Origin of the sequence: Nostoc sp. NMS2 (genome assembly GCF_017115105.1) — a bacterium.
Classification (GTDB): Bacteria; Cyanobacteriota; Cyanobacteriia; order Cyanobacteriales; family Nostocaceae; genus Nostoc.
This window is the reverse complement of the sequence record NZ_JABXKH010000103.1, coordinates 1-57671: the sequence shown is the minus strand read 5'-3', so window position 1 is coordinate 57671 and position 57671 is coordinate 1. Positions and strand designations below refer to the sequence as shown.

The 57671-nt window shown below is 41.9% G+C and carries 61 protein-coding genes and 5 pseudogenes; 26 read left to right on the top strand and 40 right to left on the bottom strand.

Annotated elements, in window-relative coordinates; genetic code table 11:
• Window positions 1-34 precede the first annotated feature (34 nt).
• Window positions 35-637: a GIY-YIG nuclease family protein gene (locus HWQ36_RS18750; RefSeq protein WP_366829267.1), complete on the top strand. Its 603-nt coding sequence runs from the start codon at window positions 35-37 to the stop codon at window positions 635-637.
• Between the two features lie 17 nt (window positions 638-654).
• On the opposite strand, the gene HWQ36_RS18745 is transcribed toward HWQ36_RS18750, so the two are convergent.
• The 6 genes from HWQ36_RS18745 to HWQ36_RS18720 form a co-directional block, all read right to left on the bottom strand.
• Window positions 655-930: an HU family DNA-binding protein gene (locus HWQ36_RS18745; protein ID WP_292705187.1), complete on the bottom strand. Its 276-nt coding sequence runs from the start codon at window positions 928-930 to the stop codon at window positions 655-657.
• 280 nt (window positions 931-1210) lie between these two features.
• Window positions 1211-2152, bottom strand: a complete 942-nt coding sequence (locus tag HWQ36_RS18740) for a 5'-nucleotidase, lipoprotein e(P4) family (protein ID WP_292705186.1) — start codon at window positions 2150-2152, stop codon at window positions 1211-1213.
• A gap of 45 nt (window positions 2153-2197) precedes the next feature.
• Window positions 2198-3910, bottom strand: a complete 1713-nt coding sequence (locus tag HWQ36_RS18735; protein WP_292705185.1) for a PhnD/SsuA/transferrin family substrate-binding protein — start codon at window positions 3908-3910, stop codon at window positions 2198-2200.
• Window positions 3911-3936: 26 nt separating this feature from the next.
• Window positions 3937-6600 carry an NERD domain-containing protein gene (locus tag HWQ36_RS18730; RefSeq protein ID WP_292705184.1) on the bottom strand — a complete coding sequence of 888 codons (2664 nt, stop codon included), beginning with the start codon at window positions 6598-6600 and terminating at the stop codon, window positions 3937-3939.
• A gap of 219 nt (window positions 6601-6819) precedes the next feature.
• Window positions 6820-7338: a hypothetical protein gene (locus tag HWQ36_RS18725; RefSeq protein WP_292705183.1), complete on the bottom strand. Its 519-nt coding sequence runs from the start codon at window positions 7336-7338 to the stop codon at window positions 6820-6822.
• A gap of 110 nt (window positions 7339-7448) precedes the next feature.
• The gene (locus HWQ36_RS18720; RefSeq protein WP_190937851.1) at window positions 7449-7697 is read right to left on the bottom strand and encodes a helix-turn-helix transcriptional regulator; all 249 of its coding nucleotides are present in this window, start codon (window positions 7695-7697) and stop codon (window positions 7449-7451) included.
• A gap of 353 nt (window positions 7698-8050) precedes the next feature.
• Between HWQ36_RS18720 and HWQ36_RS18715 the strand changes: the two genes are divergently transcribed.
• Window positions 8051-9010: a S1/P1 nuclease gene (locus HWQ36_RS18715; RefSeq protein WP_292705182.1), complete on the top strand. Its 960-nt coding sequence runs from the start codon at window positions 8051-8053 to the stop codon at window positions 9008-9010.
• Between the two features lie 31 nt (window positions 9011-9041).
• On the opposite strand, the gene HWQ36_RS18710 is transcribed toward HWQ36_RS18715, so the two are convergent.
• Both HWQ36_RS18710 and HWQ36_RS18705 read right to left on the bottom strand, forming a co-directional pair.
• Window positions 9042-9239 (bottom strand): hypothetical protein, encoded by a 198-nt coding sequence (locus HWQ36_RS18710; protein WP_292705181.1) that lies wholly within the window; start codon window positions 9237-9239, stop codon window positions 9042-9044.
• A 192-nt stretch (window positions 9240-9431) separates the two neighbouring features.
• Complete coding sequence (locus tag HWQ36_RS18705; RefSeq protein WP_292705180.1) at window positions 9432-10034, bottom strand: glutathione S-transferase N-terminal domain-containing protein; 603 nt, start codon at window positions 10032-10034, stop codon at window positions 9432-9434.
• Between the two features lie 270 nt (window positions 10035-10304).
• Here HWQ36_RS18705 and HWQ36_RS18700 point away from each other — a divergent pair, with 270 nt between their 5' ends.
• From HWQ36_RS18700 to HWQ36_RS18690, 3 genes are all read left to right on the top strand, one after another.
• Entirely contained in the window at window positions 10305-11201 is an 897-nt protein-coding gene (locus tag HWQ36_RS18700; protein WP_292705179.1) for an SDR family oxidoreductase, read from the top strand.
• A 119-nt stretch (window positions 11202-11320) separates the two neighbouring features.
• Entirely contained in the window at window positions 11321-11485 is a 165-nt protein-coding gene (locus HWQ36_RS18695; protein ID WP_292705178.1) for a hypothetical protein, read from the top strand.
• A gap of 126 nt (window positions 11486-11611) precedes the next feature.
• Window positions 11612-11842, top strand: coding sequence for a hypothetical protein (locus HWQ36_RS18690; RefSeq protein ID WP_292705177.1), 231 nt, complete (start codon window positions 11612-11614; stop codon window positions 11840-11842).
• Here HWQ36_RS18690 and HWQ36_RS18685 read toward each other — a convergent pair.
• The 8 genes from HWQ36_RS18685 to HWQ36_RS18650 form a co-directional block, all read right to left on the bottom strand.
• A complete protein-coding gene (locus tag HWQ36_RS18685) occupies window positions 11835-12296 on the bottom strand; it encodes a DUF3598 family protein (protein WP_292705176.1) in 462 nt (153 codons plus the stop codon). The two genes, HWQ36_RS18690 and HWQ36_RS18685, sit on opposite strands and share 8 nt — an antisense overlap.
• Before the next feature lie 373 nt (window positions 12297-12669).
• On the bottom strand, window positions 12670-13002 hold the full coding sequence (locus HWQ36_RS18680; protein ID WP_163939093.1) for a putative quinol monooxygenase: 333 nt from the start codon (window positions 13000-13002) through the stop codon (window positions 12670-12672).
• 338 nt (window positions 13003-13340) lie between these two features.
• Window positions 13341-13475: a hypothetical protein gene (locus HWQ36_RS18675; RefSeq protein WP_292705175.1), complete on the bottom strand. Its 135-nt coding sequence runs from the start codon at window positions 13473-13475 to the stop codon at window positions 13341-13343.
• Between the two features lie 71 nt (window positions 13476-13546).
• Window positions 13547-14050: a hypothetical protein gene (locus HWQ36_RS18670; protein WP_292705174.1), complete on the bottom strand. Its 504-nt coding sequence runs from the start codon at window positions 14048-14050 to the stop codon at window positions 13547-13549.
• A gap of 310 nt (window positions 14051-14360) precedes the next feature.
• The gene (locus tag HWQ36_RS18665) at window positions 14361-15437 is read right to left on the bottom strand and encodes a WD40 repeat domain-containing protein (RefSeq protein ID WP_292705173.1); all 1077 of its coding nucleotides are present in this window, start codon (window positions 15435-15437) and stop codon (window positions 14361-14363) included.
• Window positions 15438-15552: 115 nt separating this feature from the next.
• Entirely contained in the window at window positions 15553-18399 is a 2847-nt protein-coding gene (locus HWQ36_RS18660; RefSeq protein WP_292705172.1) for a DEAD/DEAH box helicase, read from the bottom strand.
• Window positions 18400-18659: 260 nt separating this feature from the next.
• Entirely contained in the window at window positions 18660-18902 is a 243-nt protein-coding gene (locus tag HWQ36_RS18655; protein WP_292705171.1) for a hypothetical protein, read from the bottom strand.
• A complete protein-coding gene (locus HWQ36_RS18650) occupies window positions 18902-19195 on the bottom strand; it encodes a DUF4419 domain-containing protein (protein WP_292705170.1) in 294 nt (97 codons plus the stop codon). Before HWQ36_RS18650 ends, HWQ36_RS18655 begins: the two co-directional genes overlap by 1 nt.
• A 220-nt stretch (window positions 19196-19415) precedes the next feature.
• On the opposite strand from HWQ36_RS18650, the gene HWQ36_RS18645 reads away from it, so the two are divergent.
• Both HWQ36_RS18645 and HWQ36_RS18640 read left to right on the top strand, forming a co-directional pair.
• Window positions 19416-19997, top strand: a complete 582-nt coding sequence (locus tag HWQ36_RS18645) for a hypothetical protein (protein ID WP_292705169.1) — start codon at window positions 19416-19418, stop codon at window positions 19995-19997.
• Window positions 19978-20943 (top strand): hypothetical protein, encoded by a 966-nt coding sequence (locus HWQ36_RS18640; protein WP_292705168.1) that lies wholly within the window; start codon window positions 19978-19980, stop codon window positions 20941-20943. The genes HWQ36_RS18645 and HWQ36_RS18640 overlap by 20 nt, the downstream gene beginning before the upstream one ends.
• Before the next feature lie 272 nt (window positions 20944-21215).
• Here the strand turns inward: HWQ36_RS18640 and HWQ36_RS18635 are convergent, their stop codons facing one another.
• The 3 genes from HWQ36_RS18635 to HWQ36_RS18625 all read right to left on the bottom strand — a co-directional run bounded on the left by HWQ36_RS18635 (window position 21216) and on the right by HWQ36_RS18625 (window position 24429).
• A complete protein-coding gene (locus HWQ36_RS18635; RefSeq protein WP_292705167.1) occupies window positions 21216-22679 on the bottom strand; it encodes an FAD-binding protein in 1464 nt (487 codons plus the stop codon).
• Between the two features lie 515 nt (window positions 22680-23194).
• Window positions 23195-23947 carry a CPBP family intramembrane glutamic endopeptidase gene (locus tag HWQ36_RS18630; protein ID WP_292705166.1) on the bottom strand — a complete coding sequence of 251 codons (753 nt, stop codon included), beginning with the start codon at window positions 23945-23947 and terminating at the stop codon, window positions 23195-23197.
• 83 nt (window positions 23948-24030) lie between these two features.
• Window positions 24031-24429 carry a hypothetical protein gene (locus tag HWQ36_RS18625; protein ID WP_292705165.1) on the bottom strand — a complete coding sequence of 133 codons (399 nt, stop codon included), beginning with the start codon at window positions 24427-24429 and terminating at the stop codon, window positions 24031-24033.
• Between the two features lie 157 nt (window positions 24430-24586).
• Between HWQ36_RS18625 and HWQ36_RS18620 the strand changes: the two genes are divergently transcribed.
• The 3 genes from HWQ36_RS18620 to HWQ36_RS18610 all read left to right on the top strand — a co-directional run bounded on the left by HWQ36_RS18620 (window position 24587) and on the right by HWQ36_RS18610 (window position 26188).
• A complete protein-coding gene (locus HWQ36_RS18620) occupies window positions 24587-24754 on the top strand; it encodes a hypothetical protein (protein WP_292705164.1) in 168 nt (55 codons plus the stop codon).
• Window positions 24755-24819: 65 nt separating this feature from the next.
• Window positions 24820-25302 carry a transposase domain-containing protein gene (locus HWQ36_RS18615; RefSeq protein WP_292705163.1) on the top strand — a complete coding sequence of 161 codons (483 nt, stop codon included), beginning with the start codon at window positions 24820-24822 and terminating at the stop codon, window positions 25300-25302.
• Window positions 25295-26188: an IS4 family transposase gene (locus HWQ36_RS18610; protein WP_292705162.1), complete on the top strand. Its 894-nt coding sequence runs from the start codon at window positions 25295-25297 to the stop codon at window positions 26186-26188. The genes HWQ36_RS18615 and HWQ36_RS18610 overlap by 8 nt, the downstream gene beginning before the upstream one ends.
• A gap of 22 nt (window positions 26189-26210) precedes the next feature.
• On the opposite strand, the gene HWQ36_RS18605 is transcribed toward HWQ36_RS18610, so the two are convergent.
• Window positions 26211-27011: a transglutaminase-like domain-containing protein gene (locus tag HWQ36_RS18605; RefSeq protein WP_292705161.1), complete on the bottom strand. Its 801-nt coding sequence runs from the start codon at window positions 27009-27011 to the stop codon at window positions 26211-26213.
• 168 nt (window positions 27012-27179) lie between these two features.
• Window positions 27180-27347, bottom strand: a complete 168-nt coding sequence (locus tag HWQ36_RS18600) for a hypothetical protein (RefSeq protein ID WP_292705160.1) — start codon at window positions 27345-27347, stop codon at window positions 27180-27182.
• A gap of 464 nt (window positions 27348-27811) precedes the next feature.
• Here HWQ36_RS18600 and HWQ36_RS18595 point away from each other — a divergent pair, with 464 nt between their 5' ends.
• The 3 genes from HWQ36_RS18595 (at window position 27812) to HWQ36_RS18585 (ending at window position 34022) form a co-directional block, all read left to right on the top strand.
• Window positions 27812-29857, top strand: a complete 2046-nt coding sequence (locus tag HWQ36_RS18595; RefSeq protein WP_292705159.1) for a TIGR03032 family protein — start codon at window positions 27812-27814, stop codon at window positions 29855-29857.
• A gap of 422 nt (window positions 29858-30279) precedes the next feature.
• Window positions 30280-33774, top strand: a complete 3495-nt coding sequence (locus HWQ36_RS18590; RefSeq protein ID WP_292705158.1) for a VCBS domain-containing protein — start codon at window positions 30280-30282, stop codon at window positions 33772-33774.
• 38 nt (window positions 33775-33812) lie between these two features.
• Complete coding sequence (locus HWQ36_RS18585) at window positions 33813-34022, top strand: hypothetical protein (protein WP_292705157.1); 210 nt, start codon at window positions 33813-33815, stop codon at window positions 34020-34022.
• A 201-nt stretch (window positions 34023-34223) separates the two neighbouring features.
• On the opposite strand, the pseudogene HWQ36_RS18580 reads toward HWQ36_RS18585, so the two are convergent.
• The 17 genes and pseudogenes from HWQ36_RS18580 to HWQ36_RS18495 all read right to left on the bottom strand — a co-directional run.
• A pseudogene (locus HWQ36_RS18580) lies at window positions 34224-34526 on the bottom strand (IS4 family transposase); the annotation flags it as partial.
• A gap of 168 nt (window positions 34527-34694) precedes the next feature.
• Window positions 34695-34907, bottom strand: coding sequence for a hypothetical protein (locus HWQ36_RS18575; protein ID WP_292705156.1), 213 nt, complete (start codon window positions 34905-34907; stop codon window positions 34695-34697).
• Window positions 34908-35003: 96 nt separating this feature from the next.
• Window positions 35004-35213, bottom strand: a pseudogene (locus tag HWQ36_RS18570) (four helix bundle protein); the annotation flags it as partial.
• A gap of 175 nt (window positions 35214-35388) precedes the next feature.
• Window positions 35389-35598 (bottom strand): annotated as a pseudogene (locus HWQ36_RS18565) (four helix bundle protein); the annotation flags it as partial.
• 173 nt (window positions 35599-35771) lie between these two features.
• Entirely contained in the window at window positions 35772-36236 is a 465-nt protein-coding gene (gene ybaK / locus HWQ36_RS18560) for a Cys-tRNA(Pro) deacylase (RefSeq protein WP_292705155.1), read from the bottom strand.
• A gap of 172 nt (window positions 36237-36408) precedes the next feature.
• Complete coding sequence (gene dgt / locus HWQ36_RS18555) at window positions 36409-37698, bottom strand: dGTP triphosphohydrolase (RefSeq protein WP_292705154.1); 1290 nt, start codon at window positions 37696-37698, stop codon at window positions 36409-36411.
• 307 nt (window positions 37699-38005) lie between these two features.
• A pseudogene (locus HWQ36_RS34395) lies at window positions 38006-38170 on the bottom strand (NAD(+)--rifampin ADP-ribosyltransferase); the annotation flags it as partial.
• A gap of 464 nt (window positions 38171-38634) precedes the next feature.
• Window positions 38635-38814 (bottom strand): hypothetical protein, encoded by a 180-nt coding sequence (locus tag HWQ36_RS18540; protein WP_292705153.1) that lies wholly within the window; start codon window positions 38812-38814, stop codon window positions 38635-38637.
• A gap of 58 nt (window positions 38815-38872) precedes the next feature.
• Window positions 38873-39229 (bottom strand): hypothetical protein, encoded by a 357-nt coding sequence (locus HWQ36_RS18535; protein ID WP_292705152.1) that lies wholly within the window; start codon window positions 39227-39229, stop codon window positions 38873-38875.
• On the bottom strand, window positions 39210-39560 hold the full coding sequence (locus tag HWQ36_RS18530) for a DUF5674 family protein (RefSeq protein WP_292705151.1): 351 nt from the start codon (window positions 39558-39560) through the stop codon (window positions 39210-39212). The genes HWQ36_RS18535 and HWQ36_RS18530 overlap by 20 nt, the downstream gene beginning before the upstream one ends.
• A gap of 38 nt (window positions 39561-39598) precedes the next feature.
• Window positions 39599-40705: a CHAT domain-containing protein gene (locus HWQ36_RS18525; protein ID WP_366829256.1), complete on the bottom strand. Its 1107-nt coding sequence runs from the start codon at window positions 40703-40705 to the stop codon at window positions 39599-39601.
• Window positions 40706-40818: 113 nt separating this feature from the next.
• A complete protein-coding gene (locus HWQ36_RS18520) occupies window positions 40819-43173 on the bottom strand; it encodes a tetratricopeptide repeat protein (protein ID WP_292705150.1) in 2355 nt (784 codons plus the stop codon).
• A 43-nt stretch (window positions 43174-43216) separates the two neighbouring features.
• The gene (locus tag HWQ36_RS18515; RefSeq protein ID WP_292705149.1) at window positions 43217-43438 is read right to left on the bottom strand and encodes a hypothetical protein; all 222 of its coding nucleotides are present in this window, start codon (window positions 43436-43438) and stop codon (window positions 43217-43219) included.
• A gap of 12 nt (window positions 43439-43450) precedes the next feature.
• Window positions 43451-43774 carry a hypothetical protein gene (locus tag HWQ36_RS18510; RefSeq protein ID WP_292705148.1) on the bottom strand — a complete coding sequence of 108 codons (324 nt, stop codon included), beginning with the start codon at window positions 43772-43774 and terminating at the stop codon, window positions 43451-43453.
• Window positions 43775-43860: 86 nt separating this feature from the next.
• Complete coding sequence (locus HWQ36_RS18505; protein ID WP_292705147.1) at window positions 43861-44343, bottom strand: hypothetical protein; 483 nt, start codon at window positions 44341-44343, stop codon at window positions 43861-43863.
• An 85-nt stretch (window positions 44344-44428) separates the two neighbouring features.
• Complete coding sequence (locus tag HWQ36_RS18500; protein WP_292705146.1) at window positions 44429-45583, bottom strand: hypothetical protein; 1155 nt, start codon at window positions 45581-45583, stop codon at window positions 44429-44431.
• 184 nt (window positions 45584-45767) lie between these two features.
• Window positions 45768-46013, bottom strand: a complete 246-nt coding sequence (locus tag HWQ36_RS18495; RefSeq protein WP_242054395.1) for a helix-turn-helix transcriptional regulator — start codon at window positions 46011-46013, stop codon at window positions 45768-45770.
• Window positions 46014-46142: 129 nt separating this feature from the next.
• Between HWQ36_RS18495 and HWQ36_RS18490 the strand changes: the two genes are divergently transcribed.
• The 12 genes from HWQ36_RS18490 (at window position 46143) to HWQ36_RS18435 (ending at window position 55314) form a co-directional block, all read left to right on the top strand.
• The gene (locus HWQ36_RS18490) at window positions 46143-46964 is read left to right on the top strand and encodes a hypothetical protein (RefSeq protein ID WP_292705145.1); all 822 of its coding nucleotides are present in this window, start codon (window positions 46143-46145) and stop codon (window positions 46962-46964) included.
• 176 nt (window positions 46965-47140) lie between these two features.
• Complete coding sequence (locus tag HWQ36_RS18485; RefSeq protein WP_292705144.1) at window positions 47141-47467, top strand: hypothetical protein; 327 nt, start codon at window positions 47141-47143, stop codon at window positions 47465-47467.
• Window positions 47460-47663: a hypothetical protein gene (locus tag HWQ36_RS18480; protein ID WP_292705143.1), complete on the top strand. Its 204-nt coding sequence runs from the start codon at window positions 47460-47462 to the stop codon at window positions 47661-47663. The genes HWQ36_RS18485 and HWQ36_RS18480 overlap by 8 nt, the downstream gene beginning before the upstream one ends.
• Before the next feature lie 26 nt (window positions 47664-47689).
• On the top strand, window positions 47690-48079 hold the full coding sequence (locus HWQ36_RS18475) for a hypothetical protein (RefSeq protein ID WP_292705142.1): 390 nt from the start codon (window positions 47690-47692) through the stop codon (window positions 48077-48079).
• 127 nt (window positions 48080-48206) lie between these two features.
• The gene (locus HWQ36_RS18470; RefSeq protein ID WP_292705141.1) at window positions 48207-49037 is read left to right on the top strand and encodes a hypothetical protein; all 831 of its coding nucleotides are present in this window, start codon (window positions 48207-48209) and stop codon (window positions 49035-49037) included.
• A gap of 68 nt (window positions 49038-49105) precedes the next feature.
• Window positions 49106-49315, top strand: coding sequence for a hypothetical protein (locus tag HWQ36_RS18465; RefSeq protein WP_292705140.1), 210 nt, complete (start codon window positions 49106-49108; stop codon window positions 49313-49315).
• A 16-nt stretch (window positions 49316-49331) separates the two neighbouring features.
• On the top strand, window positions 49332-49730 hold the full coding sequence (locus tag HWQ36_RS18460) for a hypothetical protein (protein WP_292705139.1): 399 nt from the start codon (window positions 49332-49334) through the stop codon (window positions 49728-49730).
• Entirely contained in the window at window positions 49727-50185 is a 459-nt protein-coding gene (locus HWQ36_RS18455) for a DUF1392 domain-containing protein (RefSeq protein WP_292705138.1), read from the top strand. The genes HWQ36_RS18460 and HWQ36_RS18455 overlap by 4 nt, the downstream gene beginning before the upstream one ends.
• Before the next feature lie 21 nt (window positions 50186-50206).
• Window positions 50207-51004, top strand: coding sequence for a BRO family protein (locus HWQ36_RS18450; protein ID WP_292705137.1), 798 nt, complete (start codon window positions 50207-50209; stop codon window positions 51002-51004).
• A 25-nt stretch (window positions 51005-51029) separates the two neighbouring features.
• Entirely contained in the window at window positions 51030-51308 is a 279-nt protein-coding gene (locus tag HWQ36_RS18445; protein ID WP_292705136.1) for a hypothetical protein, read from the top strand.
• A gap of 69 nt (window positions 51309-51377) precedes the next feature.
• Entirely contained in the window at window positions 51378-51977 is a 600-nt protein-coding gene (locus HWQ36_RS18440; RefSeq protein ID WP_292705135.1) for an alpha-ketoglutarate-dependent dioxygenase AlkB, read from the top strand.
• A gap of 115 nt (window positions 51978-52092) precedes the next feature.
• Window positions 52093-55314 carry a plasmid replication protein, CyRepA1 family gene (locus HWQ36_RS18435; RefSeq protein WP_292705134.1) on the top strand — a complete coding sequence of 1074 codons (3222 nt, stop codon included), beginning with the start codon at window positions 52093-52095 and terminating at the stop codon, window positions 55312-55314.
• 34 nt (window positions 55315-55348) lie between these two features.
• Here HWQ36_RS18435 and HWQ36_RS18430 read toward each other — a convergent pair whose 3' ends face one another.
• Both HWQ36_RS18430 and HWQ36_RS18425 read right to left on the bottom strand, forming a co-directional pair.
• Window positions 55349-56083 carry an HNH endonuclease gene (locus tag HWQ36_RS18430; protein ID WP_292705133.1) on the bottom strand — a complete coding sequence of 245 codons (735 nt, stop codon included), beginning with the start codon at window positions 56081-56083 and terminating at the stop codon, window positions 55349-55351.
• A gap of 1 nt (window position 56084) precedes the next feature.
• Window positions 56085-56993, bottom strand: coding sequence for a DNA adenine methylase (locus HWQ36_RS18425; protein WP_292705132.1), 909 nt, complete (start codon window positions 56991-56993; stop codon window positions 56085-56087).
• 87 nt (window positions 56994-57080) lie between these two features.
• Here HWQ36_RS18425 and HWQ36_RS18420 point away from each other — a divergent pair.
• Window positions 57081-57671 (top strand): annotated as a pseudogene (locus HWQ36_RS18420) (bifunctional DNA primase/helicase); the annotation flags it as partial.

The following is a 57671-nucleotide window of genomic DNA, read 5'->3' as shown; positions in this document are numbered from 1 at the left end:
ATTAAGCTGCTAACAGGTTTGACTCCATCCAGTTGTGGGCGATAATCTACTGGTTTGTACATTCCCATTAATCACCTTGGAACCCAACCAGCTAAATTTATTTTCTGATTTGACCGTCACACCAGCACGCAGAGCAAAGACACTGTTAATGAGTCTTGAGGCGCTGTTGAAGTGGAAATCTCAGATTTTTGAATATCAGCATTATGTGAGAGAGAACAAACCATCACAGCAGACGGCATTATTTGACCTTACCCCTAAGCACTGCGACCCAGACCAAATTGATCCACTCTTGCTGCGGCTTGTGCCAATGTCGTTTTATCGAATGCCAGTTGATAGTCCTGGGTCAACTTGTCTGTATTTCATCATAGACTCGGCGGCTTCTGTTATTTTGTACGTAGGCGAAACGTGCCACAGTAACAAGCGATGGCAGGGTATACACGCCTGCAAAAATTACATCGCCAGCTACCAGGATTTACATTATCACTATGGGTTAAAAACAGCAGTCAACGCCGCATTTTGGTGGGATGCTCCGGTTGATCGACGCACACGGCAAGAGTTGGAGTTGAACCTTATTTTGAAGTGGCGCAGTCCATTTAATAAGGAGAACTGGGAGCGCTGGGGGCAGCCTTTTGGGTAGGGTGGCTTATTTATGCTTTATGGCGCTACTTTTTCTTTAAACTGCTTCCCAGCAGAGAATGCAGGCACTTTAGTCGCTGGAATAGTCATTGGCTCATTGGTTTTCGGATTACGCCCCTCACGTTCGGAACGTTCGCGTCGCTCGAATGACCCAAACCCTACCAGGGTTATCTTCTCTCCATTCGCTACAGCTTCGATAACTACTGACAAAAAAGCACTGATTACTTCATCAGCTTGCTTTTTTGTGACGTTGGCTTTGGCTGCTACAGCATCCACTAGTTCACCTTTATTCATAAATTACCCTGAAGTATTGCAAATATTGGAAATTTAGCATTATTACCTCCTATTCAGAAAGGGGAAAAGGAATAATTTTCTAGCAACACGCGAAAATTAACAATGCACGACTACTACTGTGTCGATTTGGCGCAATAGATAATCGCTATTTTGCTCCAAAACCGTCTAATTGGTGTAACAGTTCCATTTTCGATTAGGTAAATCCATCTTCATATTCAGCCACAAGAGATAGGATACTTATACAGTACATAGGTACTATAAAATGACTGAGAACAAACCTTTAAAACTTCCCCAACCACCGATTTAAAGATTCCCGGCGTTGTTTACTTCTTTCTCCTGGGGTCATATCAAAAGGACTTTGTTTTTTAAATGCCTGTGGACTATACATTCCTGTTTCCCAATTTCCATACATAGGATTAGGTATTGCAATGTAAGCAGGTTTAACTATCCCTTTTGCGATATGAAGGATACCGTAATTTTGACGGTTATTATCTACATGGTCACGACGTTGTTGGTTATTTCTGCCTATTGTTTCATCAAAATCATTTAGGTTATCGCCAATCAAGGCAATTACTGTATATCTTTTGCCATCAGCATTGCCATTTTTAACAGCTTCTACTCGCCATTGTTTAGAAGTATTCTCTTTGTCGCCAATCTTTTGGGTAAACTCCCCCTTTAACAATACTGTCTCTCCGTTTACTCCTGTAAACCCCACAGATTTTAAATTGTTAATAGTAGCTATTTTTAAATCATTGCTTTTAGCATCTTTAGCGCTTTTTTCATCTCGATTAGAAATGAAGAATACCTTACCCCCATTTTTATTTACATAATTAACAAATTCAACTGCTCCCGGTACAGCTTTAGCTTTCTCCTCCTTAATCCATTGATTCCAAGTAGTAATTTCAAAACCATTATTAGTATCTAATAACCCTGCTTGATAGGGGCTATTATCAAGAACTGTTTCATCAATATCAACAATGATGGTGGGACGGGTAATATTTTTTAATTTAGCGGTATCAAAAGTGAGTTTGGCTATATTGAACGCTTGATAAGTTAATGCTCTATATTCTCCAGATTGTTGCACCCAATTAACTGCCAACATTGATTGTTCATTTAATTGTCGGTTACTAATTCCTACTTGTGTATCTTGCTGCAATTGTGACAGAAGTAGCACTGGTAACAACGCGGGAACAGCAAAGAATTTAGTGGCTAATTTAGACATTGATATTGATATTTTGGTAGTTATAATGATTTTATTTGGGAAAGTTTAGGATTTTTTGGAGGATTTTTTTTGCGAACGCCAATCCCAAGGTGCAGTAAATTGTGAATCTGCCCAAATATTTAAACGTTGTTGTTTAGCTTCCGCTTCAGCCTGTTCTACAACACCAGCACTGGGACAGTTTTTCAGGTATTTTCGATAAACCACAGCTAATCCTTCCTTAACTAATACTTGCTGGGCAAAAGTGCCATCAGGTAAACGTACTTCAGCAACTTTACGCCCATAAAAATCGGTATCTACTATATCCAGTTTGACTTGACTGCCACCCTGCTGTATTAATGTTTTTAGTCGCTCTTTAGCTTTATTGCCCCATAAAAACTGATTTGTATCAGTAGAGCTATCACTGTTCTTTTCTGCATCCGAATGAGGTACTTCTGCGGTATCTATACAAGCAAACCTCACTCTGATTTCTTGATTAGATACATCAGTGACCGTGATTGTATCGCCATCATCAACTTGCTTAACTTGATAACTAGACTGAGTAGAAGAATTAGATATATTTTCTAATAAACTCAATTGATTAGGCTCTGTAATTTTTAATTCAAACACTTGTCCTTGTGCTTTTTGGGATGCAACATTTATGATTTTGACTTCTTTCCCTTGTAAAGCAATTGGATTAGAAGCACCAGGAATTTGATTCAAGATTTTTCGAGGTATAATTATCTGGTAAACTTTATTATCTTTTCCTGACAACTTGAAAGTTTCAATTTCATTAGTTTGGCGAGTCCATCCATTAATTCGCCCTAATATTTCTGAAGTATTATTAGAATTATTATATTTTTGATTTAGGGAACTATTACTACAGTAAAAATTAACCGGATTTTGCTGAAAATTTGCACATCTCAATATTTCTTCAGTTCTTTGAGAAATCTTTATTAATTGTGAATAGTCAGATTCATCGCCACCACCATAATTAGCTTGTTTTCTAATATTATCTGGTGCGTTAAGTAAAATTTTTGTAATTATCTGACGGTCAGATTCAGAAAGCTTAGGTGATAAATAAACATTAGAGCCGGGAATTTCCTTACTTAAATGAATGATTCTTAAATCTTTATCATTTGTAACTGCTTCATAAGCAGCAGCACCTACATCAGCTTTTCCAGTTTTAACTAAGTCTTTAATATCTTTTCCTCGATGGCCCATGTCTACCCTGAGACTTTTACCAAATAAGTCATAAGCAGGTACATAGAAACTAGATGCTGAATTGAAATCTCCAAGAGCAATAGTATTTGTAGATTTTAAATCATTGAGAGATTGAATACTACTAGTAGATTTTGTGAATAAAGTAGCTTGGTAATATGGAGGATTATTTGGAAACATTCGGGCTGCAAAATGATAATCGTTATTTTTAGCAGCTACAGAAAGTATTGGTGATAAAGTAAAGGCAATATCCCATTCTTTATTTATCATCCTTTTTCGGGCTTCTTCATAAGGAATTGATTCATCACCATCAATAACTATTTGTACTTTATTACCCAATTTCTCACGTAGGTAAGTTGTTAATTCTTGATAGTAACTGGGCTTACTCAAAATTCCTATAGTTAAAGAACTTGTTTGTAAGCTTTGTTGTTTATTTTCAATGATAGGAGAAGGTGAGGAAACTGCGGATTTAGGGACATTAGATGGACAACCAGATAAACCCAAAACACCAATAAATGCTAGAAACTTTATGAAAATATGGCTACTTTTAGAATTAGACACAATAGATATCACCTGTATTTTTATGATTAAGCTGCTTGTTGATTAGATATGCCTGTAAGTTGCTGCAAAATTCTTTGATATCTTCTTGCATTTTGTAAATAAGCTTGATTGTCTAATTGTTCGATAACATTAATCAAATTATTTAGTGTAGTTACTCTGTAAAAACCACCTATATTGGATTCAATACCATGATCAATATCCGAGTTTGCTGGAAATACAACAACACCATATACAGGAAATTTACCCCAATTTGATGAATTTACATATCTATACAAAGAATCTGCATAAGTTTTCACTTGCTGATAAGGGTTCTCTCCCCAACAAGCATAAATATAGAGTTTTCTAGTTCCTATATCACAAGTCCATCCAGTGTTACGCGGATTACCAACAGATTTAATTGTTCCCTTATAAGATTTAGCTTCTACAACGATACAGCACTTATTTGTAACAAGGATAAAATCAGTAAATTTACTTCCTTGTTGTCCACTACCTACATCAAATTGTGTCAATACTCTTTCTAAAGAAAAATGCTGTTCTAAGGAACTTTTAATAGCTATTTCAAAATTATTTAAAGTATGCCGACCTGTTTGATTCTTGATATTCTCAATTTCTATAGTCAAAGCCTCTAATTCAGCTTGTTTCTGTTTTTCACGTTGTTCTAATTGTTGTTCTCTCTCTTGAGATTCTAATAGGGAATTTTGAAAAATATCTAGTTGAGTATTAAGTTGTTCTTGCATTAAGTTTTGATTAGCTAATTGTTGTTCTAACGCAGTAATAATTCTCTGGGAACTTGTTTCGTTGTTTCGCAGTTGTTGTAATTCAGAATTAACTAAAGAACGAGAGTTTTCAATTTCCTGTATTTGCTGCTGAAGTTGGGATAATTCATTTTCTTTTAGTTCATTAGTTTTTGCTTGTTTGTCTTGGACAATATATAAATCCTGATTTAATTTTTTAATTTGCTCTTCATATTCCTGTTGCTTATTTAGATTCTGCTGTGCTTCTAATCTAGCTTTTTCAGATTCAATTTGTGCCTGCCTAGCACGTTGTTGAGATTCTAACAGAGAACTTTGTAAAAGTTCTAATTGATGGTTAAGCTGTTCCTGTTCTAAACTTTGATTAATTAACTGTTGTTCTAAGGTGGTAGCAATTTCTTGGGATTTTTTTTCATTGTTTCGCAATTGTTGTAATTCAGATTCAGCATCATATATTTGTTGCTTCAGTTGAACTAATTCAATTGCTTTTGGTTGATTATTTTCTAGTTGCTTCTCCTGAGCAATCTGCAAATCTCTGTTTAATTTTTCAATATGTGCTTGATACTGTTGTTGTTTATTGAGATTTTGTTGTGCCTCTAATCTAGTTTTGTCAGATTCAGCTTGTGCCTGTTTAGCGCGTTGTTGAGACTCTAATAAGGAACTTTGCAAAATCTTTAATTTATTGTTAAGTTGCTCTTGTTCAAGTCTTTGATTAGTTAATTCTTGTCCCAGTCTAGTAGCAATTTCTTGAGATTTTTTTTCATTGCTTTGTAGTTGTTGTAACTCTGATTTAGCTAATAAACGAGAATTTTCAATATTCTTCATTTGTTCTTGAAGTTTAGCTAATTCATTTTCTTTCAGTTTATATAATTGATCAGCTTCTAATTGTTTCTTTTGAGCAAGTTGTAAATGATGATTTAGTTTTTCAATACGTTGCTGATACTGCTTTTGTTTGTTTATATTTTCTTGTGCTTCTAACTTAGTTTTTTCTAGTTCAGTTTGTAGAGTTAATAAATTTTCTGTGTTTTTTGGGAGATTATCCAGAGATTCTTTGAGTTGATAAATTTCCTGTTTAAGCCTGTTATTTAAAATACGCATTCTACTGGCATCCCTAATTAATTCATTCTTTTCTTCCTCTCTTTGATTTTTTAATAATGTTAGTTCATTTATTCTCTCGGCTAATTGAACTTCTAAAACTTTGTTGATATTTTCTAATTCATCTTCTCTTTTTTCTGCTTTCTTTTTATCAACTCGCTTTTTATAAAGTATAAACTCTAAACCACTCCAGATAAACAAAGTCGCCCCGAAACAAGCGGCTAAACTTGTGGTATAAGTTTGAATCCTACTGCTTCCAGAAAAAGGATTAGTTACTAATGTTGCAATATCCTCTTGAAACGTTGGTCTTACACCCCTAATATAGTAAACCCTACCGATAACACGGCCTTGATTAGTGACATTTATAGCACTGCGTTCAGTAGCATGAGAATTGCTATAAGTCCACTGTGCAAATGCAGGTGGAGGATCAAGCAACACATCGTATGGATGTTTTGTTAACTCTTGTGGATTTATAGCCGCTTTCCAAGATGAGGATTTTCCAGAATCTTTACCTGAATACGAAATTATTTTTTGTCCACTAGAGTCTGTAACGATTAATCCAAATAAACTATAATTACTATCTAAAGTACGTTGTACTTCTTCTGGTTTATTTTTAATAATTGCATAAGAAAGTTTCGTTGGTAGAGTATGAGATAAAATGTTAAAATCAACAGTCTGAACGCGAAATATTGTTTGATTCCAATAGTTGTTATAACGGTCAAAAGTAACTGCTCCACCAATTCCAAAACTAATTATTCCTGTTGTTGCTAGTCTAGCTAAAACTTTTAGTATTGCTCCTCTATTAGATGTTTTAGTTGCTTGGGTATCTCTGCTGTTGACCATTTGACGCTCCTGAAATTTATATTTTGCGATCGCTATACTATTAGTTGATATCAGGACAAAAAATACTCTGAATAATACTGAATGCGTGACATTGATTACAGTGTGCGATCGCTTCTACTGACATATTTACTCGCTTGATTGAGAGCAATCGCGATTTCTTTCAGTGGAGCTTAAATTTATATTCTCTATCCAGTAGTTCGCATACATCGACTTGCTCAACTAAGCTTGAATTTGGGTTTGAGGCTGTCTTGTTTGTGTATTACTGGGTGCATTTAGTTTGCGGGATAATGCCAACACATTCATCGCAAACTGCTGATAAAGTTCTGGGGACTTATTCATGAAAACAACTATTGCATTCCGATGACTGTAAATTGCTAAATATCGACGTTTATTAGTTATCGCATAAACAATTAGGGCTGCTGCTGCAACAAGTAAAATTAAACCTAGTGCAGAAGAGTTTCTGAATGCACCCAAAGCTGAAAAAGCTAGGAATCCTCCAAAACCCAATAACGCATAAATAGGGGCTTCTAATGTTTCTACTGAATCAATATTTTGAATGCGTATCCAAGTCTCTCTCTTTTCTAAACCAGTTTTTGTTGTTCCAACAAGAGTATCACCTGTAAATTTGACAAGAATCGTTCCTTTTGCTGGAACTAACACGTTTCCCCAAACTTGGGCGGGAGCGCCTGTAATTTCCGTGACTTGCTGATTAGTTCTCATGTTTGTATTACCGTTCATTAGATGCCTCACCTGATGTTTAGAATTGCAATCAACAGTTGGATATAAAAACTAGAACAAGTGGGCTATTAGAGCTATACTTACCGCTCACACAGAAACTGAGTAAATAACTAATTTGGCAAATATTTAGTTAACAAATCCTCACCCTGAGCGCCCATCTCATCAAGCTTCTGTTCAATAAGCTTCTTCGCCATCGGCGACGGTTTAGAGCGTCCATTCTCCCAACGATTAATCGTGGTATATGTCACGCCGAGAGTGGCTGCAAACTGTTCTTGCGTTAACCCAGCCAAAAGTCGCAAATCACGAATGATATGCCCTACCTGTGGCTGTTTGAAAGCCAAGGGTTTTTTGATAGTCATTGAGCAAGCTTGACCCACTACCTTAAGTAGCTAATGCTATATTGTTTGTTGCATTTTAGTCATACGGAATTGCAATAAACCTCAGTGTGTATCCGTAATAATGAAAAATATGTAAAATTATTTACTCTAAGCAGGAATATTTTTTAAGTGGTTCTGAACCTAAATTCTTGGAGGTAAATGACTCATTCATAGGGTAATAGATGCGATCGCACCCTTAAACTCGTTGATGCACAGTTCTATTTATTGAAATATGTGAGTATTATGTAGGGTGATTTATTTTTCTCATGCAAATTTAACCCTAACCTACCTGAATGCAATCTATACTTTAGCTGTATTTTCTAACAAAGAATTTTATGCTGAAGTTACATTCTTTCGCTAAGGTTTCTTTATTGACAGTATTATCAACAATCTTGGTTTGGCAGTACCCAGCTTTTGCTTGGAATAAGGCTGGACACATGGTTTCAGGAGCGATCGCTTACAGGGAACTCTCGCAGAATCATCAAGAAGTAATTGAGAAAATGGTTGCCATTTTGAAGGAACACCCTGAATACTCTAAATTTGAGCAGCAGTGGAATTCCCTCAAACAATCTAATATTTCTGCTGAGAATAAAAATTTGTATTTATTTATGTGGGCGGCAAAATGGCCAGATGAAGCTCGAAATAACCAAGCATTTAATCACCCAACTTGGCACTATATCAATTTTCCTTATCAACCTGGTAGTTCTTCAAACTCTATTCCTCGTGAAATTACAGGTGAAGAAAATATTATATTTGCTTTTCAAAAAAATCTTGATATTATCCAAAGTAATGCTACCAACAGCGAAAAAGCAGTTGCAATATGCTGGCTATTCCATCTAGTAGGAGATGTGCATCAGCCATTGCATACTACCAAATTAATAACTAACCAGTATAAAGAACCAGAAGGTGATAGAGGTGGTACACGTTTTTATATTAGAGTTAACCCAAATAGTCAAACAATTAGTTTGCATAAATTCTGGGATGACCTCATACTAGGCTCAGAAAACTTTCAAACTGTTCGCAACACCGCAACCAAGATAAGAGCCGACTATCAACGCAGTAAATTGCCAGAATTAAGAGAAACTCAATTTAATAATTGGGCAAAATTGGAGAGTTTTAATATCGCTAAACAAAAAGCATATCTTGATGGCAAGCTTTCTGGTAGTAGTGATAAAAATGATGGAAAGCCGTTACCGCCAAATTATGCTGCTACTGCCAAACCAATAGCAGAACGCCGGATGAGCTTGGCAGGCTACCGTCTAGCTGATCTGCTTAATAAACTGTTCAGTAAGTGATAAAAGATATACAATCTCTTTTGTTCTCCACTTAGATAATATGGGTGGTTTTTGATTTTACTAAAGCGATTACCCCACTTTGAGACTGATCGCTTCTTCCTCCATCCCCAGATTTCCTTACCCAGCAATCATGTCCTGGGGCCCGCCAAGGAAGAAGCTCAAAATCGCGGATGCCGTCTGGAATACACTGGCTTGTGCTGACTTCTAACCTTTGTAATGCCAACTTCAAGATTATTCCTTTTTTGCGTAAAGTACGAAAATTGAGGTGAATAGTATTATATAACAGTATTTACTATGTAGAAACTGGGGACAACATTGATTTTCCCCCATATAATTTACTCTATTAAAAACTGCTCCAGCTTTCGTCTAGAACAGTTTTATATTGCACGGTAGAAGCCAGATTCACAACTGCGCCTAATATTTAAGGAACTTGCATTCCGCGTTGCACAGCCGGACGTTGCTGCACCATCTCTACCCAGCGTTTAAGATTTGGGTAATTGTCGAGTGTTAAACCCTGAAATTCATAAATCGCTACCCACGGATAAGTTGCAACATCCGCAATAGAATAGTTTCCACAGATAAATTCATTCTCTTGCAGTTGTTTATCTAAGACACCATAAATGCGTAAAGTTTCCTTTTCATAACGCTCGATAGCATAAGGAAGTTTTTCGGGTGCAAAGCGTTTAAAGTGGTTCAGTTGCCCAAACATTGGCCCGACTCCTCCCATTTGGAACATCAGCCACTGTAGTACTTGAAAACGGCTTTTTTGTTCAGTGGGTAAGAGTTTACCTGTTTTTTCAGCTAGGTAAATTAGAATTGCACCCGATTCAAAAACTTTAATTCCAGTTTCTTGGTCAACAATAGCCGGAATTTTACTATTGGGATTGATGGCGATGTATTCAGGTGTAAATTGCTGTTGTTGAGTAATGTCAATTTTGTGGACATTGTAGGGCAATTCGACTTCTTCCAGCATGACGGAAGCTTTGCGTCCATTGGGCGTGGTGAAGGTGTAGAGATCAATCATCTGCTGCTATCCCAAAATTTTGACATTTTCCGATGGTAGTGTAGCTTTGATTGAGCATTTAGGGTATTAGCCAATAGAGAGATAACAGCAATAGTTAAGCGTGGCTTTTCAAGTGATATTGCCTGATGACAAATACAAGCGGATCAATTAACCCGCGCCTTTAGTGGTGAATACTCTGGAACATTATTCTGCTCAAAGGGTGAGGAATCGTTCTCCTCAATGCTTGATACTTGAGTCAAGAATAGCAAAAACTATCAAAACAGCTAAGTGATGAAATCCGATCGATTAAAGATGCAAGACCCCCGGCAGCAATATCCCACTCCGCCCTTCCCTCAACAACCGCAGCCCGTACCAGGACTTGCTCAAAAGATGCAACCCCAACCGGATCACGGTGAGCAGAGCTATATTGGATGTGGAAAGCTTGCAGGTCGGAAGGCATTGGTCACTGGAGCCGATTCTGGTATCGGGCGTGCTGTTGCGATCGCATTTGCGCGAGAAGGTGCTGATGTCGCTATCGGCTATCTTAAGAGCGAAGAAGCTGATGCTCAAGAGGTCATCCAATTGATTAAACAATCAGGGGGCAAAGCGGTTGCGCTTCCGGGTGACATCACCGACGAGCATTTTTGCCAAGAGTTAGTGACAGATGCAGTGCAATCTTTGAACGGTTTAGATATTCTCGTGAACAATGCTGGCGCACAGACATCTTACCCATCAATTAGCGACATCACGACTGAGCATTTCGATAAAGTGATGAAGACAAACCTCTACGCGCTATTTTGGATTACCAAAGCTGCCGTTCCACATCTTCAACCCGGAGCATCAATTATTAACACCACTTCGATTCAGGCATATCAACCTTCAGCGAGTCTGCTTGACTATGCGATGACCAAAGCCGGCATTGAGAATTTTAGCAAATCTCTCGCCAAACAGATGATCCACAAGGGAGTGCGCGTTAATGCAGTTGCACCCGGCCCATTTTGGACACCGCTACAGCCGAATGGTGGTCAGACCCAAGAGAAGATTGAGAAATTTGGTTCTGAAGTTCCGCTCGGAAGACCCGGACAACCTGTAGAAATTGCTCCTGTGTATGTGTTGCTTGCTTCCCAAGAAGGTAGCTACATCACCGGAGAAGTTTATGGTGTAACAGGCGGCATCGGGATTGCCTAGTTCAAAAGACATCTTGGCATTTGTAACTTTTGCCAAAATATTGGAGTGCATGTTTGCATGTTAAAGGGAAGGGAAAATTCCATACTTTTACCCCTTCCCTATTCCCCTCTTCCCCACAAATGTCAATAAGTCTAGTTAAAAAAGTGATGAAGTGGGACGAGCCAATCTTTTTGTATCGCTGTGGTACTAGGGTGCAGTCGCCGCCTACTGGATATTACTGGCGGATGATGGACGAATACCCATCAATGCGGATTTATCAGTTAGAGCTTAAAGATGCAGAGTGATAAGGTTCAAGGGCTATGAAGCTTATACAGCAAGCACTTTGACTTGCTTGTCGCCCCTTGAAGTAATAAGGTTTTCAATTCTGACCCAAGTGTGAGCGATGTCTGCAACAGGCTGTTTGGTATCGCTTGGGGTTCCTCTTTGAATTAAGAGCGATCGCTCCTCTAAAATTCTTAGAGTCAAAATTGGGAATGCGATCGCTTTTCCCATTCAAACAACCGAACAGTGCGTCTGGCGGATCACTCTGGCATCTGTGCAGAATTCAAGCGAGTCAAAATTGGGAGTGTGATCGCACTTTAGTAGTTGCTTTGCGATCGCGTATCGCCAGGAGAAGCAATGGTCATCAACTTTTCAACTAGAAATTCGCTTCTCAACTATCAACATTAAGCCTTTCAATTTCCCATCTTCTGTAAAACTTTGGCTAGTGCGACATTTATTATCGTTATTCACAAGATTAATCATTTCCGTTGCCAGTAATTGACCTGTCGCTTTATTCCAGACATTAAAAATGATAATGCTATCTCCATGTTCACGCGCAATAGTGGTGAAATTTGACCATGTGGGAACATTTACTGCTTCTATTTCTATTTCATCATTACTAATTACCTTACCAACAAAACTGTTAGTGACAATTCTACCGTCGGCATAATGGTAAGTATTGGTTTGTAACCATTGATTGTCAACTATCTTTTGTGTAATTTCTGCTTCAAAGCGTTCTGTTTCTTGAGCATTAGCATCCATTCTGATCCAGTAACCTGACCAAGTGCCAACATGTTTGGGGAAAACCTGAAAATCACTCAATTGTTTGGACATATTGCTCATACAAACAAAGTTTATTTACCTATTTTTTTCTTTATACATTAGAAAGCGATGTCTACAACGGGCTGTTCGGTGTCGCTATTCTCTATAATTTTTTTATAGTACATAAATACTATTAAAGTTAACCCTAATACTTCCTAAGCAGCAAGTATCGAGTATATCAGCTACGCTGGGCGGTTACGCCATCGCCCTGATAAAATTCTTTTCGAGAAATGAAAGCAACAAGAAAGCGATTGCTTGTGACAAAGCAGTACACTCCTGCTATACCGAAAATCCACTCCTTGCTATAGCGTACCCACCCGCCGGGGCATCGCCCTCAAGCCCTGGCGAGAAGAATTAAAGAACCAACGCACTGTGTGCAACCATTTCAAGATTCCACTCCTTGGATAGTAGGTATCGCAGCCAAAATAGAATAACGGCGGATATCTTCTAGTGGCGCAGCTATTAATCCTTCTAGCTTGGCTATTGCGGCTTGCAGATAGGGTGATGTTAAATGAGTATCCAGTGCTGCCGCAGATTCCCATTCTTCTACAAAAGTAAAATCTGTTGGATCTGATTGATTTTGTAAAAGTTCATATTTAATCACACCTGCTTCAAGTTTCGTTGATTCAATCAGTCCCAATAATAAAGCTTTGAGTTCTTCTACTTTATCTGGTATTGCCACAAAACGAGCTACAACATGAATGGTTTGGTTAGTCATTAGTCAATGGTAATTAGTTATTAGTTATTAGTCCTGTCGTCCATAGCCAACAGTTGATAGTCAACCTCTTCGGGGAATTCAAAATAGGTTAATAGGTTAGACCTACTGGAGTGACCACCATGTAGCGAAAGATAGTTAGTAATAAAGCGTAGTTTAGCGCATTTCGACCCTTCTCTTCTTAGGTTGCGCTCTAAGCGTAGCTATGCCGCAGGCTTTACGACAAAGCTCAAGGCAGATATTCTCGATTGCAGCAGAGGTTACAAGCAGCAATCGCACCCCAGTCAACAAAATAAAATCCTTACACTAATGGTAGGGACTATGGCTTACTCTCTCTTTTGTTATCCACTTACATGATGTGGGTGGTTTTTGATTTTACTAGAGCGATCGCCTCTCCCTAAATAATTCTTAGAGGAAAAATTGCCTTTGGGACGTAGTTTACCGCCGTAGGCATCGCTTGCTTCAAAGCAATACACTGCTACTATGAAAATCCCCGATTGCGATCACTCTCTAGCCTAGAAACTTTCTTTGACAAAATTCCCCACCCCTACCATCTTCGATGGTGGCCCCATCCGTGGAACCCTCCGCCAAATCCAAAGTGGAACCCTCTTCCAAATCCGAAGTTGATGCCATAAGTAGGATAGGGCGACACATAGATGGGATAAGGGTTGTAGATGTAAGCTGGAGAAGGCGCTACGGTGTAATAACCATCTTCATTACAAACAGTAGTAGTATGTTGCACAATTGTTTTAGGTACAACATTGTCTTGTCCAGCATAAGGTAGATTTAAATAACCATCGTGAAAACCACGAGCGAATTCACCTCCGGCAGTCCGAGGTTTATAAGCAACTCTATTCCGAGCGCTTTGTTCTCCTTCTCGAAAACCATTTGCATAAGCATAGGGGTGGTCAGCCGCCGATTCATTGAGTACTCTATTCTCAGTAACAGGATGACAGTAAACAACCCTATCAGCTTTAGCGGCTTGGGGAAAAAGTAAAGATGTTGAGCCAGCGATTAAGCTAAATATTGCAGCAACAACTATTTTTTTCACAGCCTTTAACCTCATTTATGTTTAATGCTCTAAGCCCTTTATTTTTAATTATAAAACCTGAATCCTTGCAAAAGTTTTTCTCAATTAAGCATTCAGTGGAAATACATGGTAACTAGCAGCTTACCGACTGGATTACTAGAAGCAATTTTGAACCAATCTGAGTTAAGTTCGGGAGAATAATACTTTAGTTAAGCCAAGCAAGATAGCCTAACTGCCTGCTTTAGGCGATTGCCATCTTTTTAACTCGTGTAACGCTGCCATTTCTGCCGCGTGATTTTGTAATTGGTAGTGTTCGGCTAACAAATTACAGTTAAGTTTTTGAGTTTATTTTCCAAATATGTATGGTGCTGTCCTCATTACTACTAGCGAGGGTTTTACCATCTGGACTAAGAGCAAGCCCTAAAACAGAACTGGAACCATCCTTCCATGTATGCAACAATTTCCCTTGCTCTAAACTCCACAGTTTAATAGTGCCATCATAATTGCCGCAAATCAGAATTTTTCCATTCGGGCTGATCACAAGAGATTCAACTGAATTAAAATTATCACTAAACTCATGCAGTAGTTTTCCAGTTTGAAGATTCCATAATTTCAGAGTACTAATTGCACGATTTCGAGAAACTAGCTGACCAAAACTACCAGTAACAAGCTTTTTACTATCTGGAGTAATGGCAATAGCATCAATTCCGGTTTTGTGCCCTTTGAGAATATGGCGTGTTTTTTTAGTTTGTAAATCAATCAGCCTAATTGTATTATCATCGCCACCCCCAGTACTCACAAGGGTTTGCATATCAGGGCTAAATGCAATTTTACTCACAAATCCTGAGTGTGCAGGAATGGTATCAAGCAGCTTAAGCGTGTGTAAATACCAAAGCTTGATTGTGCCATCGTCACTGCCACTAGCAATCAATCTACCATCTGAACTAATCGCAACGGTTTCTACTGGTTGGGTATGCCCACTGTCGCCCTTTAGCATAAGGAAAGTGCGTAAATCCCAAACCTTCATTGTTGGGGTGCTTATCCCACCAGTTACAATTCGCTTGCCATCTGGACTAATAGCTATTGAAGTAATACCATCTGAGTGAGCGTCTAAACTATGCAGTAATTTCCCAGTACGTAAATTCCAGAATTTAATTGTATCATCTCTACCTCCAGTAATTAGGGTTTCCCCATCTGAGCTAATCGCAACGGCTCGAACACCAAAAGTCACTTTTTTATGCCCAGTCAGTGTGTGAACAAGTTGAATCTGTAGTTGAGACTGAGTAATTGTACTCTTGCCTATGGGAAGATTTGAACTAGAAGAATGTACATCAATACCAGTGATGTTTACTGCAATTGCTAAAACTATAATGACTGGTTTGGATTTGAGAAAATTCAATAATTTCATGGTGCCCAGGAACGCAATTACATAACATGGTTCCCATTTGATGGAGGGCGATACCAAAGGCTAGCAGGTACACCATCGCACCTAATTTGATAGACCATTAATTCAAATGCTCAGTTCAAGATGGATTTTGGGAATTGAGCTTCGCTTGACTAATTGCATCCAATAAAAACAAACCGACATCTTTATGCAATGGTTCATTATGCTGTGGACAAGCCGTTGAATGTAGGCATCTTGGACAACCAGCTTCACAATCACATTCAGCTGCTAAAGCGTAAGATGCTGCAGCAAATTTTGTGAAGTCGGAGAAAATAGCTTCTGCTGCCCCATTTCCACCTTCACAGGTGTCAAAAAAGTAACCAATGTTTCTGCTTTCTTTTTGTATGGCCAATTCATCTACATCCAAACTGGAGGATAAAACTACCAAAGGTACAGCTTTAACTATCTGGTGCTGGATACTATGCAGTGCCGTCACTTCAGCAGTGCTACTCCATAATGATTGATAAAGTTCTGGAACCTCACCTCCATTAGCGGTCATAATTTCTTGTTTGTATTTATTGACAGTTATTTGCAGGGCTTTCTGTAACGGCTCATTTAACTCTACTAGTACGCAAGGCGCTTGGTATTTTGTGACGTATGGCTCTGAAAATGCGATTTCTTTTTGAAGTTTTGTCACTTCTGCTGCACTCAGCGCCTGCTTACACAATGAACAGCTTTTTCCTTCAAGTGGTTTTTTATAATTAGCGCAACGTTGGTTTTTACAAGTCATTCCGTAGGTACGCTTCATCAATCTATAACCAATAACAGAATTCGTAATTTCTCCCCAAACAAGAGTTAAACGTAAACGAGCATCTTTGATATTAGTAGGGATAATTTTCGATTCCGCCAAGGTAGAAAGTGGTTGAATATCTAATTCTGACTCCGCTTCAGTAAATAAATCTGTATCTTTTCCTAAAAATGTTAGGATTGCTTCTCCTTTGTCGGAATTTAGGCTTTCGCTACGGTATGCTATTAATTGCCCACTTTCATCTTGCACCATATATATTGCTTCGGGAAATACTTCTCGATGGGCTAACGGTAGCGACATACTTTCTAAAATTTCGCCCGTATGTTTATTAATTAGAGAAATTGACCTTTGAGTGCTGCTTCTGATATTAATTTCTTTATGAGGATAACCTCTTCCCCAGAGTTTTCCGTTACCACTTAAGAAAATTTTGTTTTGTTGTAAAAGAGAATCTGCAACTGCACCGGCTGTTTTTCCAAAACGAGTATTCAGTTCTCCCAAAGTTAAACTACTTTCAATGCAACCACATTCTAAATGTTTACCTAAAATGGTTGGATAGTCAGGGTTAAATGCGGCAGATTCAACTTCTCCTGATAGTAACTTTTGGTTATGTCGAGCGTAGTATACATCAATCGGGTTTTGTCCTAATGGCAGATAAATCACTAGCCCGTGCTGTTTGCGTCCGGCTCGACCAACTCGTTGCCAAAATGACATCAAGCTACCTGGAAACCCCCGAATTAAACAGCAGTCTAGTTCCGGTAAATCGATTCCTGCTTCTAGGGAAGAAGTTGAAATAATTACCTTGATTTGTCCACCTTGGAGTTTTTGAATAATCTCGCTACGGCGATCGCCCGTTAAGGAACTGTAGAAAACTGCTACCTTGCTGGTTAGATAACCTAATCCAATGCGTTGTGTTTCTCTTTGAATTAACCCAAGTAAACCTTTGACAGCTGCACGAGAGTTACAAAAGACAATCCCACTCAAGTTATGCTGCAACCAGGAAATCACTATTTTAGTAGCTTCAACATTAGCTGCATTGTTTGGAGCAAGAGATAATAAGGTACGTCCTTTATAGGGAGCGCCACTATCCTCAATCAGGTGTAATCTTTGGGGTTGATGGGTTCTGCCGCTAAATCGCAATGCCATATCTTGAGGATTTCCGATCGTGGCACTAGAACAAATAAATTGCAGTCTTTGGGAATTACCACCAACCGCATCAACTGCTAACCTTAGCCGCCGCATGAGATTAGCAAAGTGTGCGCCGAAAGCCCCAGTATATGTATGGCTTTCATCAATTACACAGTAGCGCAACTGTCTTAAAAACTGTCGCCATCCAACTCCTTCATCTCGACGGCGTACATTGTAGAGATAGTAATGCAATAAGTCAGGGCTGACTGCCAAGATGTTTGGAGGGTTGGGAATAAAAAAGCGCTGCCGTTCATTAGCTGGTGTATCTCCCGTCATCAGTGCGAGTTTGAGGCGAGTGTTGGGCATTGCCTTGACAAGCGACTGTAATTTTCGCATTTGATCTAGAGCTAATGCTTTAAGTGGAAAAATGTACAATGCTGTTGTTTGCGGTTGCTTAATGCATGATTCCAGAATAGCCAAGTTGTAGCACAGCGTCTTTCCGCTTGCTGTAGGCGTAGTAATACTCAAGTCAAACCCAGTACGTAACTTTGTTAAAGCTTCTAATTGGTGAGAATAAATCTGAGTGATACCGTTATTCTGTAACGCTAAACGTAAAGCAGGTGGTAAATCGCCCGGTAGAGGGTGAATCATACCTTGGTTAGCATTTTTGATATCTATCGCTCTAATGCTTGCAATCAGTTCTTGCGCTACAGACTGAAATCCTACCTGGGGGATTTGTTGAATCTGCTCCGCAGTTGTTGTGGCTGCGGCGTTGTTATCTTCAAGGAATGTTGCCGAAGATACTAAGTTGGCGTTACTTGCTTTAATTGATCCCAAAGCTAGAGTCTGCTCCCAATCGACAAATTGGGTTGGCTTAACTTCTTCTACAAACTTGACAATCAACCGTCTGCCCAATAATGCCATTACCTCCCCAACTCCATACTCTGGTGAGTAAACATATCGACCTGCACTTAGCCATTCAGGAGGTTCTGGAACAGTTTGGTTGGCGGCACGGATAATTGCGGCGTAATCGGTTGGTTTGTTATCAGTCACAAATTTATGTTTCTGCTAGCAGTAAATTATTTGTTACTGACTGCCAGTATAAACCTAATGAATTTACTCTGGCATTTTCGTTGCTTGCGTTGCCTATCCAATTTATTATCGGCATACGCGAATTTGCGGAATTACAACGAACCAATCTTCTGTTATATTTCCATTGACTTCATCTTTTCTCAAATGACGATATATACTTCTGACTATAACTTCACTTGCCTGAAACTGGAATTGTCCAGGTTTGAATCCTTTGTAAGCCTCTAGTCTTCCGGCCAAAGCAGTAATTCATATTTAAATTGGGTAACGTCAAAGTTAGCATCGTCAAAGTAGTACTGCCCCTGAGCTTGAAATATGCGCTTAAAAAGTTCTGGAATGCTATTAGCAATAATTACAGGATCTGAAAGCTGATTGCTCTCTAAAATCGGCTGGACCAAAAGTATGCAACATTCGCGCTTGTAAGTATTAAAGAAGTAAGCAATACAACGACCATCTTCAAGATCCATCAGATGAGTTGCATAACAGGTAAAAGATTTTGGTTGAGAAATTTCGTAAATTTTATTGCAAAATCATTGTTACATTCGCGCACTGCCCAACCAATTTCAGGTTGTAAAGTTTGCGATTGAGAATCTTGACGAACGCCAATGAAACCAGCGAGTAGTTCTAAAGAATATTCTTTCTCACCTGCCATTTGAAGACGAAATGGAGCTTGAGAGATTCCTAAAGGCAAGCTATCAGCACTAATACCGCGAGTTTCGTGGCTGAATGTTTGTTCGGAGGATGATGACCCGTTAGGCAAGGAGCAGCGATCGCTTTTTCCACTTTAGCAGCGCCGCCTCGCTGATCTGCCGGTGCTATATATTCCTTGCTGCAAAGCGTCGATTTTGTTGAACTTGTGGCAAGTACTGAAAGCTATGATTACATGGTAGTGTAGTACGCTTTGAAAATTTCTACTTTTTCAAGCCTGCTCCCGTGATAAAGCGATTGCACTCAAGCAAATAAAATGGGCAAAATGTCAAATGAATAAGTTTTTTATCCGCTATTTACTAGGCTTCATTTTAACGTTGAGCCTAGTTGTTGTCGGGACTATTAGTTATGCTAGTAATTCAAATTATGAGATTTGGATGAGTGACCAAGGCAATACTCAAGGGATTACAGCCACAAATCCTAAAGGTTTTTATGGTGGCAAAGTCAGAATTTATAACAGCAAAGATTTAGAAGAAAATCCACCCATTAACAATCCTTTAGTTTTGGATGTAGCTACTGATTTATTTCTTATGGCTCAACAAACCACAGGAGATAACGTCAACCGAATTCACGGAATTATGCCCACACCGGATGACAAATATGTAACTCTTAATTTTGTTGCTTCTGGTCATTTGGGTATAGTTAATAGCCAGACAAAAAAAGCTATATGTCTATTCCGCACTACCCAAACAAGTACAGGTAGGCAAAACCACATGAGTTTGGTTACTGATGACGGATCAAAAATCCTGTTGGCTAACCAAAGCGGGAAAATGCTTGAACGTGTAGACATAGCCGAAAACGATAAAAGAAAAGTGATCGGCTTTCAATATAATAGTGATCGGCTTTCAATATAATGCTGATGCAAGTTTAGATTTAGTTGGTGGAACAGGTAGGATATTAGCTCAACCAATTGCTGTAGATGTAGATCCCTATGATGACATCTCTTGTACTAAAACAGGTTTGGTCTCAGATGGTCAATCAACCATCACACCTAATGGAATAGCTAAACAGGCTGTGAGCATCCGCCCTAATAATACAGTTATCTGCCCCATTCTTACCGATAATAGCCAACATGCCTATGCGACATTAGGAGGTGGGGGTATGTTTGTAGTTGACACCAATATTACGCCAATGGAAATTGTTGCCGAGTATGATGTCAATACATTTCGAGCGGCTGGCTGTGGGGGTCATTCTGCTAATGGTAGTATGTTTCTCAGTACGGGTACACCTGCACCCAATATCAGTGAATTTAGCGTATATCAGCTAACTCAAGATTACCCGTCAGCACCTCAATTTAATTTGCCTAATCAACCTACTCCGATAGCTGTTTGGGCTGACTCTGATAATGGTAAAACTTTGGCTGGTAACAATCGTGATGCACATGGCATGGTAATTGTGAAGGACAAATATCTACATCAATTTGATCGTATACGCAACAATGTAGAAGTCTTTAAAGTTGGTCAGAAAAAAGTTGGTCAGAAACTTGAATACGAAGGAAGTTACAGTTTGGCAAATTCTGGTGTCTGTAAGTCTACTTTAAACACCATGACTGACGATGATCCGACTCCGGATTTAGCTGATCCAGATTTAAAAGGTAAGAGGATTTATGTTGCTTTACGCGGCACTCTCCCTCAAACTATAGCTCATGCGGCTATAGGTAGTTGTCCGGGATTAGGAATTATCGATTTGAATAACAAAAAAACTGGTCAACTTACCCATGTTTTACCCACATTTATAAAGAGTGGTGATACTAAAGATAATTTGAGTGACCCTCACGCTGTTATTCTTGTTAAAAATTAGGCAACAGCAGCTGTATGAATATATCGGTGGGTGGAGATGACGATTGAGCGCTCCACTAACACCGCGCCCACCGAGAACGTGCGATCGCCCCCAATCCCATGAACCTTCTCTTAAGTGTGTAAGCTAGCGATCGCCTCCTGTTTAGTATAGGCTCAATTGGAGTAGGTTTCCTATTACGCCGATATAGACTTCGAGTTTTTGGTTAATCAACATTAGAAGTAGCATCTGGTCTGTGTCTGGTCAATTCCAGTAGTGAAATTATTCTTACATTTCTAACAGTTTGCGAAAATGCCCTGACTTGGTGTTAGTAAATTATCTGGATCGTAACGTCGCTTTGCACTTACCAGATTTCCCCAAACTGGACGGAAATGCTGCTGCCAATCATGAGGGGAGAAGGATAGGGCGTTTACAGGATATTGATAACCACCCAAATCACGATTTTGCTCAAAAAGTCTACGATTATCATTGAGCATTTTTGTAATTGCAGAATCATCCGGTGGCACTGCTGTTCGCAATATGGCAAACAGAAACACAACCTTCTGGTTCGGAACCCGGAAATTAGGTAGCCCGAAGCGTTTAGTTTTAACTGGATATAGCAGAATTGGGCCCTGGCCTGTGTCAGCTAGCGTTAAATTAGCAGCGACCTCACCAACAAAACTGTTAACTGCGCTACCTGGCACAAACAGGTTTAACCAAGGATGAGGATTTGACCAAACACCAATCGATTTGAGAAAGGCAACTGTCGGAGCTAAACGGTTGAGAAAATCAAATTTTGTTTTATCCTCTATTTGTTCTGTACCGCGAGTATAGTTTAATCCCCGAAGCAATCGGTTATTATTAGGTACAGAAGGAGGACTGTAAAAGCTAGCCACTTCTAGCAGATAACGCCATCCACCAGCATTATTAGAAACTAACTGACCTTCTACATAGTTGAAGCGCTCATCAAAAATGATTTGGCGTTGGTCATGAGTAAAGGTAGCTAAATCGTCATAATATAACTGAAACACACGGGCATTGGTAGTGGCGGGAATTAGCTTAAGAGTTGCTTGTACAATAATTCCACATTGACCTAGCCCTGCTAGTACTGCTGTAAATAGATTGCGATTGTAGAAGGGTGAACAAGTTTCGAGATCACCAGTACCAGTAACTACCTTCAGTTCTAAAACATTGTCAACTTGCACACCATAACGGTGAGTTGCACCACCAATACCCCCCACTGATAAAGTGCCGCCTACAGAAAGTTCAATATAATCAGTGAGAACGGGCGGTGTTAATCCTGTAGCAAGCGTTTGTTGCAATAACTGACTCCATAACACTCCAGCATCAACAATTGCTCGGTCTGTACCAATGAAATGAATCTTGTTGAGCGTGCTTAAATCAATGACAATGCCTGCTTCTACTTGTGACTGACCGTAGGTAGAGTGACCCTGACCGCGCGGGGCAACTTTGAGCTTTCTCGTCCGAGCGAATTGAATAATTTGAACAATATCCTCAATTGAGCCTGGTTTAAGTACTGCTATCGGTTGACGATGGACGATGTTACCAAAATCAATACTGGCATCAGTAAGTGTCGCATTATCAGTGTAAAGTACTCCATCTAAGGAAGGTAAACTTTCAAAAACAGATGTGGCACTGGCAGATGTTACCCAGGAACGAGTAGTAAAATCAAACCCGATCACAATTGCACTGGTAATCAAACCTTGTAAAACTGAGCGACGTGAAGTGTTTTGTCCCATAATTTTTACTTGGTACTATAATCGTTATCTAATGAAATAAATATACTGTTAGTTTTAGCATTTACTTAACTAAAGTTAAATTTCTATTCAGTGAAAAATTTGATTTTATGGTACAGCCATTAAATAAAAAATATACAATCATTTCATCAGAAATACGGTTAAATACTGTTAAGACTATTACTGAGTCAAAATCGCCCTCATAAAATACAAGAAGGAAAGGAAAGGAAAGCAACGGGGAAACCATCGCTCCTCGTAGTGAAAATCAGTACATGGATTCAGTTCTTTTCAGTTATTTATAAGACTCTAGAAAATAGCAGATGTTTGCTCCAACCGATCGCACTTCCCTAATCTAATCTCCGCACCAGATTTCCCACCAACACGCCACTCATGACTTTAATAGCCCATATCAGCAGCACTTTCGGCAGTCAGAGAGAAAATCAATTGGCTACGTTTTGCTTTAAGAGCGATCCCTACTTTCTCATCCCCAAATTTCCTTACTCGCTATGTCTGATATTCTAATTGGAAACATATTTAGCCCTGCGTTCCTCCCTTCTTCGTTTTTTATAGTTATTAACCTGATATTTAAGCCACATGAACGGGTAAATATCCCCTGCCAAGTGAAAACCTATAGATCCAACAAGCCCTACATCTGAATAAAGCAATGTTACAGTGAAAATATAAAAAATAAGATGCGTAATAATATGTAGTCTTCCTTGATAAATATGGTTTCCAACACTTACAAACAAACCCAGAAGAATTGCTAAGTAATAATTATTTGTATATAAGCTTAATTGATGTACTAGTACTCCCCGAAATATCAACTCTTCTGTTATTGGATTTAATATACATACAGCAATCATAAATAATATTTTTTGAAGTTTTTGGCGTGGCATAAGCCTTACAGAAACAAGATAAGCATCATTTTCCACAATTTGACTAACTCTAAAAAGATTTAAAATTTTACTTAAGAATGACACAAATATACAATAGCAACCCAAGCCAATTATTAAGGAAAGTATTGGGAATATTTTGAATTTTAAACCAACTGATGGTGCATCCCATCCGACAATATAAGTTATGCAAAAAAAGGAAATTAGCAAAATTTGATTCCATAATATCAAAAACCCAAAACTAGATTTAGGTCTTTCTACTTTTTGTTGTTTTTTAATTAATTTTCCTTGATATATGCTGTTATACAAATACACTATGCTTAAGAAAAATACAAAGAATATAACACAATTACTTAATGGAGGTAATTCAGTTTTCACGATTATCTTTTATGGGGTTAAGGATGAAACTAAGTATTACTCATGTATTTTTTAGCTTAGTTTTTAATGTTTAAAATTATTTCTCACGACTTGTTAAACTCTAATTGCCCTACATAATTAAATTCACCCTGACTTTCAGTAGAGGTAAATAACCGCATTTCATAGGAACCGGAGGCAGGAAGTTTACACGTAACTTGATCGCCTTGTACCGCGTGGCCACAGGATTGGGAATTGTCTCCACCTTTTGAGTTATAGCTGGCTAATAACCAAACATTCTTAGGATTTGCCAATACTAATTTTGCTTCATCACCAACATTCGTCTGCGATCGCACAGGGCTGACAAGTTGCAAGCCATCAGCAAAAAACTTTGGTTTCATCATCGGCTGGCGCAAAAACTCACCAAGCAGTAATGGATTTGATAACAGCTGCCAAGCAGGATCTTTTGGAAAATGGCTGATCACCATAACTTCTGGTGGGGGCATTAAGTATTCAGTACGGTAGTTTTTTGTAAAACCTGACGAGCGATCAACATAACCGCTATCCCAAGTAGCATCAATTAAGTACCATTGTCGAATGGCACTAAGAAAAGCTCTAAGCTATACAGGATAAGCGCTACAGATTTCAAAGCTATTAAACAGTGTGGCGACGGGGCAGGCGATTGTTCTTGATGAAGTGTTGCGATCGCTAATGAAGTTTGCTCCCGGCGTAACCGCCCGCCTTGTTGGGATGCCTGCGGCGGTAAACTACGCTATGGTTGACTCCAGACAGTGCAAAAATGTACGGGTTGTCCAAAAAAATTTTAGGTAGGAAAAGCTTACTCGTTCATGAAATACTTTCCTTGATCCGAGCAAGCAAACATCATAAATACTACTGTGACACTACGAGTACAAATCCTCAAGGATAAATTTAATTCATCTTTGGGATTACCTTTTAAAGAATTGTTACCGACAAGTGTAATTGAACAAGCACTCTCGGAGCTAAACATTAGATATTATCGGCGATTATTTGACCCAATAGTAACGCTTTGGGCGTTTTTATCTCAAGTTTTGGATACTGATAAAAGTTGTCATAATGCAGTAAGTAAAGTCATTGCTTATCTGGCTGGACTTGAAGTAGAAATCCCTTCAACAGATACAAGCGGTTATTGTCAAGCGCGGTCAAGATTACCAGAAACATTATTACAAAAGCTTTTTCAACAGAGTGGTCAAAACTTAGAACAAAAAGTGACAACAGAATATTTATGGTGTGGAAGAAATGTGAAAGTAATAGATGGGTCTACGGTATCGATGCCAGACACTCTAGAAAACCAAAAAATATACCCTCAATCCTCTACTCAAGCATCTGGATGTGGATAACCAAAAAGCGAAAATCGGTGTGGTATTCAGTTTAGCTACTGGAGCCGCTATTGCACTATGCATAGATATTCTGAACACGCATGATATTAAATTAGCTAGAAATTTATATAAGTTTCTTAATCCATTGGATATCCTTTTGGGAGATAGAGCATTTTGCGCTTATGCCGATTTGATTTCTATTAAAAATCTAAATTGTGATGCAGTTTTTAGGAAACACCAAGCCCGAAAAACCACAATGCGAAAAGGTAAAATAATTGGGTCAAGTGATAAGTTAGTAACTTGGTATAAACCTAAGAGATGCCCACAGGGATTGAGTAAAGATGAATTTAATGCTTTACCTTCAACCATAACTGTACGAGAGATATATTATTATATTGTTGTTCCTGGCTTTCGCACTGAACGAGTTAGCTTAATTACTACTCTCTTAGATACAACAACCTATTCTACTTTAGATATTGTTGGCCTTTATGGTCAACGCTGGGATGTTGAACTAGATTTAAGACATCTCAAAACTACTTTAGGGATGGATATTTTACGATGTAAAACTCCTTCAATGGTACGTAAAGAAATTTATGCTTATTTGCTGGCTTACAATCTACTTCGTAGTTTGATGTGGTCAGCAGGAACTACTTATGGCACTCCTCCCTTGCGCTTGTCGTTGCAAGGTACTCGCCATCATTTAGATAACTTTATTCCCGAATTATTAGCCGCAACTTCAACAAAACGTCTTAAAATTTATCGCACTTTACTCAAAGTTATTGCTCACAAAGCTGTTCCTGATCGTCCTGCTAGAAACGAACCACGAGTTCGTAAACGCCGCCCAAAAGCTTATCCCTTAATGACCAAACCCCGGCACGAATTACGAAAGCAGTTGCAAACTGCTTAATCCACAAGCGTTTCGGCTTTTCTTAGTGCCATTCGTACCATTGTCCTTTTACTCTTGCTGCATTCCACGCATGACCTTGACCGCTAAGGTCGCTGGTTTGAGTTCGTGCATCTCCTACGACATAAATGATTTCTTCTCCAGCTGCTTTACCCAATGCTTCTAATAATTTTGCATAGCCGGCACATACAGACTTACGAGTTTTAAATACAGTTTCGGCATCTTGTGGTGGATATTGCCCTGCAAAATAAGATTCAGCATCGTATGCAATTCGATCTGCAACGTAATCGTGAAGAGCTTTAATTCGCTGTACTGGATCTGATTCTTTACTAACAATATACTGAGCAACTGATGCGATGCTTGTCTCTACACTGCTGGGCATATTAGCAACTGCGGGATGTATTCCCATACCTTGCCACGCCCAACCATTGGTATTATTAGCAGGCTGTGGTTTGGCAGTATCTTGCTGTTTTAAATTCTCAAAAGGATCTCGGTCGGTTTGGGGTTGTGGTTGGACTTTACTACTGCCGTCATCGTAACGCTCAAAAGGATTTTTATTAAAGCTGAGATACATTCCTTCCAAACCATTTGCCAGCTTGAATAAATTCTGTCGAATTAACTGTGCAGGTTGCCCTTGCAAGTCACCCAGCATCCAGTCGCCTCGCGTTGAGAGAGCTATGAAACTCAAACGCGGTTGCCATACTAATAAAGCAGCGATCGCCACAAAGTTGATTACAAGAGTTCTGAGCGTCAAGCGATCGCCCCAAGTCAAAATGCGCTCTTTGCTCCGACTGCCCTTGCTTTCTGCCCGTAGTTCCCAGAGCATAGGTAAGATGGGAAAGAGAAACACCCCTGCTAGTACGGCTAAAGAAGTAGAACGGTTATTGTAAGCAGCTAGGGAAGATGCTAACCAAACACCTAGTAGTGTACCAACCCAAAATTGCTACGTCGAGGTAAGCAAGGGAGCAGGGGAGCAGGGGAGAGGGGGAGAGGCTTATACCAAGTTCTTTCCCCTCTGCCCCTCTGCCCCTCTGCCCCTCTGCCCCTCTGCTAACCACCATGCAAAGTTTCCTTGGCAGACTACTAGTTCTTCTATTTGCCGTTTGGGAGCCACACGCACTGTTTCTTCTGGAATGGGGTCTATGGCTTGCGGTTGAATCACTCAATTCCTCCTTCACCGCAGGTGATGGTAGATGCTTATTGATAAAAAGAAAGGCAGAGGGCAGAGGGCAGAAGGCAGAAGGAAGAAAAAGGTACAAACCTTGCCCCTTGTGGGCAAAAAATTAAAAACATTCTTTGCGAGATGCGTAGCACGAGAAAAGATGCGTCCGCTTCATACCTCTTCCCTTTATGGGAGAGGTTTTCCTTCTGCCTTCTGCCTCCTGCCTTCTGCCTTCTTTGATTAACATTATCCCATTTTCCTTATTGTTATGATGATTTGTTGACTTTTTCACGAACTTCCACAAATATTCACATATTTAGTCGTAATATTAGCTCACAGTACAGATAAAAAATACAGATTAATAGGGTGCGCTCTCCCTGTCCAGATGGTTTCTACTTGTGGGGTGGGGGAGATGGTTTTGTGCGTCAAAAATTACTGATTCATTCGAGACTGCTTTATGGAAAATGGAAAGTTTTCTCTCGTCCAGTCAGGACATATCTTCATCAAGCTTACCCAAACTAGAAATTAAGTGTTCGCCACACTTATTAACCTGGTTGCAAACTCAGTCTGTGAGCCTAGCTTTTACTACCTATCAAACTAATCGCCTGTTTTTTATTGGCTGCAATGAGCAAGGTAGGATAGCTGCCCACGAGCGCTTGTTTGATAAACCGATGGGCATGTATGCATCAAACAACAGTATACATCTTAGCACACGTTATCAAATTTGGCGCTTTGAGAATTTACTCGCACCAGGGGAAACATATCAGCAAAGTGACTGCCTTTACATTCCCCGCAAGGCATACACGACTGGCGATTTAAACGTCCACGATGTCGTGCTAGATTATGCAGAAAATCTCATATTTGTCAATACAGATTTTAGCTGTTTAGCCACCATCAGCAACGACTATAGTTTTGTACCCCTGTGGCAACCGCCGTTTATCTCCAAATTAGCAGCGGAAGACCGTTGTCACCTCAACGGCTTGGGGTTGCGTGACGGCAAACCTGCGTATGTCACTGCTTGTAGCACTACCGACAGCGCCGCAGGCTGGCGTAACCACCGGGTTGGCGGGGGTGTGGTGATGGATGTGCGAACCAACGACATCATCGCCACGGGGTTATCTATGCCCCACTCGCCCCGATGGTATCAAGGCAAGCTGTGGCTGTTGAATGCGGGGACGGGAGACTTTGGATATCTTGATGATGGGAAATTTGTACCCATTACCTTTTGTCCTGGGTTTGTACGGGGGTTGGCATTTTGGCAAAACTTCGCCTTTGTGGGCTTGTCAAAATTGCGATCGCCCACCTTTAGCGGACTACCCCTAGAAGAGAGGCTGACGGCTTTGGGCAATACTTCCCAGTGTGGGGTAATGGTGATTGACATCAACACTGGCAATACAGCGCATTGGCTGCACTTCGATGGTGTAGTTGAAGAACTATTTGATGTGGTAGTGCTACCGGGTGTGCGTCAGCCCCAGTGCTTGGGCTTCCAGTCAGAGGAAATCGAACGCCTAGTCACCTTTCCTGGTTCGGGCGGCATCGTCACCACCAAACCCACAGCAAAACGCCCCAGTGCAGGAGCGAAAGCACCCGTCGCCGGCTTACCCAGGCAACTTTGGGAAGACACCCAGCACTCAGAACTCAGCACCCAGCACTCAGCACGGGCTAAACGCCCCGCTACCGCTAACAGCACTCAGCACTCAGCACTCAAATACCAGCGCGTCTATCACCTCACTGCTAGCAGCCTAGCTGATTATGATGCCTTCACCTTCCCCAGTTTGCAACAGCGCTGGCAAACCCAACCGCAACGGGGGGAATTGGTGGGGATTTCGGCATCGATGGCGGGGGACATGGTGGCATTTGCGATCGCACAAATGCTACCTGACAAGACTGCGGAATTAATATCGCTGTTTGTTGCACCGCTATATCGGCAGCAGGGGATTGCTACCAAGCTGATGCAGTATTTAGACAAAGCTTTGGTGGCGGAAGGCTGTACCCAAGTTAGGGTAGTTTACCAGCCGACGGCGTTAACTGCCAACGCTCTCGAACCTTTGTTATTGAAACTGGGTTGGCAATCACCGCAAAATAACCAAAACGGGGAAAAGCGATCGCACAAAGTCCTGGTGTTACAGCAGTCGGAGGCGAGTTTGATTGTTGATGCTGCCCGATCGCAGTTTGAGAAGGGTAAGCAATTGGCACAACAGGGCGATCTACCAGGAGCCATTGGATGTTTCCAAGCAGCCATAGGCTTGCAACCGGATTATATTGCCGCTTACAACCAGTTGGGTAATGCTTTGCAGGGGTTAGGGCGGTTAGAAGAAGCGATCGCCACTTACCAACACATTATCCACCTCAACCCCAATGTTGCCCAGGCACATTGTAACCTGGGGGCGATTTGGCAGATGCAGGGGAAGACACAGGAGGCGATCGCGGCTTATCAACGGGCAATTCAACTCAAGCCAGACCTGGTGGCAGCGCACCAGAATCTCGCTAACTTACTGGGGGATAAATGACAAGCCATGAGCAAGATTAATCCGGCGGCAAGATCGCCGCCACACCTATAGGAACTGACGATCTACTTTACCCCACCCTAACCCTCCCCTTGGTAAGGCTACGGTGTACACACAAATCTTGGCGGAGTGTATCTATCCCGCCCCGGAATGAATTCCGAGTCTAATAGCACAAGTCCTCTCAAGAGGACTAGATGATAAATTCCTAAAATCTTCAGTCCGTTTCAACGGACTTTCGCTATTAGCCTGGGAATGAATTCCCAGGTGGGAATCGGTTCAGCGTGAAAATTTTCGACTTGTGTATACACCGTAGCTTTTATAAGGGGGGATTAAGGGGGGTAAAACTCCCAATAAAGCCGAGGGAACTAAAGTTTTTCAGGAGTGGAAACTCCAAGCAGTTGTTTAGCAAATGAAAAAAAACCAAAATGGCTACATTTAACGAGCAAACAGGCACAGCCAACCCCTTCAATGGCATTGATGTCGGGGGTTACAGCACCCCCACCTTAGCCGACATCGATGGCGATGGCGATTTGGATGCCATTGTTGGGGAATTTGACGGCACGCTCTTTTACTACAAAAACACAGGCACAGCCACCAACCCCACCTACACCCAGCAAACAGGCACAGCCAACCCCTTCAATGGCATTGATGTGGGGTATTTGAGCGCCCCCACCTTTGCCGACATCGATGGCGATGGCGATTTGGATGCCATTGTTGGGGAATTTGACGGCACGCTCTTTTACTACAAAAACACAGGCACAGCCACCAACCCCACCTACACCCAGCAAACAGGCACAGCCAACCCCTTCAATGGCATTGATGTGGGACGTTTTAGCAGCCCCACCTTAGCCGACATCGATGGCGATGGCGATTTGGATGCCATTGTTGGGGAATTTGACGGCACGCTCTTTTACTACAAAAACACAGGCACAGCCACCAACCCCACCTACACCCAGCAAACAGGCACAGCCAACCCCTTCAATGGCATTGATGTGGGGTATTTGAGCGCCCCCACCTTTGCCGACATCGATGGCGATGGCGATTTGGATGCCATTGTTGGGGCAGGTGACGGCACGCTCTTGTACTACAAAAACACAGGCACAGCCACCAACCCCACCTACAGCCAGCAAACAGGCACAGCCAACCCCTTCAATGGCATTGATGTGGGGTATTTGAGCGCCCCCACCTTTGCCGACATCGATGGCGATGGCGATTTGGATGCCATTGTTGGGGAAGGTGACGGCACGCTCTTGTACTACAAAAACACAGGCACAGCCACCAACCCCACCTACAGCCAGCAAACAGGCACAGCCAACCCCTTCAATGGCATTGATGTGGGGTATGAAAGCAGCCCCACCTTTGCCGACATCGATGGCGATGGCGATTTGGATGCCATTGTTGGGGCAGGTGACGGCACGCTCTTGTACTACAAAAACACAGGCACAGCCACCAACCCCACCTACAGCCAGCAAACAGGCACAGCCAACCCCTTCAATGGCATTGATGTGGGGTATGAAAGCAGCCCCACCTTTGCCGACATCGATGGCGATGGCGATTTGGATGCCATTGTTGGGGAAGGTGACGGCACGCTCTTGTACTACAAAAACACAGGCACAGCCACCAACCCCACCTACAGCCAGCAAACAGGCACAGCCAACCCCTTCAATGGCATTGATGTGGGGTATTTGAGCGCCCCCACCTTTGCCGACATCGATGGCGATGGCGATTTGGATGCCATTGTTGGGGCAGGTGACGGCACGCTCTTGTACTACAAAAACACAGGCACAGCCACCAACCCCACCTACAGCCAGCAAACAGGCACAGCCAACCCCTTCAATGGCATTGATGTGGGGTATTTGAGCGCCCCCACCTTTGCCGACATCGATGGCGATGGCGATTTGGATGCCATTGTTGGGGAAGGTGACGGCACGCTCTTGTACTACAAAAACACAGGCACAGCCACCAACCCCACCTACAGCCAGCAAACAGGCACAGCCAACCCCTTCAATGGCATTGATGTGGGGGATTACAGCGCCCCTACCTTAGCCGACATCGATGGTGATGGCGATTTGGATGCCATTGTTGGGGTAAATGACGGCACGCTCAGGTACTTCTACAACACTCCTAATCGTCCCCCTGTTGCCGTCAACGATGCCGTCAGCACCGACGAAAACACCGTCCTCAACGGCAATCTCCTGGCTGCCAACCCCACCACCCCCGACAGTGACCCCGATGGCAATCCCCTCACCGTCACCCAAGTAAATGGCACTGCCACCAATGTTGGTAGCCAAATCAACCTGGGTAATGGTAAACTCACGGTCAATGCCGATGGCACTTTTAGCTTCAACCCCAACGGCGGCTACGAGACTTTAACCCAAGCAGCCACAGCCACTGAGAGCTTCAACTACACCATCAGCGATGGCTTCGGCGGCACTGCAACCGCCACTGCGACCATTACAATTACCGGGGTGAATGATACCGCCACCATCACAGGCACAGCCACAGGCGCAGTCACCGAAGATGCCAGCACACCCAATTTAACCGCCACAGGTGCATTAACTGTCGCTGATGTCGATACTGGCGAAAACAAATTTAACACCACCGTCACAGGCACAGGTAACTTAGGCAGTCTCACCATCACCAATACTGGAACCTGGAATTACAGCGTTGCTAACAGTGCCGTGCAATCTCTGGGTGCAGGGGTGACAAAAAACGAAACCTTCACCGTGCGATCTCTTGACGGTACTGCCAGCCAAAATATCGTCGTGACAATTACCGGGGTAAATGATGCGGCTACCATCACAGGTACAGCCACAGCCGCAGTCACCGAAGATGCCACCACACCTAATTTAACCGCCACAGGTGCATTAACCGTTGCTGATGTCGATACTGGCGAAAACAAATTTAACACCACCGTCACAGGCACAGGTAACTTAGGCAGTCTCACCATCACCAATACTGGAACCTGGAATTACAGCGTTGCTAACAGTGCCGTGCAATCTCTGGGTGCAGGGGTGACAAAAAACGAAACCTTCACCGTGCAATCTGTTGACGGTACTGCCAGCCAAAATATCACCGTCACCATCAACGGCGTGAATGATGCCCCTGTTGCAGGCACAGATTCTTTGACTGCCACCCAATTCATCCCCACTACCATTGCTGTCAGTACCCTACTTGCCAACGATAGCGATGTCGATACTGGCGATGTGTTGAAAATTACCGGGGTTAGCAATGCCGTCAGCGGCGCAGCAGTCTTGTTTAACAATTTCACTCCCAATAACGCTGCTGATGATTTCATTATCTTTGCTCCCACGAACAGCGGTACAGGCAGCTTCAAATACACTGTGACTGATAGTAAGGGCGGCACTACCCAAGGTACTGTCAACCTGCTCATTGGCTCTAGCCAACTCGGTGGTAATGGCAAAGATACCCTCCAGGGCAATGACGGCCCTGACTTGCTTGATGGCGGTAACGCCAAGGACAGTCTCTATGGTGGCAAAGGCGATGATACCCTGATTGGCGGCAATGGCGACGATTTGTTAGTCGGTGGTGCAGGTGCCGATCTGTTGGTAGGGGGCAATGATGCTGATACCTTCCGCTTCGCCCTCACGGATTCGCTACTCAGTGGATTTGACCGCATTGCTGACCTGCAAATTGGCACGGATATCATTGATGGCCCCAATGCTGTCAGTGCCGCCAACCTCAGAAAGCTAGGGGCGGTGAGTGCTTTAACCCAAGCTGGTATCAGTGCGGTGTTGACTAACGCTAACTTTGTTACCAACGGTGCTGCCACCTTTAGCTTTGGTAGCCGTACTTTCTTGGCTCTCAATGATGGTACTGCGGGTTTCCAAGATACCAGCGATGGGGTGATGGAAATTACCGGGTTTAGCGGTAGCTTGACTAATTTGGCTATTGTCTAAATCAACTCAGGGCGATCGCACTTTTGAGACAACTTGAGGTGCGATCTGATCATGTTTTGGTGCGTTGCGCTGGGCGACAACGCACCCTACCGCAGAAGTGTTGGTCTAGTGAGAGCGATCGCTTGATCTCATTCATTGCCCACAGAGAATGCTGGGCACTATATATTAAGATTATTTGGACAAAAATATTTACAGTCATTGCGAGCGAAGCAATCTCAGCCGCAAGCGAATTGCTCCATTCGCAATGACATTGTGTAATTAATTATGTCTGACTACTTATATCTAATGATTTTAAGCTCTTTACTCTGTGTCCTCTGCGCCTCTGTGGTTAAAAAACTTTTAAACCGCAGAGGCACAGAGATCGCTGAGAACAAATAAGAGGTTTTATAGCGGTTCTCGCTTGGGTGCAGTATAATTTTGACCTCTCTCCCAGCCCCTCTCCTCGTAGGCTACGGTGTACACACAAGTTTGCCCAGAGCGAGTTTCCACCCAAAAAAGGTGGATTCAAATTGCTCAAGACCGCGAACCAAAGTAGTAATACCAGGAGGTTTTTGAGACTTGTAACCAGACCAACCACCAAGTCGAGCAATAATCCAAGTAGCCCAAGGAAGAGAGGAAAGCGGATAGGGATTTTGTTGCAATTGAGTTTTCCCCTCTAAAGTTGGTGAAATACTAGACAAACAATGCTGTTGCTCATGAGAAAAAGCAATAGTAGCAGGTAAATCAGGGTTATCCCGTCCTTGAATCAGTTTTCAGAAGGCAGAAGGCAGAAGGCAGGAGGCAGAAGGCTTTTATGGAACCCACGTTTAAAAACGCGGGATTGAAATAAGGACGAGGCCAGATGCTCCACAAGGGATGCATCCCAAGACCGCACTGGCTCCCTTGTGTCTCCTGGCACTTTCCGCTCGACACAAATCTTTTTATACTAGTGGGCAATAACCCACAACTAAAGTTTTTATTAGTACTTCTTTCCTTCTGCCCTCTGCCCTCAGCGCTGGAGCCTTTCTTTGTAAAATTCGCACAGCGACGGACAAAGCTAATACAGTCAGTCGTTGAATGGCAGCAATCGATTCTAATTGGGTAGCTTCGAGATTTAAACCAGCAGTTTTGAGGGTGGCAAAAAGTTGTTCCATCTGTGTTGTTTCCTACTACGCCTGGGAGCAATGCGATTTTGTGAGGTGAGGCAGGAGGCAGAGGGCAGGAGGCAGGAGGCAAGAGACAGAAGGGTTTTAAGACTTGATCTTTTGAATGCTTGACACTAAAATTCCTTGAAACCTATCGACTTCTTCCAAAACAGGAGTAAATAATTCAGGCGATACTAATCCGACTTCCTTAGAAATAATCAACTGAGTATCAAGTTCTCGAAGCGAACCTAAAGCAATGTGTAGAAATTGGATATATTCGTTCTGCGTCCGTCTTCCATAACCTTCAGCTATATGTAAAGAAGGCAGGAGGCAGGAGGCAGAGGGCAGAAGGGAAGAATTTGAACGGGGCTTTAACCCCGCTCAATTCTTAGCCACCAAATCGGAGATTATGGTGGGGGACTCAGACCCTTGCTCCCTGAGAGGTCGCAGCAGAGGGCAGGAGGCAGGAGGCAGTAACCTCCTGCCTCCTGCCCTCTGCCTTTCTTGTTGATGGCACGGAAACTGCCGAGCGTCTAATCTGGCTAGTTAATCCGTAAAGTTCAGATTTCGGGAATTTTTCGGTAAGTCGATAGCAGTTAATGGCAAGCTTGACACCACGCTGCCAAATAAATTGTTCTCTGTAACTCATGGCGCAACAAGTTTGGAGTAGGAAGTTGGGAGAAATTACATCATTATACACCTCCTGCCCCCTGCCTCCTGCCTCCTGACTTGAACGCAGAATTCTCACAAAATCGCGTTGTTCCCTTTCGAGCAGTCACAATCTACCCACGGAATCTTTGCGGTGTAGCTTTCTTTGAGTAGCGATCGCCTTATGCTTTTAGAATTTAACTTACGAAAATTTCTGTACTAATTTTATACAATTGCTCCCAATATGCCATTAACTGCACGTAAATAATCATCTGGCGATAGCAGAAGCAACATACCTCGCATTCCACCAGAAACAGTGATCTTCTCAAATAGGGTTGCTGTTTCATCAAGGTAAACTCGATAGTCTTTTTTACTAGCTAAAGCTGTCACACCGCCACGGATGTATCCTGTTAGTGGCTGGACTTCCTTCAGAGCAACTGTCTCAACCTTGCGGTTTACTGAAATTCGAGCTAAAGCTTTTAAGTCCAACTGAGCATTTCCCGGTACAACAGCAAAACAGATACCTGTTGTGTCACCTCTGACTACTAGAGTTTTAAAAACTTGCTCTGGGGGAAGTCCCACTTTCTGGGCTGTACTAAGAGCAGCCAGATTGTCAGGGTTAACTTCATAGCTCAGGATTTGGTAGGAAATACCTAGTTTATCCAATAGTCGAGCAGCATTGGTTTTCATCAACCTTTCGTTATTTTAAGCTTTAATATCTTAGTTTCTCAAGCTTGTAAAAATATATCCTTGCTTTATAGAAATTCTCTATTCAATAGCAACAGGATAATAAAACTTATTTTTAATTACTTGCAAACCTAAATTTTATACCTATATAAAATAGGTAGCTCCTACAATGAAATTATCCCAATGAAATTCCGCTAAATTTTTGAAATAGTTTAGTAGCATAGGAGTCAGTCATACCAGATATATAGTCTGTAATTTTCAGAATTTTTTCATAGCTATCATCCTCCAAACTTAGATGATATTCTTTCGGAAGCATTTGATAGACTAATTTGGACTTATTGTCATTATTGAAGATTGTGTTAGCAAACTCAGTAAATAACTTGGCTAAAACTTCGTATCCAGCAACTTGGATACTAACTACATCCTGGTGCTGAAAAACAGTATCACTAGTTTGTTTTCCAATTTCTTTTAGATGCTTTGCATAATCACTTAAAGATAATAAATCTTCTTCAAATTCTCCCGAAAGAATTTTTACTTCATTATCTAAAAAAATTTGAGTTGCTTCTCTTATAAGTTTATCAATAGCTTTAGCACGCAATCGTTTAATTTTTTCATCCTTGCTATCATCATCTTTTTGAATATCAATATCTGCAATCTTATTAAGCAAGTCTTTAGCTTGCTCAAATGATATATAACCCATACGATGTCCATCTTCTACATCAACAATTGAGTAACAAATGTCATCTGCTGCTTCAACCAAAAAAGCAAGTGGATGTCTACACCACCATGCTGCATTATCATGACGGCGAATTAACCCAACTGTATTTGCTACTTCAGCAAATAAATCTTTTTCTGCCTGAAAAAAACCATGTTTTTTAGGAATTCTACTTGTGGAATTTTTTAAGATAGATTCTGGTATTAAAGATTCTCTAGGATACTTTGTAAAAGCAGCTAAAGTTGGGCAAGTGAGATGCATCCCCCCTCTTTGAGGAACCATTTCAAGGTTAGTTAAAATCCTAAATCCTTGTGCATTACCTTCAAATAAATCAAAGTCAGCTTTTTGAAACTCGGTAAGTAGTTCCTCTTTCATTTGGTTAACAGAACTATACCAAGATTGAAATGCTGTACGAATGGCATCTTCTCCAGAATGACCAAAGGGAGGATTACCAATATCATGAGCTAGACAAGCAGCAGACACAATCTCACCGAAGTCTGACGGACTGTAACCATATTTATCAAGCTTGTGTCTTTTTATAATTTCATCGCCCACAATCCTACCAAGGGAGCGGCCAACACAAGAAACTTCAAGACTATGAATTAGACGGGTACGAATATAGTCATTTGTGGGTAAGGAAAAAACCTGTGTTTTATCTTTGAGGCGGCGGAAAGGGGAAGAAAATACCAAACGATCATAGTCTCTTAAAAACGGGGTACGGCCGAATATCTTCTTGTTCAGTCCTACCAAGCCTTTGAGGTGTCAGGAGCTTTTTCCAATCCATCATAGTTATTTCCGTAGCAATAATATATTTTTTGCTACATTGTACTCAACCTAAGCTAAATTGTAACCTGCTAATAAACTGTTTTTTACTTCCAAAATAAGATTCTACGTAATTTTTGCACTTCCTACTTATCGGATGCAAAATTGCCATAATTGTTCAGAGGCTTAACAAATCCTGTACTCAGACTCTAGAAGCGTCAACAATTTCTCTTCGACAGCCGTTAAATAAGGCCGTTGATTTCAATCGGTGAGCAGGATGTGGGAATCTTAGAAATTAATTAATAATTTCTCCTTTGTTATTGGCCAACTTTTCACGCCATTTTTGGAGTTCTTCAGGTGTTTGTCTCACCCAATCTGTGACTTCGCCAACGATTTTTAATGGTGCTTGGGAGCGATATGAGCGTGTCGGATTGCCGGGAAATTTTTTGTCTGTATAATGGGCTGAAATAAATTTTTCAAAGTCGTGTGTCGCTTCGTTCCAGGCTTGAAGAAACAGTTTACTTGCTTCTTCTGGTTTGCCTTTTTCTTCCATGCCCATACCTTGAAGACAGAGTTTAACAACATTGTTGTTTGGGTTGAATTCCATGATTACTTTGTCTGGTAATGATTGTAATTTCGATTTAGTTGCTTGTCCTTAGTCCGTTGAAGTGCATCGTAACTACTGCTAACAGTTCGCTTGAGCGGCTGCAAATAACCTTTACCTCACACCAACACTCATCCTTACCCCTGAGTTCAAGGTTGTCCTTGGCTAAAACTTGGCATACTTCGCCCAAGTGGTAGGTGTTTGGTACTCTGGTTCGCTCCATTATGCGCTGCACAATGTCTAACACCACGACTCAGTTGCCCCTGCTATGCCTTAACTGACGTTTAGTGTAATTCTGTATGAACTCAACCTTAGAATCATCATCTTCTCACCTCCAAAAACTGCAAAATGTCCCTCAACGCCACTTTCTTCCCCTCCATCTCCTGAATGCACTTCAGTAACCGCTTGGGGATATACTTTGATGACTTGAGGGCGCGATCGCTGTTGTGGGTGTTAGTGCAATCTGGCGTATAAGCTATGTCTGCAATTATGAACCGCATTACGCAATCTCACATTTTTGGTGAAATCCTAGCATTTTGGATACAAGTAATAGGAGATTTAGGCAGATTGGGACAATAAACCTGACATATCTAATACCCTCTGTGACCAAGTACTCGCTTGCTCGGACATATTTTTCCGTTCGCTCTCTTCAGACCAAAGACTGTCAAATTTTAATTTCCATCGTGCTAGTTGAACTTGAATGCTAACCAATTCTTCGGCATACTCTGGTTCAATTTCTGCTGCTGTCCATTCAATAAAACATATAGTTTCATCTGCTACACTCTCCACTGCTTCCGGGTAAACAGTGTTACAAAATGTTCTTAACCTAGCTAAATTGGACGCGATATGTCCTAAGCGATTTGACGTATTTTCGCTTTGAAACCGTGCTTGTTTATCATCCCCTTTCTGGTTCATATCCACCTATTAACTCCTGAGCAATTTTTTTAACACGTTCTCGAATCTCTGGGTTTTGAATTATCATTGAGCGATTATTTTGACTAGGGCGGATGTTAATAATTGATTCGTAAGCTATTGATTGGTTAAATGGAATCCAGTCTGCACCCCAAATATCTCGCTGTCTACTACCATCTTCGAGTAATGCTGCTTCACAGTAGGCGTGCTTTTCCCCTCCCCCCGCTAAAATACCTCTTTCTATGTCTATTGCTATTTTGATATAAAGTCCCAGAGTTTGCAGCATTTGCTCAAACTGTTCTAGCGTCGCCCTTTCTTTGATAATCAGTACCAATATTACACCCCTAGCACAATATGGTAAGCAAACTTGAGTTATTCAGACTCTCCAATCAAAGTAAAAGCTGCCCAATCAGCAGGATTGGGATGTTTTTTCTTCGTCGTCAGCATCGCTTGGCGCAAAGCATCGGCTTTATCAGGATTTTTGCGGAAATTTTCATAAAATTCTGTCATTAACTCAGCAGTGGGTGCATCGGGTATCGACCACAGAGAAACTATCACACTGGGAACCCCAGCAGCAATTATGGAACGAGATAACCCAATTACTCCATCACCTGTTAACCGACCTTGCCCAGTATCGCAAGCACTTAAAACAACTAATTCGGCACTTAAAGCAGAACCTTGTGGTTGTGCATACAAATTTAGGATATCTTCTGCTGTCAACAAACCGTTATCCTCTCCTTCAGGAGCAAAGACGATAGAACTTCCCAATCCCTGAATATCATCCAATAAGCCATGAGTTGCTAAATGAATTATTTTAGCTAGTGGCAGTTTTTGCAACACTGCCTTTTTAGTAGCTTGATTGCCAATCAAAGCTTTGGTCTTCCAAAATGAAGCAATTGCAAGAGCTTCTTTTTCTGAACCAGGAAGCGTACTTAACTGCTTAGGTGGTTCTTCAGGTTTTAAAGAAACCTTGGGCATTGTGGGATTACCAACTACTAAGATATCTTTGGCTGAACCTGTAAGTTTTTGCCGGAGTTTGTGAGTAGAATCTAATACTTGAATCGAGGGAGCGGTGAGGATGGTATGTTTATCGATTAAGTATTGTCCCGATGAATCTTGCAATGCTGGGAAGGGTACGAGAAATAGGGCATTTTGGGGAATGAAGATGACGTGGGCTGTTTCTTCTTTTGGTAGTAAGTCTGCAATTGGTTGGATAAGTAACTGATAAAGTTCTTGTAATTGCGTGTTTTTGGCGTTTGCGCTAGGGCTGTTTGTCACCTTTTCTAGAACATCTGTTATTGGACGTTCTATTGCTGCTTTCTCTGCCTCCCAAGAGGGCAAGCGGATAGTGATTTTACCGTTCTTAACATCTACTGAAACTACTTGCCAAGCTTCCCAGTCTGGATCATCATCATTGAGTTTGACGCGATCGCCTGATGTAAAAGTGATGTTATTATTACCACGACTAGCAACATTCATACCTGTAACAATCGACTGACGCGTTTGGGCAATTTTATCTCTGAGGGAGATATTTTGTTGCTGCCAAAGGCGTTTGAGGTCGGCTTTACGAAAGGTGACTTCACCTGTGGGTTTTATAACCCAAATATAGAGTTGTGACTCAAGCCATTGTTTTTCCCTTCAATTTTGAATCTTTCATCAATAATTGAGTATTCTACGAAAGTGACATTTTGTTCTTTGGCGATTTGTTTAAGTAGGTTGATGGTGGGTTTTAGTTGAATCTGCGTTTTTTGTTTTTCGGCTAATAACTCCACAAATGCACGAGCGCGTCCGCGTTCCGAGGTTTCTAAAGCTTTTTCGTATTGATTTTGGGTTATATATGCTTGTTGTAAAACTTCGTATACATTTATTTGAGTGTCAATTATTGAGATTTTATCAGCATCTTTTAGTCCGGGACGGAGCAGTTCTAGAGCATCAACCGCTGCGCTTAGATTCTCTATAGCTTTTGCTGATTTATCTGTTCGGAGATAAACATACCCAATATTACTGAGAGAAGCTGCTTCTTCGTCTTTACTACCAAGTTTTTTGTTGATTACCAATGCTTGTTGGTAAAAATCCAACGCTTTAGGGTATTGTCCCCAACTGTCGTAAACTGACCCAATATTATGGAGAGTGGCTCCTTCACCTGGTTTATTGCTAATTTGTCGATATTTCTGCCTAGCTTGTTGGAAAAAATCCAAAGCTTTGGCATATTCTTCCGAACTGTTGTAAACGAACCCGATATTATTGAGAGTAGTAGCTTCTCCCAAGCGATCGCCAGTTTGTTTGCGAATATCTAAAGCTAGCTGGAAAAGCTTCAAAGCTTCAAGTTTTAGCTCAAAAATATTGGCAGTTCCCGCCATGCTGTCAAGAGTATTCCCTTCTTCTATTTTATTACCAATTTCTCTGTGAATATCTAAAGCTTGTTTATAAAGCTTCAAAGCTTTAAGATATTGTCCCAAGCTGTCGTAAACTGAAGCAATATTGCTGAGAGTAGTTCCTTCCCCTGCTCGATCGCCAACCTGTTTGCAAATTCCCAAAGCTTGTTGGTAAAAATCTAAAGCTTTGGAATATTGTCCCAAGCTATAATAAACTGACCCAATACCATTGAGGGTAGGGACTTCTCCTAACTTATCACTAACTTGTTGACGAATCGTCAAAGCTTGTTGCAAGAGTTCCAACGCTTTAGGGTATTCTCCTAACTTGCGGTAAACTACCCCAATGTTGTTTATAACGGTTCCTTTTTCCTTCTTCTCATCAATTTGTTCGAGAAGCACTAATCCTTTTTGTAAGAATTCCAGTGCTTTGGAGCTTTCTCCTAATACCTGGTAAACTGATCCGATATTACCCAGAGCAATGCCTTCCTCTGCTTTTTCACCAAGTTCTTTGTAAATTTCTCTCGCTTGCTGGTAACATTCCAAAGCTTTAGGGTATTCTCCCAAACTAAAGTAAGCATTACCAATATTGCCTAGTGTAGAGCCTTCTCCTGCTTTATCACCTATCTGTTGGCGAATCTTCAAAGCTTGCTGATAAAGTTCTAACACTTTGGGGTATTGTGCCAAGCTCATGTAAACTGAGCCAATATCATTGAGAGTTGTTCCTTCTGCTGCTTGGTCTTCAATTTGCCGATTTATAGCCAAAGCCTGTTGATAAAATTCCAATGCTTTGCGGTATTGTCGCAATTTGTCGTAAAGCGACCCAGCATTGTAGAGAATAGTTCTTTCTAACTTTTGATCGCCAATTTGTTTGCGAATTGCCAAAGCTTGCTGCATATACTCAAGAGCTTTAGGATATTGTGCTAAATCGTAGTATGATGAACTAATATTATTGAGTGTAGTTGCTTCCCCAGCTTTGTCACCGTTTTGTTTGCGAATATTCAAAGCTTGTTGATAGAAATCTAAGGCTTTTTTATATTGTTTCAACCTGTCGTAAACTAAACCAATATCATTAAGATTCTTTCCTTCCGAAACTTTTTCACCAATTTGTTTGGAAACAGTTAAAGCCTGTTGTAAATATTTAAGCGCATTGGAGTGTTGTCCCAAGTTAAGGTAAGTATGCCCAATAATATTGAGAGTAGCTGCTTCTGCGGAACCCTGTTTAATTTTCCTGACGATAGCTAAAGCTTTTTGGAATGTCTCCAATGCTTCTTGGTATAACTTTTTATTGTACTGTTCTACGCCTAACTGAGACAGTCGTAGTAATTCCTGGAGTTCTAGCTTCTGTTGTCTTTGTTCGTCTTCGGTCTGCGTTTGCACGATCTGCGCTCCTCCTTTCGGAGAGGCTACGCCAACGCAGCAGCGCTTCGCGATCGCTCTTTCCCGACTTTCAGTAACAACTGACACTGGTAAAGTTAGCAATAGCAGCAGACAAACAGTAATTTTACAAATAGAATTAATCCCGCTTTTCCCCGCTAAGGTAACAATATCCAAAGCCAGCTTTTGAGAACGCATACTAAAGGTGACAATTATTGCAATTATTATGAATATTAACCGATTAGTAACTTATTTCAATTGGATCGTCTTGACAGCTACCATAAGTCTGCTCAAAAAAATTGGGTGCCCATCCCAATTCTTCTGGTGTTTTTGCGGTTGTTGACGGTTTTAGTTGTTGATAAATCACCATTACAACTATATCTTTGTCTGTTATTCCCAATGGGATATCAAGGTGTAAAATCCCATCAGCCTCAACATGAGAACATAACTTTATACTCTGCATTACTGTTTTCTCCTAGTCCTTGATTGATTGAAAATTACGTGGTATCTCATCTATAATGCCGTACTCTTTCTCTATCAAACCCAACAGCTTGTCCTTCACATCCGTCAAATACGGTCGCTTCAACTCCTCTAAGTGCTTGAGAACAGCACGGGCAGCTTCTTCTAAGTTCTCGTTCTCCCGTAACCTACTGATGCGTAGGCGTAGCCCCCCGCAGGCATCGCTAATCTCCTGAACCTGCTGACACTCGGCAGGCAAATAGTTAAAGGACTTCAGGTGTTGCAAAGATACCGTGTACTCTCCATCCCAGGTTTTGACGGTGCAACTGAAGTCATTCACTGCGCTGACAATTGCCCAACAGCCACCTTTGCCTCTCAGTTGGGGATTATCTCCTTAAATACATCATCTCGTAGACAAGATAGTTTTTACTCTCCTGTTTCACCTATCTGATCTGCATCATCTGCCACTCCATTGCGAAAGCGCACTTCTAAGCCGTGTTCCGGCTCCCAGTCACACTCAGCTATCAACTTAAAGGTAGCAATATGCAGGTTGTACTCAATGTGTGGCGACACATAGATATATGAAAAAGTGACCTGCTCCCAGACCTGAATGGGATTAGCCAGTGGCGGCATTGACTCATCTCCAATCATCTCACGATATACATCATAATTTTGCAGCACAACAGGAGCAGTGATATGTAACACATCGCTTGGCAAGGTTAGAGCTTGCCCAATAGCTTTACGCTGGAGCGATGAAAGTTCTCCAATCCGCCCCTGTTCAAAATCCACGCAAATCGGTACACAGCGATCGCCCAAAACAGCACATTGTGCTAAAGTCCAGTAGTTGGATTCGCTTATAATCTGTCCAAACTCAGCATCGTAGTAACTTGTTGGGAGTTTGTTCATCATTCAGTACTATCTTTTAAAGGCTAATCATCTTACTTTGAGCAACACGCAAAAGGTTAATTAATCTGCTTTAGCCGATCAAAGCATTTTACGACCACGTTATCTCTCCCCCGTATTCAGACTCCAGTACATTCAACAATTTCTCTTCCAGCGCAGTCAAATAAGCCCGATTCAGCTTTCCCAGCATCTCCAAAAACTTCTGCACCGAATCCTCCAGCCCACTCGAATACACCCGACTGATGCGATCGCATATCTCCCGCATCTGCTCACACTCGGCAGGCAGGTAATTGTAAGATTTGAGGTGCTGTAAACCAACCGTGTACTCACCATCCCAAGTTCTAACGGCGCAGCTGAATTCGCCCACATGATTAACGATACCCCAACAGCCACCTTTGCCTCTCAGTTCGGGATTATCCTTGGCTAAAATTTGGCAGATTTCACCAATTTGGTAGGTGTTGGGTATTCTGGTACGTTCCATTATCTGCTGCACCACATCAGTTACAATTCTGGCACTGGGAACTTTACCGCCAGCCTTCTGTACTGCCCGTTGCCAAACTTCAACCTGCTGCTGGGGTTCTAGCTTTGCCAGGGGGCGCACTTGTCCTTCATTATTTGGCAGGATTCGTGAGGGGTTAGGTCGATTTTTGTCTACTTCCTCGTTTTGGGAACAATTTGTTCCCGTTTCATCCACTTCCTCATTTTGGGAACAATTTGTTCCCATTTCATCCACTTCCTCGTTTTGGGAACAATTTGTTCCCGTTTCATCCACTTCCTCATTTTGGGAACAATTTGTTCCCATTTCATCCACTTCCTCGTTTTGGGAACAATTTGTTCCCGTTTCATCCACTTCCTCATTTTGGGAACAATTTGTTCCCGTCACTATGTTGTCAAATACTACAGAACCAGCTATTAGATAATTGACTCGGCGATGGGTGTATCCAAATCTATCACGACAATACTCCTCAAATGTGCGATGAGTGGATCTGTATAACCTGCGATCGCGCAACTGAGCCAATGCCTTGCCTGCCTCAAAAAATGCACGTTCCACCTTGCGTTCTAAATGCAAGCGATCGCTAATTTCCTGCTCGGTTAGTTCCGGTACTTCAACAGCAGGAACATCCAGAATTACTACATCCTGATTATTCTGGGAAGAGATATCTTGCTGTGTTTTGCTAACTGGTGGTTCTGAGCCAGCAGAGACAGTGGAAGTAGGTTTGTTGCGTTTAGAGAATGGCTTTTGCATGTCTTCGCTTCCTACTTCTCACTATTTTCAGATTTACATCAAGGTCAACCCCTAGCACTGATTTAATTTACGAAGCGTTTTCTAGGTTAGGGATAGATAGCTTTTTATCGACAATTTGAAAGCAATGTGTCTGCTGTATAGAGTATTTATGCTTAATTATGAGTGCCAAATGGTTCAAGTCTCATTAGCTATGGGAAGCATCAAATTTCCTTTTGCTTTCCTTTGCAGCCTCAATAACTTCTTCAAGAGTGCATTGGTAAACTTCCAAAAATTTGGGTATGTCTTCAATTGGCAACCTGGGGGTGTGCCGCCCAATATCCCAGTTACGGACAGTTGACTCAGCAATTCCTAACCTTGATGCCACATCTACTGTTCTTAACCCTGCTTTTTCTCTTAACCCCTTCATATCCATAACAAATAGTAATACCAATAGAATATCAGCTAGTTAACACAGTTGACAAGCGCAGTTAACTAGCGGATAATAGATACATAAGAGAAGCGCCCCTGACTGCGAATCTGAAGCGCTTCTTTTGCCCTAAATTTAAAGAGCCTTCCAATTATGACTCACGCCGTTTACACTTATCAACAGCTGCAACTGAAATCGATTGCACGGCTCAAGCAAATCTACAGCGAAATCGCCTGCACAGCCGAAGTAAGCGACAAACGCTGCAAGAATTCTTGGATCACTGCGATCGCTGAATATCAGGCAAGCAAGATTCAGAAACTCGCCCCTGCTGCCCCCGACGAACAAGCCCTCGCCCAAGCCGAACTCGACAGCTACATCGCTGATCAAGCTCAAGCCGTAGCTCCCGAACTCCTCACAATAGTCGAAATCTCGTTTGACCATCACGAATATTATGCTGATAACAAACTGGTAGCCAGCATTAGCTATGACGACAATCTAACCCAGCCTTGGGTAGTGATAGTCAACGGCACTGAAAAATTCCGAGCTAACACCTGGGCAAGATGCAACCGCTTCATTGAATGGCATCACCAAGATGGAACACTCAAGGAACCAGTACCCACACAAACTGAGGTTGAAGAAACTGCGACCACTGGTAACGAAGTCATAGCGCAGATTTTCGACGAATGCGAGAAGTACGGTTTTGAAATCCTCACCGATGGGATTTACCACAACGACATGAAACTGGGCGAAGTGGGATGCACTGACGGCGACTGGTGGTTCACACGCGCAGCAGACAAAACCCAGCGCATACCCTGTGATTCTGCAATGGAAGCAGTTCAATCGTTGTCGATGGTGGACGTGTCTACTGATAGTAAATCCGTTTTTGATGAATACTTTTTAGAGCAACCGTTAGAGCAGCTAACTGGCGATAAATTGCAACGGCTGCTGGAGAGAACGGAGTTAGTCACAGCGTAATTCAGGAGTCAGAATTCAGGAGTCAGGAGTCAGTAAAAAAACAAAGAGTAGGGTGCAGAAGTTAATAAAATCTGCCTTCCTTTCTCCTCTTTTTCCCACCTCTTCCCGAAATTCTGACTTCTGAATTCTGACTCCTGAATTCTTCTCTCATTTTCCCTTCATTCACTTATTCATCTATGCAACCCACAATCTCGATCCCTCAACACTGGCCCTACCCACGCTTTGCTTTGGATCAGCGTACACAACAAGGCTTGATTCTAGGACTTTACTACTATCCCTCTGGTACAGAGTTGGCTGAACAATTTGATGCTGGTTGGCGTTATGTCCTGATGCCTAATAAAAACTCTGATGAAATATCGTACTTGAAAGAGGATCAAATCCAACCGCTTACACCAGAAGAGTTATTCCAACAAATTACCGCAGAGATTGACTTTTATCAACAGCAGATAAATATTCTCAACCGACAGTTAACCGTATTAACCAGAGGTGCAAACAATGGCTAATCAAGTAAACAACAGCTTTGAACGTAGAGCAAATCATTTGCTGCGTTTACTTCAGCTTTGTGGCGGTTGTGTGCCATTACATCGGTTGCAATTCCAATTCTCAGATTCAGTTATTCAAACTCTGCTGGATAAAGAACTGGTGCAAGTACAGAACACAGGACGCGGCTTTTTGTTAGAGATTGCCGAGGATTTTTAGGGTTATTAATCCCAGAGGACACAATTATGAAACTTTACGCGAAAACCATTGCACAGACTTTACCCCATTGGGCAACTGTCGTTACAAAGAGTGCAGATTTATTTGAGATTGAAATTAATGATGAACACCCTAATTTTCAATCTCTGCTTGAAGAGTTGGAAACGGAGATTGAACCAGGAATCATGGGAGTGAAAGCAGAAGATTTATGTTCACGATTGGGCATAGAAATGTCTAACCCACATCTCTACCACCTAGTTGAACAAGCTCAAAACCTGATATCCGAAATTGCTACGCACCCAGACTACAAACAACTCTTGTCAGCAGGGTATCAGCCAGATTTAAACATTGCCGATGCTAGTACTGCACTCACCTATTTGCAATGGGAGCTAGACCGGAATCAACAGCCTTCTCTTTAGTACAAAAGCAATCGTCTGAATGTAGTCAATATTCAAACGATTGCTACTACGGAAGTTTTTCTCCCGCTACAGAATTTCCATTATTACACACAGACTACTAATCCATGAAACTTAACCGAGGTGAAAGATGATTGCTGAAATAAAACTAGGTTTATCTAACCCTCCCGAACCCATCTATTTATATGTCAAAAATGCCGAGTTAGGTGGTGAATCATATCTCTGGTATCACTACGATATTGACAGGGAGAAAACCATCCCTGTTTCCCAAAGAGCATTAACTGGTTATCTGTCTGAACTACGATTTACGACTAAAGAGTTCAAAGGAAAGGATAATCTCAAGCTGGACATTGTAGTGAGTGCTGATGAAGTTTATGTCATCAGAAGTGGTGTTGAAACAAACTTCACTAAAAGCTTTCTCTTGGCTGCATCAGGTGTACAGGATTTTTCTAAGCCACTGATTATTGCTGCTAATGCTGGTGAACAAAATACGGTTTTCTGCAATCTTTACGACGCAGTAACTAAAAGCAGAATTGAAAGGGAATGGAACAAAAATGCTGATTGGGCAACCATCATTCATGACATTCAATCTCGCTTAGGTAGAACATCCTCAACTATCCCATCTACACCAAAACTTAGCGTAGTCCCTCAACCAGTACATCCTCAAGATTTGCGAGTTAAAAATATTCGTACTTTGCTTGATTATCCACTTGATTTGGTCAAAGAGTGGTTGGAATTTCAGGATGTTGACCGCCCAAGTCTACTTCATATTACCAAGATTAATGAACTGGTAAAAACAATGTGTTTGGCTTGGGCGGCAGATAAGTGTGAATATCCCAATCATGCAGAATCTTTGTATCAAAAGCAGGTTATTGATGCTGTTGCTAATGGTGCGGATGAGTTAGCAGCAATCAACGCATGGATGCAGCAGGTGCAAGCGGCAAAAGTAGGAGCAGTGTAAATCAGCATACAGGGTTCAGAAGAAGTTTCATTTCTGAATCCTAAATTAATCAGATGGGAATAAAAACCATGAAAGTCATCGTTACAGTTGTTGAAAAAATCACCAGCGAAGCACATATCGATATCCCTGATGGGCTGAATCAATCCGCAATTAAGCAGCACATCGTAGACCGCTATAACACCGGGAGAATGCAGACTGAGATGAACATTTTTCAAGTAGATTTTGAATCTATTAGCGCTCGGATTGTTCAAGAAAATTCTTCTCCTAAATCTGCATAAACATTGGAGGTAATAAATGAATCCCAAATGGACTGACGAAGAAATAGCAATCGTTGAGGAAATGGCTTGTCTTTACACTGTCAAACAAATAGCGTATCGGCTAAAGAGAAGAGGATACACACGCTCAACATCAGCTATTCAAAACAAATTGCGCTTTTTAGGATACTCCGCACGTCCAATCCTTGATAACTACAACTGCTGCGAAATCGCCAGGGTTTTACAACTCAATTCGGCTACTGTTTGGACTTGGGTAAAAAAAGGATGGATACGCACAACTCGACGCTCTGGAAGATATCACCAAATCAAGAGTAAAGACTTAAAACGATTTCTTCAGAATCCACCTCAACGCATTAAGAACCGCATTGCTGCCATTGATAAAGAGAAGATCGAATATTTAGTGGGGAAACTCGCATGATTGACCACATTAACGCACTAAAAACAAGCTGGTATCTTTCTCCACCCTGGGGTCAAACAATTCCACCTGTTGCAGTTAATTTACTGGAGAGAGTTTTTCTAAGAACTACAAGGAGATTCGGTTACTGCTGCGGTATGCAATGGAAGCACGAATGTTGGGTTTATTCAATTGATTGCGGTAAAGAAATCCTCCACGCTACACAAAACCAAATCATCGGGACTGGAGAGTTAGAAGCCCTCAACGTGCAAAAACCTACTTTTGTTCTGGGTGAAAGAGTGATCCTCTGTTCTCACGATAAGGAAACAAAACAACGGCTGATTCTGGGGATTGCGCTGGTGCATAATTCTTGGTTTTACCTTGTTGAATTGATGTCACCAACGTTAATTAAGACACCAACTATATCGAATCGTTTCTCATTAGTTGGTGAAAAAAGTTTGGTGCGAGTAAATGTTTAAGCAGTTTTGAAGGAGACGATTATGATATCTAACTTGATAAGTCAGCAAAGCAATCATAACAGCAGTCCGTTTAATACAATTCGTCACCTAGATGACAACGGTAATGAACACTGGCTAGCTAGAGAGTTGATGGAACTGCTTGGTTATAAAAAGTGGGAGCGTTTTGTAGATGCTATCGACCGAGCCAAAATTGGTTGTCAAAACACTGGCTCCTCAGTACAAAATCACTTTACCAACGCTGGGCTTTATACAAGAAATGTACCCAGTGACTATCGCCTTTCTCGCTATGCCTGTTATTTGGTAGCAATGAACGGAGATCCACGAAAACCAGAAATCGCAGCAGCCCAAAGTTATTTCGCTATCAAAACCCACCAAGCAGAAACTTTTCAAAACTACCAACCCAAAACAACCATTGCTCACGAAGCCGCACAGTTGGCAATGATGTTGGGGGAATTTGCTGGATTAGAAAAATCTCTCACCGCGCAGTTAGCAGTTAATGCTGCCACAAAAGTCAACCCCGCGCTCAAACCGGCAGCAGATGAATTAAAAACTGCGATCGCTCAAACCAATGTTGCAGAGGACGCATTTCTCAACCCAACACAAATTGGTGAGGTAGTAGGAATGTCTGCACGGGCTGTTAACCACTGCTTACTAAATTCGGGACTGCAATACAGAACAAATGACAAGAAAATTCCTTATCGTCCTACTGAATCTGGTAAGCAATGGGGGCGGATGGTTCCCGCAGTTGCCAAATCTTCAAACCAAACTGTTTTTCAACTGCGCTGGTTGCCCGAAATAGTAAAAGTCATCTCTCAATAATTACCTACCTAAATCAATAACAATTATGAACAGTCTACGAAAAACCTTGGCAGAAAAATATGGTCTTGTTGCTGATATCATGCACGACGATTATTTTTTTGTTCAACTACCAGAAAACGAGGATCATTCACTCAAGTTTTTAGAGAGTAATTTACCAGAATGTATTCGGATTGAACTTGCAGAATGTTTTGCTGGTAGTGTGATTGCGGCTTGGGAAGTCCCCTTATTTTTACTCCCTCAAGTGTTACAGCAAGCCCATGATTTTGTTACTGAGTATTGGGAGCAAGTATCTCAAGAAACGTGAAGTATTCTCCAGCAACTAAAACTAACAGCAACTGCTTCAGCACACGTTTTTTAATTGCAGAAAACTACCATGCAACAACTCAATTTATTTGCTGAATCAACCCCAGTTTTACCCATCACTTATTACCCCGATTTCTTAACTCTTGAACAAGCAAACGAACTCTACCAACACTGCTTGAAACTGGAGTGGCAACAGAATCAAATCACGATCGCGGGTAAAACAATGCCCGTTCCCCGTCTGGAGTGCATTTACGGGGACTACGGCTGCGATTATCTTTACTCCAACAGCGTATTTTTGAAACCCCTGACTTGGACAGACAATCTGGCTAACTTGCGCGATCGCATAACTGTGTTAACTGGTTACAAATTCCGCATCGTCATCGGCAATCAATACCGCACGGGGACTGATTCTATCGGGTGGCATTCCGACAATGAAGCATCGATGGGATCTAACCCTGCAATCGCATCGGTAAGCCTGGGTTCATGTCGCAAATTTCAAATCAAACCGAGAAATAGTAGACCAACGGATTTCTGGCTGGAACACGGCAGCTTGCTCGTGATGCACCCCGGTTGTCAGTCCACGCATCTGCACCAAGTTCCCAAGACCAACAAAGTTGTTAGCACACGTATCAATCTCACGTTTCGACCCCACACCGGAGGCGGGAGATAACGCTGTGGCTGGCTGTTGAGGATTTCATAGCCAGCAAAAGCTCTTCACTTTAAGTAGAACAGGCGGCATGGGTCTAATGCCGCTTCATTTCCATGCGTCAAAAAAGAGAGGAAATATGCGTATAATCGAATCTGATTCTCAAGCTCTACACTTAACTGAATGGCTCAAAAGTGGAGTTGACGAAGAAATCATTGCCCTGAATGTGCGATCGCTGTCTGGAACTTTACCCTACGAATATCTGCTGTACAGTCCCAAAATCTCCCGTCGCAATGATGGGCGGCTCAGAGACAGAGACTTGAAAAAATACCAGCACATTGAACTCGGCGGCTGGTGGTGCAGTGGCGTTGACCCGCTCAACGAATACGCCCTAATGATGTGGGGCTGTTTCAAACCCGACCACCCCAGACGCGATCGCCAGAAGGTCCACAAACTCATCAAGTATGAACACCCGTACAGAGAAGAGACACGCGCTTTCTTCCTTCTAGTCCCGAATCGCATTTGGGTGAAAGTCTCAAATCGCTCTGGCATCCCCATCACTAAAGAAGACCTACAGCACCCTGGCGGTTTCTGGCACTGGGTTGTAAAGCATAATGTACCAGTGACAATCGTGGAAGGTGTCAAGAAAGCGGGGGCATTATTGACTGCTGGCTATGCTGCGATCGCTATCCCCGGTGTTAATGCTGGATACCGCACCCCCCAAGATGAGTACGGTACAGCTAATGGCAAACCATACCTCATCCCCGACTTGAAACATTTTGCAACACAGGGGCGACAGGTCAACATCTGCTTTGACCAGGACAACAAACCTGAGACAGTCCAACGGGTAAGAACCGCTATCAGTCGCATGGGACGGCTGTTGGTAAATGAGGGCTGTTCCCTCCGAGTGATTGATTTACCTTTAGGGCCAGAGAAAGGGGTTGATGATTTTATCGTTGCGAAGGGGAAGGAAGCCTTTGACGCACTTTACAATACAGCCGTTGCACTGGAGTTGTGGGAGATTAAGCTGTTTACTCTGCTGACTTATCCCCCTTCAATCGCACTTAACCAGCGCTTCTTGGATCACTTGCTTGTACCAGAGGGTGAAAAGCTGATTATCCTCAAGGCTCCCAAAGGTACTGGTAAAACCCAATGGTTGTCTACTGAGGTGGCCAAAGCCCATGACCTTGGACGTAGGGTGTTAATCATCACCCATCGGATTCAACTTGGTGAGGCATTATGCGATCGCTTTGGTGTTAACTATGTTACCGAAGTCCACACGAATGAAACAGGCACATTGCTAGGATACGGGGTGTGCGTTGATTCGCTGCATCACGAAAGTCAAGCGCGTTTTAATCCCAATGACTGGTCAAATGATGTAATTATTATTGATGAATGCGACCAGGTATTCTGGCATTTGCTCAACTCTGGTACTGAAGTGCAAAAGCGTCGGGTATCCGTTCTCAAAAACCTCAAACAACTGGTACAAAATGTTTTAGGCAGTAGTCAGGGAAAAATTTACTTGTCCAGTGCCGATGTGTCAGATACTGATGTGAAGTACGTTTTATCACTCGCTGGAGAATATCGGGTTAACCCGTTTGTAATCGTAAACAATTATCGTCACGTAGCTGGCAATTGTTACAACTACTCTGGCAGTAACCCGAAGAATCTTATCGCAGCACTGGACAAAGCCATTGCCAAAGAGGGACATCATTTATTATGCTGTTCTGCTCAGAAAGCTAAGTCAAAATGGGGAACCCAAGCACTTGAAGAACGGTTCCGCCGTAAATTCCCTCACTTGCGAATCCTGAGAATTGATAGCGAATCTGTTGCTGATCCATCTCATGTGGCTTTCGGTTGTATCGCTCATCTCAACGAGATTCTTACCCAGTATGATTTGGTTATCGCTTCTCCAAGTCTTGAAACTGGGGTATCCATCGACATTCGAGGACATTTTGATGGTGTTTGGGGGATTTTTCAGGGAGTGCAGCCGGTTAACTCTGTGCGTCAGATGTTGGCAAGATTACGGGAAACTGTTGACCGTCACATTTGGGTCAGAGAGTGGGGGATGTCGTTTGTGGGCAATGGTTCCACATCCATAGGGGGATTGCTCAGAAGTCAACACGTCGCAACACAGGCTAACATTGCGCTGTTGTCGGCGGCGGACAATGCGGATTTGAGCTATATTGACCAGAATTTTCAACCGGAGTCATTGCAAACCTGGGGCAAACGTGGTTCTGTGATTAACGTTGAGATGCGGTGCTATCGAGAGTCTGTGCTTGCGGGTTTGGTCGAAGATGGATACACCGTTATCGATGCTGACGATGCCGATGATGATGAGAGCGGGGCTGTAATCGAGTCGGTTAAAGCGGCAAGTGAGGAATTGTATACTGCGGAGTGTCAGGCGATCGCGGATTCTCCAACCATCTCTGATGCCGAACTCAAGAAGCTCCTTGACACAAGGGCGAAAACCAAGACCGAACGACACCAGCAGCGCAAGGCTGAATTGTCCCGTCGCTATGAAGTTGAAGTTACGCCTGATTTGGTTGAGAAAGATGATGATGGGTGGTATCCTCAACTGCGGATGCACTACTATTTGACGCTGGGGCGGGAATTTCTGACAACTCGTGATGCAAAACGGGCTAAGGCACAAGCCGAAGCCGGGAATAATGCTATCTGGAAACCGGATTTTAACAAGGGGCAGATGTTACCTGCTGTACTATTACTCGAAAGCCTCAATCTGTTGCAGTTTCTTACACCAGATGTTCAGTTACGTGGCAGCGACGAGAAGATGCAGGAATTTAAGGCACTGGCTGTAACGCATCGGCACGTTATCAAAAATTACCTTCATGTCAGTATCTCGGAAAAACACACACCGATTGCGATCGCACAGAAGTTACTTGCCAAGATTGATTTGAAACTGGATTATGTTGGTCGGTTGGGTAAGCGTGAAAACCGGGAGTGCGTTTATCGGTTTGTTGCACCTGATGATCAGCGTGATTCGATTTTCGGGCAGTGGTTAAATCGAGATGAAGCGTTTTCAAGGGAATCGGTGTCAGTCACTAATAATATAAGTACGACTATACCAGTCATTGACACCACTCCCCAGGAAATTCCTCAAACACTCACGCCAGTGGAAAGTCCTGTTACCCAAGGATGGAAGGGGCTGAACCTAAAAATGCGCCTTGGACTCGACAGCGTTGGCAAGTTTTACCAACAGCTAGTCTCCACAATCGGGGAGGCTGTCGGCGTTGCTGATGGTGAACCGTTCTGGAACGCACACTTGGGGCAATGGCAGGTTTGGGTTAAATTTGGGAGCGAGTGTAGGTCTGTGGTGTGCGATTGGTTGGTGGGGGTGTAACATTTTCAATTATACGGTTAGCTCCAACTAAGCCTTAGCTGTCACTGTTTCGTTTAATTTCTCGTTCAATGATTTCCTTGATCAATTCAGGGATTTCTTTGTTCAAACTAATAGCTTGCTGTTTTAATCTTTCGTAAATCTCAACATTTTCTCCTTGCCAGATGAGGTCTATCCTTCTGACTTGTCGCATCGCAATATGTGTGTAGCTTTCTGGATATGCCCAATAACATGACAAGCAAATAGACTTATCCTTTATGCTGCCCCAATTTTGACAATGCTCGCATGACCAAGATTTAGCTCGATTAGCAGAGCCACAAAGTAACATGAAGTTATCAGACTTTAACCCTGGTTCTCCATCAACTTCAAAGGGAACACGATGATCAATCTGTAGTTCGCGCTCATCAACCTCTTCTAGATAAATAAAGCACTTACAACCATATCTCGTAATTAACTCGTTTTTTATCTGCTTCGATAAGCCTGTTCTACCAGATAACCTAGAAAACCTTACCTTGTCAAAATTTCCAAATTTGTAAGCTGCTATTTTTCTCCCGTCGCTACCCGTTACGCGAAAGGTTTCTAAAGGAATTCCATGTTCTCGAACATCTCGTGCTGCTCTCGGAGGATGATTGTATCCGTATCTTTCCTTTAGCTCTTCTGTACTTATAAAGCCATATTGCAGAATATGCTCAATTACAGCTTTTGGTCTTTTAGCAGTCACTGATTGACAAAGCTTTATAAAATCATCAGGTAGATTTTGAGGGCTATCCATATCATTCCCAAATAGCAAGCTGTTTGGGTACTCTGCAAATATAGCTTCCCATATTTAAAACAGGTTCTTTAAGTAAACTGGGCGACAAGTATAAAGATTCCACAGTCACTTCTTCTCTTCCTAATAATGTTGATTGAGAGGAACGCCCAACCTCAATCTCAATTCTCTTAAGTCCTAATTCTTCAGGTAGATTATTGCCAAATGTTTTATTACCTCGTTTGCCATCATAACTAACTGCAAATGCTATTGTTCTTCGATTCAATTCTTCAAGAGCCAAAACAAAATCATTAAAATCGATTCTAGAAACATATCTTGAATCCCTGTCCCCTGATACACCTTGATAAGGTGGATCTATGTAAACAAAGTCATGACCTTGAACTTCAGCTAAAACATCTCTATAGTCCAAGTATGTAAATTTACATTTTCCCTTTAAAAGCTTGGAAACTCCCTCTATATTTTTTCTCATCTTTTCAGGTTGAGTTCCCTTTCGTCTTTTATCAGGACTTTGATTGAAGAGTCCATTAGAGTTATATCGAACAGCACCTTTTACACATCTAGCTAGTAAATACAAAAACAGTTTTGGCTCATTCGTTCTATTGAACTCTTCTCTAACTTGCAAATAGTGAGATATGGAATCCTCATGCTGGTCATTCCATATCTTTGTATATTGATCTGCTATCTCACTTGGTTTCTCTATAATTAACTCCAGTAGTTTAACCAGAGGTTTATTCAAATCATTGATCCAAAATTCTTGAGTAATACCTTTAAAAGAGGCAGCAATACTGATTGCTGCGGTTCCTGCAAATGGTTCTACCAGCCGTCCTACTCTACTAGGCACAAACCCAAGAATATTTGCAGCAAGGTTTCTCTTACTACCTTGATATTGAATTGGATGTGGAAGACTAGCCATTTTGAAGAGAGCAAATATCTTAATAAGTCTACCACAAGACTTAAAACAGCTAAGAACTTAAGCTAGCGATAAAGATTGGTAAGACTGATGGCTGGGGTTGAGATTAAAGGCGACGAGGCGATGATTCAGGCTTTGGCTGACTTTTCTAAGCGCAATGCCTCTCACGTTAAAGGTATTCTCAATCTGACCATCCCGCTATCGGAGTCTCCGATGTGGATTTTGGGGCAGTATCTTTCACAACTGGGCTTGTCCACTGAATCGCGGCGACCAATGGAGGACAGACAGAGGGTTAGGTATTATCGGCTGAATACTTCTGATGTCGAGTTTATCCAGAAGGTGCTGGATTATCGGCAAAAACAGAGGGAAGAGAAGGAACGGAAGCGGCAAGAATCACTTGAGCTTCAGGCGGCACATAAAGCTAGAATGCAGTCTCAATATGGGATTAATGCTCCGTCCACACCCCCCATTAATGAAGATGGAGATAATAATCGGGGGGGTATGGACACAGAGGCAGGATTCAGTAATTCTTGGTGGGATAAAGTTAAATATTATGCTCGACTGGCGATTGAACGGGTGGAGAATGGGGTTGATGCGGTCAAAGAATTACTCAGTACACTAACGAGTGATGAGCGTTGCGGCGTGATGCTGGAGTTTGAAGACGCAAGCCCTGACAAATTT

Excerpts from the sequence above, each read along its gene's own strand:
- HWQ36_RS18745 (WP_292705187.1), bottom strand. The coding sequence starts at position 930 with ATGAATAAAGGTGAACTAGTGGATGCTGTAGCAGCCAAAGCCAACGTC.
- HWQ36_RS18740 (WP_292705186.1), bottom strand. The coding sequence starts at position 2,152 with ATGTCTAAATTAGCCACTAAATTCTTTGCTGTTCCCGCGTTGTTACCA.
- HWQ36_RS18730 (WP_292705184.1), bottom strand. The coding sequence starts at position 6,600 with ATGGTCAACAGCAGAGATACCCAAGCAACTAAAACATCTAATAGAGGA.
- HWQ36_RS18725 (WP_292705183.1), bottom strand. The coding sequence starts at position 7,338 with ATGAACGGTAATACAAACATGAGAACTAATCAGCAAGTCACGGAAATT.
- HWQ36_RS18720 (WP_190937851.1), bottom strand. The coding sequence starts at position 7,697 with ATGACTATCAAAAAACCCTTGGCTTTCAAACAGCCACAGGTAGGGCAT.
- HWQ36_RS18715 (WP_292705182.1), top strand. The coding sequence starts at position 8,051 with ATGCTGAAGTTACATTCTTTCGCTAAGGTTTCTTTATTGACAGTATTA.
- HWQ36_RS18705 (WP_292705180.1), bottom strand. The coding sequence starts at position 10,034 with ATGATTGATCTCTACACCTTCACCACGCCCAATGGACGCAAAGCTTCC.
- HWQ36_RS18700 (WP_292705179.1), top strand. The coding sequence starts at position 10,305 with ATGAAATCCGATCGATTAAAGATGCAAGACCCCCGGCAGCAATATCCC.
- HWQ36_RS18695 (WP_292705178.1), top strand. The coding sequence starts at position 11,321 with ATGTCAATAAGTCTAGTTAAAAAAGTGATGAAGTGGGACGAGCCAATC.
- HWQ36_RS18685 (WP_292705176.1), bottom strand. The coding sequence starts at position 12,296 with ATGTCCAAACAATTGAGTGATTTTCAGGTTTTCCCCAAACATGTTGGC.
- HWQ36_RS18680 (WP_163939093.1), bottom strand. The coding sequence starts at position 13,002 with ATGACTAACCAAACCATTCATGTTGTAGCTCGTTTTGTGGCAATACCA.
- HWQ36_RS18665 (WP_292705173.1), bottom strand. The coding sequence starts at position 15,437 with ATGAAATTATTGAATTTTCTCAAATCCAAACCAGTCATTATAGTTTTA.
- HWQ36_RS18655 (WP_292705171.1), bottom strand. The coding sequence starts at position 18,902 with ATGGATCTTGAAGATGGTCGTTGTATTGCTTACTTCTTTAATACTTAC.
- HWQ36_RS18645 (WP_292705169.1), top strand. The coding sequence starts at position 19,416 with ATGAATAAGTTTTTTATCCGCTATTTACTAGGCTTCATTTTAACGTTG.
- HWQ36_RS18635 (WP_292705167.1), bottom strand. The coding sequence starts at position 22,679 with ATGGGACAAAACACTTCACGTCGCTCAGTTTTACAAGGTTTGATTACC.
- HWQ36_RS18625 (WP_292705165.1), bottom strand. The coding sequence starts at position 24,429 with ATGCCCCCACCAGAAGTTATGGTGATCAGCCATTTTCCAAAAGATCCT.
- HWQ36_RS18605 (WP_292705161.1), bottom strand. The coding sequence starts at position 27,011 with ATGCTCTGGGAACTACGGGCAGAAAGCAAGGGCAGTCGGAGCAAAGAG.
- HWQ36_RS18595 (WP_292705159.1), top strand. The coding sequence starts at position 27,812 with ATGGAAAGTTTTCTCTCGTCCAGTCAGGACATATCTTCATCAAGCTTA.
- HWQ36_RS18590 (WP_292705158.1), top strand. The coding sequence starts at position 30,280 with ATGGCTACATTTAACGAGCAAACAGGCACAGCCAACCCCTTCAATGGC.
- HWQ36_RS18575 (WP_292705156.1), bottom strand. The coding sequence starts at position 34,907 with ATGGAACAACTTTTTGCCACCCTCAAAACTGCTGGTTTAAATCTCGAA.
- ybaK (WP_292705155.1), bottom strand. The coding sequence starts at position 36,236 with ATGAAAACCAATGCTGCTCGACTATTGGATAAACTAGGTATTTCCTAC.
- HWQ36_RS18540 (WP_292705153.1), bottom strand. The coding sequence starts at position 38,814 with ATGCGGTTCATAATTGCAGACATAGCTTATACGCCAGATTGCACTAAC.
- HWQ36_RS18535 (WP_292705152.1), bottom strand. The coding sequence starts at position 39,229 with ATGAACCAGAAAGGGGATGATAAACAAGCACGGTTTCAAAGCGAAAAT.
- HWQ36_RS18525 (WP_366829256.1), bottom strand. The coding sequence starts at position 40,705 with ATGAATGTTGCTAGTCGTGGTAATAATAACATCACTTTTACATCAGGC.
- HWQ36_RS18520 (WP_292705150.1), bottom strand. The coding sequence starts at position 43,173 with ATGCGTTCTCAAAAGCTGGCTTTGGATATTGTTACCTTAGCGGGGAAA.
- HWQ36_RS18515 (WP_292705149.1), bottom strand. The coding sequence starts at position 43,438 with ATGCAGAGTATAAAGTTATGTTCTCATGTTGAGGCTGATGGGATTTTA.
- HWQ36_RS18505 (WP_292705147.1), bottom strand. The coding sequence starts at position 44,343 with ATGATGAACAAACTCCCAACAAGTTACTACGATGCTGAGTTTGGACAG.
- HWQ36_RS18500 (WP_292705146.1), bottom strand. The coding sequence starts at position 45,583 with ATGCAAAAGCCATTCTCTAAACGCAACAAACCTACTTCCACTGTCTCT.
- HWQ36_RS18490 (WP_292705145.1), top strand. The coding sequence starts at position 46,143 with ATGACTCACGCCGTTTACACTTATCAACAGCTGCAACTGAAATCGATT.
- HWQ36_RS18485 (WP_292705144.1), top strand. The coding sequence starts at position 47,141 with ATGCAACCCACAATCTCGATCCCTCAACACTGGCCCTACCCACGCTTT.
- HWQ36_RS18480 (WP_292705143.1), top strand. The coding sequence starts at position 47,460 with ATGGCTAATCAAGTAAACAACAGCTTTGAACGTAGAGCAAATCATTTG.
- HWQ36_RS18475 (WP_292705142.1), top strand. The coding sequence starts at position 47,690 with ATGAAACTTTACGCGAAAACCATTGCACAGACTTTACCCCATTGGGCA.
- HWQ36_RS18470 (WP_292705141.1), top strand. The coding sequence starts at position 48,207 with ATGATTGCTGAAATAAAACTAGGTTTATCTAACCCTCCCGAACCCATC.
- HWQ36_RS18465 (WP_292705140.1), top strand. The coding sequence starts at position 49,106 with ATGAAAGTCATCGTTACAGTTGTTGAAAAAATCACCAGCGAAGCACAT.
- HWQ36_RS18460 (WP_292705139.1), top strand. The coding sequence starts at position 49,332 with ATGAATCCCAAATGGACTGACGAAGAAATAGCAATCGTTGAGGAAATG.
- HWQ36_RS18455 (WP_292705138.1), top strand. The coding sequence starts at position 49,727 with ATGATTGACCACATTAACGCACTAAAAACAAGCTGGTATCTTTCTCCA.
- HWQ36_RS18450 (WP_292705137.1), top strand. The coding sequence starts at position 50,207 with ATGATATCTAACTTGATAAGTCAGCAAAGCAATCATAACAGCAGTCCG.
- HWQ36_RS18445 (WP_292705136.1), top strand. The coding sequence starts at position 51,030 with ATGAACAGTCTACGAAAAACCTTGGCAGAAAAATATGGTCTTGTTGCT.
- HWQ36_RS18440 (WP_292705135.1), top strand. The coding sequence starts at position 51,378 with ATGCAACAACTCAATTTATTTGCTGAATCAACCCCAGTTTTACCCATC.
- HWQ36_RS18435 (WP_292705134.1), top strand. The coding sequence starts at position 52,093 with ATGCGTATAATCGAATCTGATTCTCAAGCTCTACACTTAACTGAATGG.
- HWQ36_RS18430 (WP_292705133.1), bottom strand. The coding sequence starts at position 56,083 with ATGGATAGCCCTCAAAATCTACCTGATGATTTTATAAAGCTTTGTCAA.
- HWQ36_RS18425 (WP_292705132.1), bottom strand. The coding sequence starts at position 56,993 with ATGGCTAGTCTTCCACATCCAATTCAATATCAAGGTAGTAAGAGAAAC.